The organism is Xanthomonas sp. NCPPB 3583, assembly GCF_041475715.2.
In the GTDB taxonomy this organism is placed as follows: Bacteria; Pseudomonadota; Gammaproteobacteria; order Xanthomonadales; family Xanthomonadaceae; genus Xanthomonas; species Xanthomonas euvesicatoria.
In genome coordinates, this window is the sequence record NZ_CM191263.1 from 2,164,569 (window position 1) to 2,222,239 (window position 57,671).

A 57,671-nucleotide genomic window follows, 5' to 3' on the forward strand; every position below is an offset into this window, starting at 1 on the left:
TGGCGTAGATCATCACGCGCTCTGGATCGGTGATGAAGGTGCCGGTCGAGGACTTGTCCAGCGCGGTGCGGATGCGCAGGTTTTCGTCGGCAATTTCCTGGTCGCGTTCAATGCGTTCCTTCAGGTCGCGCTGCATGCGCTGCATGGAGCGCATCAACTCGCCCACTTCGTCCTGGCCCTGTACGTTGATCTGGCCGTCCAGCTTGCCGCCGGCAATTTCGGTGGCCGTGGTGACCGCGCCGCGCATGCTCTTGACGATGGAACGGGCGAACAGGAAGGCCAGGCCCAGGCCGCCGGCGATGCCGATCAACAGCACCACCAGGGTCAGCGTGACGGAGGTGGCGTGGACCTTTTCGGCCTTGGTCTTGGCCGCCTGCGCGAGCAGGTTATCTTCGGCAATCAAGGCAGCCAGCGAATCCTTGGCCTTGTTGTGCAGGGTACGGGTCTCGCCGACGAAGGTGTCGATGGCGTCGTCGGGCAGATTCAGCTCCATCATTTCGTCGACGCTGGCATAGGAGGCCGATGCCTTCTTCCAGTCCGCCACGAACACGTCGAACAGCTTCTTCTGTTGCGGGCTTTCGATCAGACGCGGGTAGCCCTTGATGGTGGCTTCGATCTCGCCATTGAGCTTCTTGGCGCGGACCTTGGCTTCCTGCTTGACCGAATCGCTGGCGCGCACCAGGTTCTGGTAGGCCGCATTCCGGTATTCGCCGAGCATGCCGCGCAGATCGCCCGCCTCGCGCACGCTGGACATGGTGTTGCCGGCCAGGTCGCGGGTGACATTATTGAGCGAAGCCAGGCCCGAATAGGCGATGACGCCCTGGACGAGCATGATCAGCAGCACGATGCCGAACGCCAGCATCAGCTTGGGCATCAGTTTCAGATTGTTGATCCATTGCATTGACACGATTCCCCGTAGAAGTCAGTCCGCATAGCCGCAACAGCACATCGCCACGCGCGAGGGCGTGGCGATGTGCGAGGCGATTACTTGATGGTGGCGAGCTTCAGGCTGGCCGGGGAGCTGACTTCGATTTCGGCGCGCGAACTGTCGCGCTGGATCTTGCCGAGGACGCAGACGTCCTTGCCTTCGAGCGTTTCGGGGGCGAAGCTGAACTTGCCGCGGTTGGCGCCGTCGATGCGTGCGGAGAAGGTGTGGCGCGGGAACATGCCGCCCATGTACAGGAAGGTGGGTTCGCCTTCCGAGCTCTGCGCGTACTTGGCCTTTTCGACCTTGCCGCACACCATGCCGTCCTTGCCGACGAAGCGCGTCGCCATTTCCGGCGGAATCATTTCCTGCGACTGGGCCGACAGCGTGGGAGCAACGATCACGAGAGCAGCGACGGGGAGGAGCGAGAGCAGGAACTTCATTGGGATTCTCCAGAAATCAAAAGTCGAACGGTGACCCGTTGTGTGGACGCGGGCTTCATTCAGCTATCGGCTAACCGCCGTTCAACTTGAATCCGGAAAACGTGATTTTTATCTCATTTCCATCGAGTGGTGCGTCGCGTGTCGGGAGCTTCCTGACACGCGATCGTCGTAAATGCGATCGCACAAAAGCGTTGCGGCCGCCGGAGCGGTGCAGTGGGTGCAGGGTGCCACCGCATACGCTGAAAAGCGGCTACCGAACGGAGCGAATCAGCCAACAGTGGCGAGGGGCGCAGAAGCCGGAGTGCACAAGTGCGACATCGGGATTCGGAGCGCCGACCACGCGCGTTCTGGCGGCCTGGCAGTCGTTTGGTAGCCGCTTGTCGTACATGGCGGCTCCTGCATTCCTCTACACCTCTCCGGCGACCGCAGGCGAGGCAACGCAGCCGTTTGAATCAGGCGGCTTCTTCCACCAGCTGCTGACCCAGCTCGGTGCTGTCCAGCAGCGTTTCGATATCCAGCAGGATCAACATGCGATCGTCCTGGGTGCCGATACCGGAGATGAAACGGGTGTCGACCGACGCACCGAATTCGGGGGTAGGACGGATCTGGTCGTCGTTGAGCGGAATCACGTCGGACACGCTGTCCACGACGATGCCGACCACGCGGTCCTCGACGTTGAGCACGATCATCACGGTGAAAGCGTCGTAGCGCGCTTCTTTCAGGCGCAGCTTCAGGCGCAGGTCGATCACCGGCACGATGGTGCCGCGCAGGTTGATCACGCCCTTGATGTAGTCCGGCGCGTCGGGCAGACGCGTGACCGAATCGTAGCCGCGGATTTCCTGCACCTTCAGGATATCCACACCGTAGTGTTCTTCGCCCAAAGCGAAGCTGAGGAATTCACCACCTGTGCCGGTGGCAGTGCTTTTATCGTTCATGGAAACTCCGGGCGTTGCGGCTAAGTGTCGGGTTGAGGCAGGACTGCGGCAGCAGAGACGGATGCGGGATGCCCTAGCAACATCGGCGGGGTAGGCGGCAACTTTAGGTGCCGGCCCCGCGTGGTACGCGAGGGTTCAGAACACGCCGCTCTTGCGCGCATTGCGCTGGCGGTCGACACGGAAAATGTAGCGCTGGATGGTTTCGTCGGCGCCGCGCGGCAGGTCGCTGAACTGCATGCCGATCCGGAAGCCTTCGCTGCCGTTGGGCAGGGCCTGCTTGTACTGGCTGCACACGGTCAGCGGCAGCGTGATCGGGGCGGTGTCGGGCAATTGCAGGATGCAGTTGCGGTAGGTGCGTTGCAATTCGAGCAAGGGCATCCCGTCGGTGAGGGACACCGCCAGGCCGCCGCTGCTGATGTCGATCACGCGCAGCTGCAGGTTGAACTCGTTTCCCTGCGCCGCTTCCTGGCGGATGGTGCAGACGGGCGAATCGGTGATCGGCGTTTCCAGCCGGTACGATTCGCGCCGCTGCATGTGGTACATCGCGGCAGGCAGGTCGACGCGGAAGGCGACGTGGATGTCGCGCTCGATCCGTTCGGCCTTTTCCAGGCGGAAGCGGATGTTCACCCGTTCCAGTTGGGCGTAGCACAGCAGGTATTTGGCGCCTTCGATGGCGCGGTTGGAGGCATCGTTATGGCTGCCGTCCAGGATCACGCAGTCGTCGTCTTCGTCCACTTCCAGCACGGCGGTGGGCACGGCCATGTCGCGGCCAGCCACATGCATGGTCACGATGGCGCGTTGGTCGAGCAGCTGGCGCAGCAATCCACGGATCTGCCGCTTGTTGCGCAGCAGGTAGCGCTCGTCACCTTCGGCGAGGTGATCGGCGTCGTGGTCCAGCTCTGAGGTATCGCCTTGGGACATGGGCACAAGCACAGTAGAAGCGGGAAGGCGCCTGGCGGGTTGTCCCGGCGTCGCCTTGATATCGGCGGCAAAGCCAAATCTTTAAGGCGGCCGACCAAACTCTATGCCGATCGGTGGTCAGGCGCAGCCGCGATGGTCTGTGTGCAGCGCGTTCAGCCAAGCAAGCGTCAACGTCTGGCGCGAGGTCTTCGTTCTTCAATACGCCACCAGCGAACTATCTGGTGAGGGCACGGTGCCTCTACGTGTTGTCGCTCGCTGCAGGATCCTTGCCCGCCCACCATCGCAGGACACGCTGCAAGTACGTCCCCGTAAGCTCCGTGGCGGCATCCATGCCGCCAAGGGTCCCGCGACGGTGGGCGGGCAAGGACCAGTCGCGTTGGTCGATGTGCAGGTTTCAACACCGCAACCAGCAACCCCAAGCCGCGCGAAGCGGTGTCCTAAGCACTTCAGCACCGCCAGCAGAAAACTGTCTGGCGCGGTGTCCTTGCCGGTAGCCGGACCGTTGGCGGCATGGATGCCGCCATCGAGCCCCATGGACGGTTTTACGGCATGTCCCGCGGGCGGTGAGGGCAGCGCGCCCTCGATGCTGTGATCTGGCTGCAATGAATCGTCGTTGCCGTCTCAGCTGTAGGCATGGCGTGCGTTGGACAGCAGGGTGCTCAGGCGGTCCTGTGGCTCCAGGCGGAACACTGCCACCGCATCCACCAACTGTGCGGCCTGGTCTTCCATCGAGCGCGCGGCGGCAGTGGCTTCTTCCACCAGCGCGGCGTTCTGCTGGGTGGTTTCGTCCATCTGGGTGACGGTCTGGTTGACCTGGGTGATGCCTGCGGCCTGCTCGCGCGAAGCGCTGGTGATTTCGCCCATGATGTCGGTGACGCGCTGTACCGAGGTCACCACCTGCTGCATGGTGCTGCCGGCTTCGGAAGCCAGTGCCGCGCCGTTGCCGATGCGGGTGACCGAGTCTTCGATCAGGTGCTTGATCTCCTTGGCCGCGCCGGCCGAGCGCTGTGCCAACGTACGGACCTCCGAGGCCACCACAGCAAAGCCACGACCCTGCTCGCCGGCACGCGCCGCTTCCACCGCCGCGTTCAAGGCCAGGATATTGGTCTGGAAGGCGATGCCGTCGATCACGCTGATGATCTCGGCAATCTTTTTCGACGAGGCGTCGATATCGGCCATGGTGGTGACCACGCGGTTCACCACATCGCCGCCCTTTGCCGCCACACCGGCAGCATCCAGCACCAGGCGATTGGCCTGGTCGGCGTTGTCGGCGTTCTGCTTGACGGTGGCGGTGAGCTCTTCCATGGAGGCTGCGGTTTCTTCCAGCGCGGCCGCTTGCTGTTCGGTGCGACGCGACAGGTCGCCGTTGCCGGTGGCGATTTCGGTGGCGGCCGAATTGATCGTCAGCGACGAGTCCTTGATGCGGCGCACGATACCGGCCAACTGGTCGGCGGTGGCGTTGGCGTCGTCGCGGATGGTGGCGAAGACGCCCTGCAGCGCGCCGTCCATGCGTGCGGTCAGGTCGCCTTGCGACAGCGACGAGAGCAGGGCGGAGACGCGCGACAGACCGTCGGCGTTGTTGTCCAGCAATGTGTTGAGCTGTTGGGCCAGCAGCAACAGGAAGCCCTGCTTGCCGCGCACGTCGATCCGCTCGCTGAGGTCGCCGGCCGCGGCGGCTTCCACCACGTGCGCGACTTCCTGTTCAACCTGCACTTCCTGGGTACGGTCGCTCCATTCGACCACATAGCCCATGCGCTCGCCGGTGGCAGCCACGACCGGGCTGACCACTTCGTGCACGATGCGGCCGCCGATTTCGACCTGTGCGGTGTGCGTACTCTTGAGTTGATCCAGCAGGCGTGCCTGCTCGGGATTGCGATGGAACTGGTCGATGCGGGTATTGCCCAGTGCAGCGGCATCGAAGTTGGGAAGATCGTGCCGCAGGACGTCCTGCATCTCCGACAGCATGCGCTGCAGCGGTCGATTGACGTAAATGATGCGGCGCTCGGCGTCGGCGATCATCACATTGGTGCTGACGTCGTCCAAGGCGGTGCGTACGCGCAGTGCTTCGCTGGCGATCAGGTGGTCGCGTTCCAGGCGCGCGCGCAGGTCATCGCGCATGGTGCGGGCGTTGAGCAGCAGGCGACCGAGTTCGTCATGCCGGTCGATGTCAATCGCGTTGTCCAGGCGGCCGGCCGCCACGTCGCCAAGCACGCGTTCCACTGCCAGCAGCGGGCGGGTGACCATCTTGCGCGCGGCAATGAACACCACCGCGATGCACAGTGCCAGCACCACCAGCGAGAACAGCAGCATGCTGCCCATCAGCGCGTCCAGCGGGCCGTCGATGGCACTGCGCGGCTGCGCGCCAATCACTGCCCACTGCCACGGCGCGTAGCGCTGTGCGGTGACTTCGAAGGCCTGGCTGGCGCCCTTGCCATCGCGCAGCTGCAGGTTGGCGCTGGGCTGCTTGCCGTCCAGCACTGCCTGCAACAGGGCCTGCTGTTCGGCCGGCACCAGTGCCGCTAATGTGGCCGGGGTGCCCGGCGGAGCCGCGATGATCTGGCCCTGGTGATCGCCCGGCGCCATGTCGGCAATGACGAAATAGCCGTCCTGGCCCAGTTTGGTGGTGCTGACCTGGGCCTTGAGCGCGGCCAGGCCTTGGGTGTAGTTGCGCCCGACGAACAGCGCGCCAATGACCTCGCCGGCGGCATCGCGCAGCGGCTGGTAATGGGTCATGTACTGCTCGCCGAACAGCTGCGCCTGGCCGGTGAAGCTCTTGCCTTGCGACAGGGCGGCGTAGGCCTTGCCCTTGCGATCGAGCAGGGTGCCGATGACGCGTTCGTTCTGCTTGTTACGCAGCGAGGTGGTGATGCGCACGAAGTCGTCGCCGGTACGGGCGAAGATCGTGGCAACGCCGCCGGTCGCCTTGGCAAAGCGGTCCACGGCGTCGAAATTGAGATTCAATGCCTGCTTGCCGGCACGCAGCGAGGGGGTGTTCTGCTCGCCGATGGTGACCGTGCTGGCGCTATCGAGTTCGCGCGCGCCGGTGGGGAGCATGTCGTCGAACACGCTGCCCAGACGCTGGGTGCCTTCGCTGAGCGTGACGTCGTACATCGCCACCGACTGCTGCATCAGTCGGGTGCTGGAGCGCAGCTCGGCCTTGACCTGCGATTCGATATCGCCAGCGGACTGGCGATAGATGGTCAGGGCCAGCAGCCCCAGCGAAATGGCGATGACCAGCGTGAGCAGTGCGGAGAGCCGCGTACCGACCGAGAGGCGGTTGAAGGAATGCATGAGGAATCGACCTTGCCCGGGGGAGGGCGTTACGAATGCGTGAGCTTGGTAGCGGCCGTTTATGCTCGAAATTGATTGTTCCCGTTGAAATCAGCACAAAATTAGGCATTCCATTCAGCATTCGCTGGCTGAAAGCGGTTTCACATCGTCCACCTTGTCACCGACGATTGTAAATTTTGGGTGAAACCAAAAGTGTCCTTGAGGGAGGCGACGGGCCGCATACGGCGGGCGAAATGGCGCCTTGCGGCCGCCCGTCCGAGCAACATCCTGGGCAACCAATGCGAGGGTTGCGCAGTCGCCAGGCGGTTATGGCCGGAGCCGGAATTGGCTCACATCCTCGGTTGCTACGCACCGCTTCGCCTGAAGAGCGCTGGTGCGGTCTGTCGGTCTTACTCCGGGATGGCAGCAAAAAAAAGGGCCGCTTCCCCTCGCAAGGGAAGCGGCCCACAAGATCTGCGGAGCGCGGATCAAAGGCTCTCGAAACGTCTGTGTTGCTGGACAACGGTGTTGCGTGAAACGCGCATCGGCAGCTGCGACCGGTTGACGATGAGTACGGCGGCCGAATGCACCACCGCGACTAAAAACGATCCCGCTGGCGGTGCCGGTCGCCCGCCACTGCCGGCGACCGGTGGGCTCCGGCGCCGTCGCTTAAAACTCCTGCCAATTGCCATCTCCAACGGTCGACGTGGTTGCATTCACTGCCACGCGCCGCGGTGTCGCCGCGACCACGGCGGCACGTGCAGCCGGGCGCGTCGTCGGCCGCTGGTGGCTCACGGCGCTGGCGATGGCTGACAACTTGCGTGCCACCGGTGCGTTCGCATCGACCTTGAAGACCGCCACCGCTTCGGTGAGTTGCTGTGCCTGTTCTTCCATCGCGCGCGCGGCGGCAGTGGCTTCTTCCACCAGGGCAGCGTTCTGTTGGGTGGCCTCATCCATCTGCGTGACGGTGAGGTTGACCTGTTCGATGCCGGCCGACTGCTCCTGCGAGGCAGCGGAAATTTCGCCCATGATGTCGGTGACGCGCTGCACCGATGAGACGATTTCGGCCATGGTGCGGCCCGCCTGGTCCACCAGCTGCGAGCCGTCGGTGACGCGCTGCACCGAGTCGCCGATCAGGTCCTTGATCTCCTTGGCGGCGGCTGAGGAACGCTGCGCCAGCGTACGCACTTCACTGGCCACCACGGCAAAGCCGCGGCCCTGCTCGCCGGCACGTGCCGCTTCCACCGCCGCATTCAAGGCCAGGATATTGGTCTGGAACGCGATGCCGTCGATGACGGAGATGATGTCGGCGATCTTCTTCGACGAGGCCTGGATGCCCGCCATGGTGTCCACGACCTTGCCGACGACCTCGCCGCCTTGCGACGCCACGCTGGCCGCACCGATCGCCAGTTTATTGGCCTGGCGTGCGCCCTCGGCATTCTGCTTGACGGTAGAGGTGAGCTCTTCCATCGAGGCAGCGGTTTCTTCCAGGTTGGCGGCCTGCTGTTCGGTACGTTGCGACAGGTCGTTGTTGCCGGCGGCAATTTCGCTGGCAGCCGCATTGATCGAGACCGCCGAGGTCTGGATGTGCCCGACGATACCGGCCAGTTGCGTCACCGTGGCATTGGCATCGTCGCGCATCTGCGCAAACACACCCTGGAATTGGCCATCCATGCGCGCAGTGAGATCGCCCGCAGCAATGGCCTGCAACATGCCCGACAACGCTTGCAGGCTGCCATCGGCAGTGGCCATCAGCTGGTTGAGGCTCTCGACCATGATGCGGAAGTCGTACTGGAACTGCACTGCGTCGCCGCGAGCACTGAAGTCGCCGGCCGCGGCGGCCTGTGCCAGCTGCTTGATCTGCCGATTCATCGCGGCCAGGTTGTGTTTGACCTGCGCCATGGTCTCGGTGAGTTTGGCCTGTTCGCCGGGCAGGGCGTCCATGTCGTCGCTGAGGTCGCCGATCGCATAGCGGCCCATGATCTGCGCCAGGCGCGCGGTGACCTGGATGTGGCTGTCGACCAGCGCATTGGTGTCGCCGGCCATGCGGCCGTAGTCGCCGGGGAACACGCCGGCATCCATGCGGAAGCTCACCTGGCCGGCATCGTGGCGCTTGGCCATGTCCAGCTGGGCGGTAATGAGGTTGCGCACCTGCGACTGCATCTTGTCCATGGCCTGGAGCAGACGGCCGGTTTCGTCGCTGGCATCGCTATGCACGGCGTTATCGAGCTTGCCCTCGGCGATCGCTTCGGCAGCGCGGGTGGCGCGGCTCAGCGGCCGGGTGAGGCTGCGGGTGATCAGCAAGCCCAGAGTGCCGCTCAGCAATACCACCATCAGCGAACCGCCGATCAGCAACTTGCGCGAATCGTCCATCGATTGCAGTGCCACCGCAGCCGCTTCGGCAGCTAATTTGTCCTGCAAGGCGATGTTCTCGCCGATCTTGTCCTGCCACCGCTGCAGCGCGGGTGCGGCTTTGGTGAGCAGCAACGGCAAGGCTTCGTCGCTGTGGCCGGACATCACCAGGTCGATGATCTGATTGTTCAATTCGCGTACTTGCGGAATGAGGCGATCGATGTCGTCCCGGATGATTTGGCCTTGCGGCGAGACCGGCATGGCGTAGAGGGCTTCGCGCGCTTTTGAATAGTCGGCACGCGCGGCCTTGATCTTCTCGACGAATTTCAGATTGTCCGCATCGCTGGTCGGCAGCACCACGTTGCGTAACTCGGCAGCAATGATGTAGTTGGCATTCATCATGTCGTTGGAGAGGCGGATCTTGGTCATGTTCTGGTGCACCAAGGCATCCACCAGCGCACGTGCAGAACTCAGCCCGCGGTAGCCGATGAAGGCGATGAACCCGGACAGCAGGATCAGCACAGTGAAGGCGGCCGCCAGGCGCGGCCCGACATTGAAACGCAGTAAAAGAGAGGTCATGGGATCGCTCGGCTCAAAAGGATGGGATACGGTTGCGTCGACAGGCCAGCAAGGCGCGCTGCGCTCGCGTCTGCTTGTCATCACGCCCTTGGTAACGGCGCGTCCTGCAGTCGATTGAGCGTGGGATGCCAGCTGGTAAAGCGCGTTCTCAGACAAGTGATGGGCGCGTGTGGGTGAGCGCTGCCTTGTTTCATAATTAGTGAAAAATCTGCGTCTTAGCCGTCCAATATCGCCGGATCGAGAGGTTCACGCGATCGAAAGCGTTACCGGCATGTGTCGCGATTCACGCGTTGCACACGCGGTCCATCCCGGCCGCGCGCTCGACGCGGCGTGCGTGCGTCGCCGCGATGGCCGTTTGCGACGACCACCGGGGCGTTGCTGTCTTCGCGATCAAAACGTCTTCGCGATCAGAACTCCTGCCAATCGGCTACATCAGCGGCCGATGCGGCGTTGGCCGTCGTGCTGCGACGCGGCGATGCGGCCACCGGGGTGACGCGTGCTGCCGGGCGCGGTGCGGAGCGGGCATTGGCCGGTGCGCTGGCAATGGCCGACAACCGACGCGCCACCGGTGCATGCGCAGCCACCTTGAAGACCGCCACTGCTTCGGTCAGCTGCTGCGCCTGTTCTTCCATTGCGCGTGCGGCGGCGGTGGCTTCCTCCACCAACGCGGCGTTCTGCTGGGTGGTTTCGTCCATCTGGGTGACGGTCTGGTTGACCTGCTCGATACCCGCATACTGTTCCTGCGAAGCCGAGGAGATCTCGCCCATGATGTTGGTGACGCGCTGCACGCTGGCGACGATCTCGGCCATGGTGGTGCCGGCCTGATCGACCAGGGTTGCGCCTTGCGTGACCTTTTCCACCGAGTCGTCGATCAGGTGCTTGATCTCCTTGGCAGCACCGGCCGAACGCTGCGCCAGCGTGCGCACCTCGGAGGCGACCACGGCGAAGCCGCGACCCTGTTCGCCGGCGCGCGCCGCTTCCACCGCCGCATTCAAGGCCAGGATATTGGTCTGGAATGCGATGCCGTCGATGACGCTGATGATCTCGGCGATCTTCCTGGACGAGCCCTGGATGTCGGACATGGTGGTGACCACCTTGGCCACCACATCGCCGCCTTGCGAGGCCACCGCAGCGGCGCCGATGGCGAGCTGGTTGGCCTGGCTGGCGTGCTCGGCGTTCTGCTTGACGGTGGAGGTGAGCTCTTCCATCGAGGCGGCGGTTTCTTCCAGGTTGGCGGCCTGCTGTTCGGTACGCTGCGACAGATCCTGGTTACCGGAAGCGATTTCGCCCGAGGCCAGGCCGATCGCGTCGGCTGCGATCTGGATGCGGCCGACGATGCTGGCCAGTTGTTCGGCGGTGGCATTGGCGTCGTCGCGCATCTGCGCGAACACGCCCTGGTATTGGCCACTCATTCGCGCGGTGAGGTCGCCGGCAGCGATCGACTGCAACAAGCCAGAGAGCGATTGCAGGTTGCCGTCGGCGGTGGCCATCAAGGTGTTGAGGCTTTCCACCATGATGCGGAAATCGAACTGGAACTGCTCGGCATTGCCACGCGCGGTGAAGTCGCCACTGGCCGCAGCCTGCGCCAGCTGCTTGATTTCGGTGTTCATGGTCGACAGGTTGTGCTTGACCTGGTTCATTGCCGCGGTGATGGCCGCCTTCTCGCCGGGCAACTGCTGCATGTCTTCGGACAGGTCGCCGATGGCATAACGCTCGATCAGATGGATGGTCTGCATCTTCACCTTGATGTGCGCGGCCACCAATTCGTTGGTGTCATTGGCCATGCGGCCGAAATCGCCAGGGAACGCGCCGGCATCCATGCGGAAGCTGATCTGGCCTTCTTCATGGCGCTTGGCCATGCCCAGCTGTGCGGCAATCAGATTGCGCAGCTGGCCCTGCATGTTGTCCATGGCATGCAACAGGCGACCGGTCTCGTCGTTGGAGTTCGCGCTGACGTCGTTGTCCAGGTTGCCTTGGGCAATGGCTTCGGCCGCGCGCGTGGCGCGCGTCAGCGGAACCACCAGGCTGCGGGTGATCAGCCATGCCAGCAAGCCGCTGATCAGCACCACCGCCAGGCCGCCACCAATCAACATGGCTCGCCCGCGGGCCATCGCCGTGGTGGCCAGCGCATTGGCTTCCTGGGCACGTTGGCGCTGCAACGCCGAATACTCCAGCAGCGCGTCCTGCCATGCCTGCGTGGCCGGTGCGGCACGCTGCAACAGCAAGGGCATCGCTTCGTCGGTTTTGCCGGCCAGGTCCAGGTCGATCACCTGCTGGTTGAGCGCGCGGGCGGCCTGGTTGTTGGCATCGATCCTCTCACGTAGCGCCTGAGCTACAGGCGTTGCCGAGAAGGTGTAGAGCTTGTCGTGTGCTTCCTTGTAGATGCGGCGCTGCTCTTGGATGATCGCCACGAAGTGTTGATTTTCTTCGTCTGGCGTCGGCAATACGATGTTGCGCAGCTGCACGGCAATGACCGACACCGCGTTGTTCATTTCCTGCAGCCGCTGGACGATCACCATGTTGCGATTAGCGAGCGTATCCAGGCTTTGGCGCGCCTGCGCCAGCGTATACAGGCCAGCGACGACCAGGGCGCAGGACAGCAGGATCAGCGTGCCGAAGGCGAAGCCCAGGCGCTTGCCGACGTTGTAGCGTTGAAGAAGAGCAATCATGTTGGGATCTCGAGGGCGATGGGCAGGAAAGGGGCAGTGCGCAGGGCGGGGAGGCGTACTGGGTACGCTGGTGGCGCCGATGCGGGCATGCGTCGAACCGATCCATCGATCGTTGCGACATCAAAAGGTCGCAACGCCAGCGATTGCAGGGCAGGTACACGTGCTTGAGGTTGGTAACGGCGCCCTGTCGGTGCTGCTGAACTCGCTAGCCCGGACGCGTATGGGGTGGCGTCACCGAGGTGAGCCTGGTGTGCACAACCGCCTGGAAATGCCTGTCAAACGGGGCATTCCTGGGGCTCTGAAAGATCGCGCCTTCACTTCCTGCTCACAGGCCTGACAGCCCATCAGGCGTCTGGATCCAGGGCGGTTTGGCATGTGTGGCTTGGATCTGCGCTCGCGCAGGGCCGCTCGACGCATGCGCGCTGGCAATAGCGCTCTGCCGATCGCACTGGGCGAAGCGCGTGCGCGTTGATGATGTGCGGCCGTTGCGCCGGTGCCTGACCGATGCAGGCAGCGGGCAGTGAAAGGTGGGACGCAGGCGTGCGCGCAGCGTCCCAGGGGCCGATCGACCGCCAGGCGTTGCCTCAGGCAGCGTGGCCCAGGCGGCGATGCGCAGACCCGGCCTGCAACTGGAACACCGAGACCGCATCGCGCAATTGCTGCGCCTGTTCTTCCATCGACCGGGCGGCGGCGGTGGCTTCTTCCACCAGCGCGGCGTTCTGCTGGGTGGCCTGGTCCATCTGCGCGACGGTCTGGCCAACCTGTTCGATGCCTTGCGACTGCTGCTGCGAGGCCTCGCTGATCTCATGCATGATGGTGGTGACGTTCTGCACCGAATCGACGATGTCCTGCATGGTGCGACCGGCCTGGCCCACCAGCTGGCTGCCGTGTTCGACCCGGCTGACCGAGTCCTCGATCAGGTGCTTGATCTCTTTTGCCGCGCCGGCCGAGCGTTGCGCCAGCGTGCGCACTTCACTGGCCACCACGGCAAAGCCACGGCCTTGTTCGCCGGCGCGTGCCGCTTCCACCGCCGCGTTCAAGGCAAGGATATTGGTCTGGAAGGCGATGCCGTCGATGACGCTGATGATGTCGGCGATCTTCTTGGATGCAGTCTGGATGCCGGCCATGGTGCCCACCACCTCACCCACCACCGCACCGCCTTGCGAGGCGACCGTGGCCGCACCGACCACCAGCTGGTTCGCGCGGCGCGCATGCTCGGCGTTGTTGCGCACGGTGGAGGTGAGTTCTTCCATCGAGGCAGCGGTTTCCTCCAGATTGGCCGCTTGCTGTTCGGTGCGCTGCGACAGGTCCTGATTGCCGGTGGCAATTTCGCTGGCGGCATCGTTGATGGCATTGGTGGACTGCTGGATGCGCCCGACGATATTGGCCAGCTGGGTCACGGTGGTATTGGCGTCGTCGCGCATGCGCGCGAACACGCCATGGAAATCGCCGTGCATGCGGGCGGTGAGGTCGCCCGCCGCAATCGCCTGCAACACCGTCGAGAGCGCGTGCAGATTCGCATCGGCGGTGGCCATCAAGTGATTGAGGCTGTCCACCATCGCGCGGAAATCGTACTGGAAGCGCTGTGCGTCGCCGCGTACGCTGAAATCGCCATTGGCTGCGGCCTGCGCAAGCAGCTTGATCTGGCTGTTCATCGCCGACAGGTTGGCCTTGACGGTATCCATGGTGTCGGTGAGCACGGCCTTTTCGCCAGGCAGGCGCTCCATGTCCTGGCTCAGGTCGCCGATGGCATAGCGCGACATGATCTGCGCAAGATTCATCTTGACCGCAATGTGCGAGCCCACCAGCGCGTTGGTGTCGTGCACCATGGTGGCGTAGGCACCGGGGAAACTGTCTGCCTGCATGCGGTAGCTGATCTGGCCGGCATCGTGGCGCTGCGCCATTTCGCTTTGCGCGCTGAGCACGCGCTGCAGTTGCCCTTGCATCTGGCGCATGGTGTCGAGCAATTGACCGGTTTCGTCGCGGCCGGCGGCACTGACCTGATCGTCCAGCCGACCCTGCGCGATATTGGCGGCCACCGTCGCGGCACGGCGCACATTGCGGGTCAGGCGCGACAAGGTGTACCAGCACAGCGCGGCGATCAGCAGCGCCAGCACCGACAGGCCGGCGATCGCTTGCCACATCGCGTTGCGTGCGTCGACCAGGTGACGTTCGGATTGCCGCTGCAGCGCTTGCAGGGACACGTTGCTGAGTTCGTGCATGGTCTGGCCCAGCGCATCGAGTGCGGCATTCCACTGTGCGTCTGCCTTGGCATCGTTGCCGTCCAGGGCGGACCCCAGTGCGGCCAGTGCGGCGCTTGCCTGGGTCGCTTCGGCCTTGGCGGCATCGGCCAGCGCGGGGTCGGGCTGTTCCAACAAGCCCATCGCCTTGTCCAGCTCATGGCGGAAACGCACATGGTTTCGGTCAAGTTGATCGAGCTGCTCGCGCAGCATGGCGCGGCTGTCGCCCGCCTGCGAGGGGTCGCTGGCGGCGTCCAGACGGGTCAGCGATTCGGCGGTCTCGGGGCTGTAGATCAGCGTGGACACCACCAGGTGGTAGCTCTCGATGTACGGGGTGTAGACCAGCTGGCTGTCGTCGCGCAATGCATCGAGCGCGGCGAAGGCCTGCTCGCTCACGGCGGCGTAGCCTTCTGCGGCGGCACCGGCAACATGGCGCTGCTGCAAGGCCAGCAATTGCTTCTGGCTGCGTTCGAAGCCGGGCATGCCGGCCGTGGTGGCGAGCAGCTGGGCGAGATCGCGCTCGGCGCGCTGCGCGGCGTCTTTGGCGGCGCTGCCGCTATCCACATGGGCTGCGTGCAGGTCGGTGATCAGGCCCAGCATTTGGCCAAGCGGCGCGTAGCTGCGCAATTCGTTGCTACTGATGGCGACGCTTTCATTGAGCTTGCCGCTATAGAGCAGCACCGGAATGACCAGCCCCACCAACGCAAGCACGCCGATGATGCCGAGTTTCCTGGCGATGGCCAGGTCGTCCCAACGGCTGGTCCAGCGGCGTGGCGAAGCGGGAATGGTCTGCGGCGACAGCGTGGGTGAGGTGGTCATTGTTGCGTCTCATGGATGTAAGCAGGCTATCGGCTAACGACGTGTACGCCTTTAACGGGTCGGCAGCGCTGCCGACCCGTCCGGTTCAGTCAGTGCTGGCGATCTGTTCAGAACTCCTGCCAGCTGCTGTCGTTGCTGGGCGCAGCGACGACGGCGCGCAGCGTGGCGGCAGGGGCGCGGCCGGCTGCCGCCGCCCTGGCCGAAAGCGCGGGCGCTGCTGCCGGGCGTCGTGAGGCTGCACGCGATGCCTGCGATGCATCACTGCTGTCGGTCTTGAAGACCGCCACGGCCTCGGTCAATCCGAGCGCCTGTTCTTCCAGCGCGCGTGCGGCGGCAGTGGCTTCTTCCACCAGCGCGGCGTTCTGCTGGGTGGTTTCGTCCATCTGGGTCACCGTCTGGTTGACCTGCTCGATGCCGGCCGACTGCTCCTGCGAGGCCGCGGAGATCTCGCCCATGATGTCGGTGACGCGCTGCACGCTGGTCACGATTTCGGCCATGGTGGTGCCGGCGCTGTGCACCAGCAGCGAGCCTTCGGCCACGCGCTGCACCGAATCGTCGATCAGGCTCTTGATCTCCTTGGCCGCTGCGGTGGAGCGCTGCGCAAGCGTACGCACTTCGCTGGCCACCACGGCAAAGCCGCGGCCTTGTTCGCCAGCGCGCGCCGCTTCCACCGCGGCGTTGAGCGCCAGGATATTGGTCTGGAACGAGATGCCATCGATGACGCTGATGATGTCGGCGATCTTCCTGGACGAAGACTCGATCCCGCTCATGGTCTGGACCACCTTGCTGGCGATCTCCCCGCCCTGCGACGCAACGCGGGCGGCGCCGATGGCGAGCTGGTTGGCCTGGCGTGCGCTTTCGGCGTTCTGCTTGACGGTGGAGGTGAGCTCTTCCATCGAGGCCGCGGTTTCTTCCAGGTTGGCGGCCTGTTGTTCGGTACGCTGCGACAGATCCTGGTTGCCGGCGGCGATTTCGCCGGTGGCCGCGCTGATGCTGCCGGCCGCGCCCTGGATCCGCACCACGATGCGCGTGAGCTGTTCGGTGGTGGCGTTGGCGTCGTCGCGCATCTTGGCGAACACGCCGTGGAAGTTGCCGTGCATGCGGGCGGTGAGATCGCCGGCGGCGATCGATTGCAACAGTGCCGACAAGCTGCCCAGGCTGGTGTCGCTGACCTCCATCATCGCGTTGAGGTCCTGCACCATGCGCAGGAAATCGTGCTCGAACCGCTGCGCATCGCCGCGTGCGCTGAAGTCGCCGGCCGCAGCCGCGCTGGCCAGGCGCTTGATCTCGGTATTGATCGCCAGCAGGCTGGCCTTGGCAGCATCCATCGATTCGTGCAGCACCGCGCGGCTGCCCGGCAGGCGCCGTGCATCGCGGCGCAGATCGCCGCGGGCGTATTCGTTGAGCACTTCGATGGCATCGACGATGGCGTCCAGGTGCTCGAACATCATCGTGTTGATGCCCTTGCTCAGCTCTCCGTACACGCCGGGGAAGTCCTGCGGCATGCGGTGCGTCATGTCCTTGTCGGCGTGCAGCGCGATCATCCGCGTGGTTTCGCCGGAGAAACGCTGCAACTGCGTCTGCATCCTGGCCATGGCGCTGAGCAGCCGGCCGGGCTCGTCGGTGGCGGTGGTGTGCACGTCGCTGTCCAGGCGACCTTCGGCGATGGCCTCGGCGGCACGGGTGGCACGGCTCAACGGCTGGGTCAGGCTGCGGGTGATCCACCAGGCCAGCAGGCTGCTGACCAAGATCACCGCAAGTCCGCCGGCGATCAGCAATGCCCGGCCACGATCCATCGCGGTGTTTGCATCGGCATAGGCCGCCGCGCCACGGCTGCGCTGGCGTGCGGCATATGCATTGAGCGCGTCCTGCCATTGCTGGTTTGCCGGTGCGGCCTGCTGCATCAGCGCCTTGAGTGCCTGGTCGGGCTTACCGTTCATGCCTAGGTCCAGCACCTGCTGATTGGCGACACGCGCCTTTTCGCGGGCAAGATCGATTTGCCGACGCATTGCCGCACCATTGGCGTCGGACGGCGGGATGGCGTACAGCTTGTCGTGGATGTCGCTGTAGTACTGCCGCTGCTGCTCGACGATTTTTGCGAAGCCGATGTTCTCTTCCTGCGTGGTCGGCAGCACGATGTTGCGCAGGTTGACGGCAATGTCCGCACTGGCGCTGCGCATCTCGCCGACATATTCCAGGATCGTCATGTTGCGCTTGACGATCGAATCCATGCGCCCGCGCGCTTGCGCCAAGGTCGTCAGGCCCGCGACCACCAGGCCGCAGGACAACAGGATCAGAAAGCCGAACGCTGCGGAAAGGCGGGTACCGACGTTATAGCGTTGGAGAAAGCCGATCATGAAACATACCTGCCGGGAAGGAGGAGAGGGAGGCGCTTGGAGGCAACGGCGGCGGCCTCGCGATCACGGTCGGCACCCGCTGCAAGCTAGGGCGGCCGCATGACGCCTGGCGCTGGCGCTGCTGGCGTGCGTCGGCTCCGTCCCGATTGCAGGGCAGGTAGCGGCGACCTGGTCGTATACTTGAGCTCGCTATTTAGCGTTTGTTATAGCTGGCATCGTTCACGGAAGCGGGCAGCGACGCGTGCCGATGCAAGGCCCTGCCGGGCGAGGTGCAGCAGCGATGAGCGCGCGCGAAGGGAAGGGCGCTCGACATGCACGCCGGTCGGGGCGCCAATGCCACCTTGCGGCTGATGTTCCAGTGGGTCTTTGGGGAAGGGCCGATCAGAAAGGGGCAAGTCAGCCGACGCGTGCCGGCTGCAGGCGCGTGTCGCCCTGGCTGTTCGCGCTGGCTGTCGACGCCTGCCAGGCCGCAGCAGTCTGGCCCATCGCCAGCGGCGCCCATCAATGCATAAGGGCCCGAGCTAGCGCATGCGGGTTGCATGTGCTGGCTCGGGCCCTGCGTGTTGCAATGACTGATGTGTGGAGCGGTTGCCTGGCGCATGGCATCGGTGAGCACTCCCACCGACGCCAGTGCGTGCTGATCAGAACTCCTGCCAGCTGGTGTCGACGGTCGTCGATGCAGCAACCGCGCGCGGCTTGGCGGCCGCGCTGCCGCCGATCGAGGTCAGCTTGGCGCGCACGGCCGGCGCCGCCTTGGCGACGGATGCCGTGCGGACCGTGCTGGCGGTGCCTTGCTCGGTCTTGAAGACCGCCACGGCCTCGGTCAATCCGACCGCCTGTTCTTCCAGCGAGCGCGCGGCGGCAGTGGCTTCTTCCACCAGCGCGGCGTTCTGTTGGGTGGTTTCGTCCATCTGGGTGACGGTCTGGTTGACCTGTTCGATGCCGGCCGACTGTTCCTGCGAGGCTGCAGAGATCTCGCCCATGATGTCGGTGACCCGCTGCACGCTGGTCACCAGCTCGCCCATGGTCCTGCCTGCGGCATTGACCAGCACCGAACCGGCGGTCACACGTTCGACCGAGTCGGCGATCAGGTCCTTGATCTCCTTGGCGGCGCCGGAAGAGCGCTGCGCCAGCGTGCGCACTTCAGAAGCCACCACGGCGAAGCCGCGGCCTTGCTCGCCGGCACGTGCCGCTTCCACCGCTGCGTTCAAGGCCAGGATATTGGTCTGGAAGGCGATGCCGTCGATGACGGAGATGATATCGGCGATCTTCTTCGACGAGGCCTCGATGCCGGCCATGGTTTCGACCACCTGGCCGGCGATCTCGCCGCCCTGGGTGGCCACGCTGGCCGCGCCGATGGCGAGCTGGTTGGCCTGGCGTGCGCTTTCGGCGTTCTGCTTGACGGTGGAGGTGAGCTCTTCCATCGAGGCGGCCGTTTCTTCCAGGCTGGCGGCCTGCTGTTCGGTGCGCTGCGACAGGTCGCTGTTGCCGGCAGCGATTTCGCTGGCCGCGCCCTTGATCGAGATGGCCGAGGCCTTGATGCCGGTGACGATTTCGGCCAGCTGCACGGCGGTGGCATTGGCATCGTCGCGCATCTGTGCAAACACGCCATGGAACTCGCCGCTCATGCGGGCGGTGAGGTCACCGGCAGCGATCGACTGCAACAAGCCCGAGAGGGATTGCAGGTTGCCGTCGGCAGTGGCCATCAAGGTGTTGAGGCTTTCCACCATCACCCGGAAGTCGTGCTGGAAATTCTCGGCATCGCCGCGGGCGCTGAAGTCGCCATTGGCGGCGCATTGGGAAAGGTGCTTGATGGCGTGATTGACCGAAGACAGGTTGCCCTTGACCTTGGCCATGGTGTCGCTGAGCACGGCCTTGTCGCCGGGCAGGGCTTCCATGTCTTCGCGCAGGTCGCCGACAGCGTATTGGCCCATGATCTGCGCCAACCGCATCATCACGGCCACATGCGAGGCGGCCAGGTCGTTGTTGCCGCGCACGATGGTGGCGTAGTCGCCAGGAAACGCTGCTTCGTCCAGGCGGAAGTTCAGCTCGCCCTGATCGTGCCGGCGCTTCATTTCCTGCTGGCCGTGCAAGACCTTCTGCAACTGCTGCTGCATCTTGCTCATGCTGGCGAGCAGGCGACCAGTCTCGTCGGTGCCGCTGCTGTCCACGCTGATGGACACGTTGCCGGCGGCAATGGAATCGGCCACGTGCGAAGCCTCGCCCAGGCGATTGATCAGGCGACGACGGATCAGCCAGCCGCTGGCCAGCGCCACCAGCACCGCGACGCCGCTGCCGATGATCATCGACCAACGGCTGCTGGCCTTGGCGGCCTTCAAGGTTGCGCTGCGCTTGACCAGCAATTCGTTTTCCTGCGCTTCGAAGTCGACCAGCAGCTGACGGATCTGGCCCATCGCCGCACGTTCATGGCCGGCCTTGAATTGCGTCAGCAGTGCGGACAGCTCTGTATCACTGCTTTTGCCGCGCAGCGCGATCAGGTTGTCCTCAAAGCCCATGAACTGCTCATACGCCGCATGCAGGCGCTGCAGGCGTTCCTGCTGCACCGGGTTGTCGGCGGTCAAGGTCTTGGCGTTGGTGAATTCCTGTTCGAACTGCACCTTGCCGTTGTTGTACGGCGTGAGATGCGTTTCCTGCCCGGACAGCATAAAGCCGCGCGCGCCCGTCTCGATGTTGACCGTGGCAATGGACATGGCGCGGCCGGTGCCGATGACCTGATAGGTGTGGTCGTTCATGGCCACCGCGTCCGACAGCTGGGACTGCCCACGTAGGCCTACCGTTGCGACGATCAAGAGCACAAGAACAACTGTGCCGAAACCCAGTGCCAGTTGTGTCGAAAGACTTAGCTGTTTCATCGAATGTGCCTTGAGCTGGTAACAATCTGAGTAGTGGGAGCCATCCGTTCGGCCCCCCGTGATCGGCCGTGCGATGGCGCAGTGCAGTGAGGCGTTTTCGCGCTTGCAGGCGTGCCTCGTTGCTGACATAGCTAGCGGCGCAACCACTCTCGACTGAAGGGTTTCGTCACGCATTCGTCACGCAATTTCGATGGCATTTATGTTCGAAAAAACCGGGCTCTGCCGATGCAGGCTGTTGGCGATGGCACCCCGGTCCGATCAAGCGCATGCAAAGCCGGGGCGGGGCGTCAGTGCAGGCGCTGCCGAAGGTTTTTTGTGCGTGCGCAAGACCCATGCGGCCGTACTGCCGCGACGCATGTGATGCCCGGCAATGCGCCTGGTGCCAGAAGCACTGCCCATAAAAAAACACCGCGCTCGCCGGCGAGCGCGGTGTCCAGGTGCAGCCCCGGGGCCGGTATTAGAACTCGGCCCAATTGGACGCGTCGTTTGCGACCGAGGCGACAGCGGCGCGTGCCGTCGGGCGCGCGACAGGCGGCTTGATTGCAGGCTTGCTCACCGCAACCGGACGCTTGGCGGCAATCTGGCGCACCGCCGGCGCGGTGCGGGTCACCGTTTCCATGTCCGCCGACAGACGGAACAGTGCCACCGCTTCGGTCAGTTGCTGGGCTTGTTCTTCCATTGCGCGTGCTGCAGCGGTGGCTTCTTCCACCAGCGCAGCGTTCTGCTGGGTGGTTTCGTCCATGCTTGTCACGGTCTGGTTGACCTGCTCGATCCCGGCAGACTGCTCCTGCGAGGCCGCGGAAATCTCGCCCATGATGTCGGTGACGCGCTGCACGCTGGCCACGATCTCGCCCATGGTGGTGCCGGCGCTGTGTACCAGTACCGAGCCTTCGGCCACCCGCTGCACGGAGTCGTCGATCAGGTCCTTGATCTCCTTCGCCGCGCCCGAAGAGCGCTGCGCCAGGGTGCGCACTTCCGAAGCCACGACCGCAAAGCCACGGCCCTGTTCGCCGGCGCGTGCGGCTTCCACTGCCGCGTTCAAGGCCAGGATATTGGTCTGGAACGCGATGCCGTCGATGACGGAAATGATGTCGGCGATCTTCTTGGACGAGGCTTCGATCCCGCTCATGGTGCCGACCACCTTGCTGACGATCTCGCCGCCCTGCGAGGCCACGCTGGCCGCGCCGATGGCGAGCTGGTTGGCCTGGCGTGCGCTTTCGGCGTTCTGCTTGACGGTGGAGGTGAGCTCTTCCATCGAGGCAGCGGTTTCTTCCAGGTTGGCAGCCTGCTGCTCGGTGCGCTGCGACAGGTCCTGATTGCCGGCGGCGATTTCGCTTGCCGCACCCCTGATCGACGTGGCCGAGGCCTTGATGCCGCTGACGATCTCGGCCAGCTGCGTGGCGGTGGCATTGGCATCGTCGCGCATCTGCGCGAACACGCCGTGGAATTCACCGCTCATGCGGGCGGTGAGGTCGCCGGCAGCGATCGACTGCAACAAGCCAGAGAGCGATTGCAGGTTGCCGTCGGCGGTAGCCATCAAGGTGTTGAGGCTGTCCACCATCACGCGGAAGTCGTACTGGAACCGCTCTGCATCGCCGCGGGCACTGAAGTCGCCATTGGCCGCCGATGTCGCCAGGTGCTTGATTTCATGGTTCATCGCCGACAGGTTGGATTTGACCTGCGCCATGGTGTCGGTGAGCACGGCCTTTTCGCCGGGCAGCTTGTCCATGTCCTCGCTGAGATCGCCGATCGCGTAGCGGCCCATGATCTGCGCAAGCTTCAACTTCACCGCGATATGCGATGCGACCAGATTGTTGGTATCGCTGGCCATGCGTCCGTATTCGCCTGGGAACGCCTCGGCATCGATGCGGAAGCTGATCTGGCCTTCATCATGGCGACGGGCCATGTCGGTCTGCGCGCTGAGAAGATTGCGCAACTGCTGTTGCATCTTGCTCATCGCCTTGAGCAGGCGCCCGGCCTCGTCGTTGAACTGGGTGTCGACGTCGTTGTCCAGCTGGCCGCCGGCGATGGATTCGGCGGCGCGGGTCGCGCGGCTCAGCGGCTGGGTCAGGCTACGGGTGATCAGCACGCCCAGCGCGCCGCTCAGCAGCACGACCAGCAGCGAGCCGCCGATCAGCAGCTTGCGCGAGTCGTCCATGGACTTGAATGCGACAGCCGATGCATCGGCTGCCAGCTTCTCCTGCAGGGCGATGTTTTCGGCAATTTTGTCCTGCCAGACCTGCATGGCGGGCGCCGCCTTGTTCAGCAGAAAGGGAAGTGCTTCGTCGCTGTGACCGGTCATCACCAGATCCATGACCTTGTCATTCAAACCCTTGACTTCGGCGCGGCGCGCATCGATCTCTGCACGCAGGATCTTGCCTTGCTCCGAGGCCGGCATGGCATACAACGCTTCGCGCGCCTTGGTGTAGTCGGCACGCGCAGACTGGATCTTGGCAACGAACTGGCGATTCTCTTCATCGCTGGTAGGCAATACCAGATTGCGCAGCTGCGTGCCGATAATGAAATTGGCGTTCATCATGTCGTTGGACAGGCGAATCTTCGCCATGTTCTGGTTCACGATGCCGTCGACCAAAGCACGTGCTGACGTCAATCCGCGATAACCGATCAAGGCGATCAGGCCCGACAGCACAATCAGCACAGCGAAGGCGGCCGCTAGACGTGGGCCGACGTTGTAACGTTGAAGAAGTGAGGTCATGACAGGGTTCCTGGCAAGCGTTGCGCGATAAAAGCGAGCGATGCGGAAACGCCAGTCGAGTGCAGTCTGACGTCTCGCTATGCCCAATAACGGCGCTTGAGAGCATCTACTGAATACCTCGATATCAAAAAAAATATAACTCAAGTTAGGCTTGTGAAATAAATTTTTATTCTGTCGGAGTTTTCCCTGTGGATTATGGTTGGCAATGCGAGCTCTACAGTATAAATTTAATTCAAATATGAAATTTATCCAAATATTATATTGAATCGTACTGAAGAGTCTGTTTTCGACAGTGCGCCAAAATGAAAGCCGCGCTTTTTGAGGGCGCGGCTTCGATAACAGTTGCCATTTCAAGGCCATGCGGCTGATTGAACGACCGTACAACATGGCGAATAGTCCTGCGCTCGGAGACCGACTTCAGGATCCGCATACCTACGTGGTACTTGCCAGACCCGGCACCGGTCGCGCCCACTTGGCGGTGAGCGCAGCCGTCTCGCGCGCTTAGAACTCGGACCAGTCGGATTCGTTGGACGGCGCCATTGCCACTGCGGCGCGGCCCGCCGGACGCGCGGCATGCGGTTTGGTGGCAGGCGTGCTGGCCGCCACCGGGCGCTTGGCGGCGATCTGGCGTACCACCGGCGTTGCGCGGGTGACCGCTTCCAGTTCGGCCGAGAGGCGGAACAGCGCTACCGCTTCGGTGAGTTGCTGCGCCTGCTCTTCCATCGAGCGTGCAGCGGCGGTGGCTTCTTCCACCAACGCGGCGTTTTGCTGGGTGGCCTCGTCCATGTGGGTGACGGTCTGGTTGACCTGCTCGATGCCGGCCGACTGCTCCTGCGAGGCGGCAGAGATTTCGCTCATGATATCGGTCACGCGCTGCACCGAGGAGACGATCTCGGCCATGGTGCTGCCGGCCTGATTCACCAGTGCCGAGCCTTCGGCCACCTTGCTCACCGAGTCGTCGATCAGGCCCTTGATCTCCTTCGCTGCACCGGCCGAACGCTGCGCCAGCGTGCGTACTTCCGAGGCCACCACGGCAAAACCACGGCCCTGCTCGCCGGCACGCGCCGCTTCCACCGCGGCATTCAAGGCCAGGATGTTGGTCTGGAACGCGATGCCGTCGATGACGCTGATGATTTCGGCAATCTTCTTGGACGAGGTTTCGATGCCGGACATGGTGGTGACCACCTGGCCGACCACGTTGCCGCCGTGCGATGCCACGCCTGCCGCGCCGATGGCCAGCTGGTTGGCCTGACGCGCGTGCTCGGCGTTCTGCTTGACGGTGGACGTGAGCTCTTCCATCGAAGCGGCGGTTTCTTCCAGGTTGGCCGCCTGCTGTTCGGTACGTTGCGACAGGTCGTTGTTGCCGGCGGCAATCTCGCCGGCGGCCGTGTTGATCGCCAGGGTGGAGTGCTTGATGCGGCCCACGATGTCGGTCAGACGCTGGGTGGTCGCGTTGGCGTCGTCGCGCAGCCGTGCGAACACGCCGTGGAATTGCCCATCCATGCGCGCGGTCAGGTCGCCCTCGGCCACGGCGCCGAGCAGCTGCGACAGCTTGCCCAGGTTGCGGTCGCTGACTTCCATCATCGAGTTCAGATCCGACACCATCACGGCGAAGTCGTACTTAAAGCGCTGCGCATCGCCACGCGCACTGAAATCGCCGGAGGCGGCCGCCTGCGCCAGGTGCTTGATCTCGGTGTTGATCGACAACAAGCTGGCCTTGGCCGCATCCATCGCTTCATGCAGCACGGCGCGGCTGGCCGGCAGGCGACGCGCATCTTCGCTCAGGTCGCCCTGGGCGTATTGATTGAGGATGCGCACCGCATCGACGATGGCGTCGAGATGCTCGAAGATCATCGTGTTGATGCCGGTGGCAAGGTTGCCGTACACGCCGGGGAAATCTTCCGGCATGCGGTGGGTGATGTCTTCGGCCGCATGCAGGTGCGACATGCGCGCGGTTTCGTCGGAGAAACGGCGCAGCATCTGGGTCATGCCCCCGGTGGCCTCCAGCATCTGGCCGATCTCGTCCTTGCTGGTCTTGCCGACCTGCACACCCAGATCGCCACGCGAGACCGCCTGGATGGCGCCCAGCGCCTTGGCAAGCGGGCTGGTGATGCTGCGCGCGATCAACCAACCGAAAGTCACCGACAAGGCAGCCATCAGCAAGGTGCCGATCAGCAGCACTGCGCTGGTCAGCTTGAACGAGCTGGCACTGGCAGTCACCATGTCGCCCAGCGCCTTGGACTGCTGTGCATACAGCTTGTCCACCGAGGCGAACAGCTCCTTGCGGATCTCGCCCGATTGCTTGCGCGAAAACTCCATCGCAGCGGCGCGGTCGGGCTCTGCATAGAGCTTGCGCAGCTGCTGGTTGGCGGCGAAATAGCGGGCGCTGGCATCGGTGAGCCTGGCGTACTCGGCCTTCAACGGCGAGGCCGCATCGATCTTGGCGTCCAGCTGCTTCTGGGTGTCGGCGTACTTGGCCTGGATTTCATCCATGCGCTTGAAGAAATACGCGTAGCGCTCCGGGTCTTCCAGGTTGAGGAACTGGCCCACTTCGTAGACGCGGAATTCGCCGGCAAAACCGCGCAACTCGGACAGGCGGCTCAACACCGGCACCACGTCCTGGTTGATCAAGGTGGTTTCGCTCTGCATCTGCTTCATGCGCGAAAAGCCCAAACCGCCCAGTAATGCGGTGAGCACGGCACTCAGACAGAAGGCAAACATGAGTTTGCGGCGGATTGGCCAGTCGTTGAACTTATTCATCACTTGCTCCGAAACATTGCCTAGCGGCGTTATCCAGCAAGCTAACGGCTGAAACCCCAACTTCTTTAGTTGTGAAGTATTAACGGGCAGGCAAGCGCCTGCCGATTACGCGAAAACGCCGCAATACAGTTGTCGCGGCGATGTGGCCGAGTCGCAGGGCCGCTAAATAGCGCTCTGCGTCACGGCGCCAGATCCGGGCCGCCGTTGCGCACCGGTCTTGCTCAGAAGTCCTGCCACTGGCTGTCGTTGCCGGCGGTGGCGGTGGACGCGCTCACTGCCGGCTTGCGAGCGCTAGGGGCACGCGTGCTGGGCTTGCTTGTCCGGGCAACGGCGACCACGGCGGGCGTTGTGGCCACAGGCATTGCAGCCTGCGCCTGCGGCGCATCGGCCAGGGTAAAGCGCGACACTGCGTGCGCCAGCTGGCTGGCCTGGTCCTCCATGGTGCGCGCAGCGGCAGTGGCTTCTTCCACCAATGCGGCGTTCTGCTGGGTCGCCTCATCCATCTGGGTGATGGTGAGGTTGACCTGCTCGATACCCGACGACTGTTCCTGCGACGCGGCAGCGATCTCGCCCATGATGTCGGTGACGCGCTGCACGCTGGCGACGATATCGGCCATGGTGGTGCCGGCCTGATGGACCAGCTGCGAGCCCTCGGCGACCTTGCTCACCGAATCGTCGATCAGATGTTTGATCTCTTTCGCGGCACCGGCCGACCGCTGCGCCAGCGTGCGCACCTCGGAGGCGACCACTGCGAAACCGCGGCCCTGCTCGCCGGCGCGCGCCGCTTCCACGGCGGCGTTGAGCGCCAGGATGTTGGTCTGGAACGCGATGCCGTCGATCACGCTGATGATCTCGGCAATCTTTTTCGATGAGACTTCGATGCCGGACATGGTGGTGACCACCTGCGCCACCACCGCGCCGCCCTGCGAAGCCACGCCAGCCGCGCCGATTGCCAACTGGTTGGCCTGGCGTGCGCTTTCAGCATTCTGTTTGACGGTGGAGGTGAGCTCTTCCATCGAGGCGGCAGTCTCTTCCAGATTGGCCGCTTGTTGTTCGGTGCGCTGCGACAGGTCGTTGTTGCCGGCGGCAATTTCGCTGGAGGCGGTATGAATGCTGCCGGCGGCCTGCTGGATACGCCCGATCACCAGCGCCAGTTGCTCGGCGGTGGTATTGGCGTCGTCGCGCATCGTGGCGAAAACGCCATGGAATTGGCCCTGCATGCGCGCACTCAGGTCGCCGTCGGCCAGCGCGCTCAGCAGGCGCGACACTTCGGCGATGCTGACCGCGTTGGCATCGAGCAAGGCATTGAGCTGTTGCGCCAGTTGCAGGAAAAAGCCTTGTTTCCCGGTACTGTCGATGCGCTTGGAAAGATCGCCGGCAGCGGCGCTACGCACCACGTCGGCAACGTCGATTTCCACGCGCGCCTCGGCCGTGCGGTCGCGCCACTCGCAGACAAAGCCCAGATGCGCGCCGGCCTCGTCGCGAATTGCCGAAACGTTCTGTGCGATGCAGGTGCTGCGGTACTGCACCTCGCGCTGGGCAGCGCCCTGGCGGTCCAGACGCTGATAGATCTCCGCGTCCTGTGCGTTGCCCACTTCCAGCAGCGAGACCGGTTGGCCGACCAGCTTGGCGGTGCGATTGAACGCGGGCGCGCAGGCCTGGATATCGTCTGCGTAGGTGTGCAGCAGGTTTTGCAGCGCACCATTGGTGTAGATGATGGTGAGGTCCGGGTCGGCGATGTACATGCCGGTGGAAGCGTTATCCAGTGCGGTGCGGATGCGCAGGTTTTCGGCTGCGATGCTGCGCTCGCGCTCCAGGCGCTCGCGCAGGTCGCGCTGCATGCGCGCCAATGCGGCCATCAGGCTGCGGCTGTGCTTTGCGGCGACCGGGATCGGTTGGTCCAGGCGGCCTTCGGCGATGTGTTGCGCGGCCGCCATGGCCAGCTGCGGCTCGCCGCCAAGCAGGCCGAATACCGAGCGCAGAATCCAGCCGGCCGCCAGCGCCAGGCACACGAATGCCAGCACCACGGCGCTACCCTGCTGCCACATCACGCGGTGGCTGTATTGCTCGGCCTGGCGGCGGCTGGCCTCGTTCAAGGCCAGGATGCGCTCGCTGATGGCGCCCATGCGGGTTTCAAGCTGGCCGAATTTATCGTTGAAATCCGCGTAGGCCGCTGCGCTGTCCGCCTGCGTTTCGGCAGCCTTCACCACCTGGTCGGCGGATGCGATATAGGCCTGCAGTGCCGGCGTCACCGCGTCCAGATCGGCGCGCAATGCAGGGGCCAGCGGCAGTTTGCGGTTGGCTGCCAGCGACTCGCGGAATTCGCCGGCGTGTTCGCCCAATGCGCTACGCGCGGCCGCCACGGCTTTATCGTCTTTCGTGGAGGCAGCAAGCAACGCGGCGGTGACATCGCCGCGCAGGGCGTCGTGCATCATGTCCGCCTGCATATGGTTGCGCAGCGCATCGGAGGAGATGACCTGTGCGGCAATCGCATCGAGCAGGCCGCGTTGGCCGTTATAGCCCACGCCACCCAAGGCGAGCAGGGCCAATGCGGCCACCAGCACCAGGACGCCCAGCATGTGCATGATCTTCATGGTGCAACCCGTGTCAGAAGCGGAAAGACAGGCCCACGCCGAGCGCGTGATCCGGTGAGCGGTCGTTGAGTCCGCGGCTGTAGACAGCGTCCAGTTGGACGTCGTTGCTCAGCAGCCAGGCCGAGCCGACATCGAGCAGGGCCACGGTGCCGCCATCGTCGCTGTTGGCGATCTGCGGCAACGCCACTTCGACGAACGAGCGCACGCGGTCGTTCCAGGCCTTGCCGAGAACGGCACCGAAGATGCCGGCGGTATATCGATTACCCTGGCCATCGTCGTCCCAGATCACCCCGGGCATCATGCCCGCGGACATGCTGTCGCTGAGCTCCCATTCGGCCACCAGCCGGAACGAGGGGCGCGCACCATGGCCGCGCAATGCCTGCGCGCCGCTGGGCAGATCCACATGCAGCAACCAGGCCAGCGAGGTCTTGCCATCGTCGGAACTGGCCAGGTGATGTTTGATGCCGAGCGAGACGTCGGACATGCCGCTTACCTGCGCATCGCCAGGCAGGTCGATGCGCTGCCAGCCATCGGTTTCCAGCCGCAATTCCCAGGTCTGGCCCAGGCCGTAGCGCAGCAGCGTGGGCGTGGAATATGCATTCACCGCGTCGTCGCGTTCCCACGCGACGCTGGTTTCCACCTGCACGCGGCGGTCGCCGACGGTGAGGCTGGATTCCACGAAATCCGGGCGGTCGGTCGCGATCGGGTCTTCAGCGCGGGCATGACCCATCACACCCAACAGCACAAAACAGCTGGCGATAACAGACGGCTTCATGGCATCCCTTGCGTGACGACCTGCGGAAACAACTATCCGGATGCATGCGCTGGCTGCGTTGGTCGCGACAGCACGCATGCACTGCTGGACCGGCTGCTGCGGTGTGGCGCAGGCAGTCGATGTCATCCACACTAACGGCAACGCTGCATGATTCTTGATGCGCGTCGGACGAGCGGAAGGGGCAGGGCATGCACGGCGCGCCGATGACGCGCCGTGCGGGATGCAGCTGTGGAATGCAAGTAACGCTGCGTGCGTGCGATTACGCTTGTGTTCGCTTGCAATCCACTGCGCGCAGGGCGGTTAGAAATCCTGCCACTGGCTGTCGTGACCGGCAGTGCCGGAGGACTTGCCCACGGAGTGAGGCAGCAGTGTCGCCACGCGCTTGCCGCGGGCGGCTGCCGGCTTGGTGGTGACCACCGCGCGCACCGCTGGTTTGACAGTGGACGCAGCCAGCACGGGCTTGACCGCATGATTGAGCTTGAAGACCGCCACCGCCTCGGTCAGCTGGCCGGCCTGTTCTTCCATCGCACGCGCTGCGGCAGTGGCTTCTTCCACCAGCGCGGCATTCTGCTGCGTGGCTTCATCCATCTGCGTCACGGTGAGGTTGACCTGCTCGATGCCGGACGACTGCTCCTGCGAGGCGGCGGAGATTTCGCCCATGATGTCGGTGACGCGCTGCACGCTGGCCACGATCTCGCTCATGGTGGTGCCGGCCTGATGCACCAGCGACGCGCCTTGTTCCACCTTGCTCACCGAATCGTCGATCAGGTGCTTGATCTCCTTGGCAGCACTGGCCGAACGTTGCGCCAGCGTGCGCACCTCGGAGGCGACCACGGCAAATCCGCGGCCCTGTTCGCCGGCGCGCGCCGCTTCCACCGCCGCATTCAAGGCCAGGATATTGGTCTGGAATGCGATCCCGTCGATGACGCTGATGATCTCGGCGATCTTCTTGGACGAGGTCTCGATGCCCGACATGGTGGTGACGACCTGCGCCACCACCGAACCGCCATGCGATGCCACGTCGGCTGCGCCGATGGCCAGCTGGTTGGCCTGACGCGCATGCTCGGCATTCTGTTTGACGGTGGAGGTGAGTTCCTCCATCGAGGCGGCGGTTTCTTCCAGATTGGCGGCCTGTTGTTCGGTGCGCTGGGAAAGATCGTTGTTGCCGGCAGCAATTTCGCTGGCGGCTGCGCTGATCTGCGTGGCCGAGGTCTGAATGCCGGAGACAATGCCGGTGAGCTGCGCCACCGTGGCGTTGGCATCGTCGCGCATGCGGGCGAACACGCCCTGGAAGTCGCCGTCCATGCGCACGGTGAGGTCGCCTTCGGCCAGCGCACTGAGCAGGCTGGAAATCCGCTCCAGGCTCAGCGAAGTGGTTTCCAGCAGGCCATTGAGCTGGCGGCCGAATTCCAGATAGAACCCATGCTTGTCGTCCAGCGCCAGGCGCTGGCCGAAATCGCCCATCAAGGCGGACTGCACCAGCTCGGCCACTTCCTGTTGGGTGCTGACTTCGGCACTGATATTGCGCCACAGCAGCATGCTGCCGCTACGACGGCCATCGGGGGCATACAGCGGGGTCATGGTCAGATCCAGCGTCACCGGCCCGAAGCGGTAGCGCTCGGTGGTGGTGGACTGCAGCTGCCGCAGACGCTGCGTCCGCGCGGCGCCTTCGCCATCGTTGCCGAACACGTAGTCCATCGGCTTGCCGACCACCGCATCGGCACTGAAGCCGGTCTGGCCCTTGGCATGGAAGGCGGGCTCGCCCTGCTTGAACGAGGTGTGCAGCGCCTGGGTGATGAACACCGCGTTGTGCTGTTCGTCGGCCAGCAACACTTCCATTTCCGAGTGTTCCAGCGCGGTGCGGATGCGCAGGTTTTCGTTGGCCACCTGTGCATCGCGCTCGATGCGCTCGCGCAGGTCGCTCTGCATGCGTTGCATGGCGCCCATCAGGCGGCCCACTTCGTCCTGGCGCTGCACGGCGATCTGGTTGTCGAGCTTGCCCGAGGCGATCGCATCGGCCACGTGCGCAGCGGCCTCCAGCGGCCGCACCACCTGGCGACGCAGCAGCGCAAACAGCGCCACGCTGAGCACCAGCGCCGAGCCAAGGCCGACGGCAAGGATGGTCCACAGCAGGTGATGCGCCTGCTGCATGATCGTGGCATACGGCACCACCACGCCCAGCGCGAAGCGCTCCTGCGCCTTGCCGATCTGTAGCGGAACGTAGGCGCTGACTGCGCCGTCTGCATCGGGGGTGAAATCCAACGCGTCCTTGCCGGCCTTGATCGCCTCCAGCATGGTGCGGTGGCGTGCGTCGGTGACCTGCTTGCCGATGCGCGTGGTGTCGTGCGATGCCAGCACCACGCCGGCAGGCGAGAGCAGTTCGACATAACCGTCCTGCATCGGGCGCAAGGCGCCAAGGCGCTGCTGCAATGCCGCCAGTGCCACGTCCACGGTGACCGCGCCCAGATACTTGCCGTCCTGCAGGATCGGCGTGGACAAGGTGGTCATCAGCACGGTCTTGCCGCCGATCTTGTAATCGTAGGGTTCGGCCACGGTCTGCCGCAGCAGTGCACGCGGTTTCAGGTTCCAGTCGCCCAGGCCGGGGGTTTCGTAATCGGTGAGCGGCTCGCGGACCAGTGTCTGCTCACTGCGTCCCCAGTAGGTCATGAAGCGGCCGGTGGCGTCGTGGCCCTTGGCATTGGCAAATGCGCTGTCCTTGCCATCGAAGGCCTGCGGCTCCCACAAGGTGCCCATGCCGACCCACTCGGGGTGGTCCAGCAATTGGTCGTGCACCACTGCCGCGGCGCTGTCGCGGCTGATGCCGCCATTGGCGCGTTGCACCAGCAAGGTGGTGGCCAGCGATTGGCCGGTCGTCAACGCCTGGCCAAGCTCGCTGCCGATCTGCTCGGCCTGGTAGCGCGCGGCATTTTGCATCGTGGCCTGCGCAGAGGCGCTCAATGCGCGACTGCTTTGCCAATAGGTGATGGCTGCGGTCAAACCGAAGCACAGCGACGCAATGACTGCCGTACCGAACATCAGGCGGTACGCCAGGCGTCCGCTGAAACGTGAGTGGGTGGAAGGCGAGGTCATGGGCTTAGCCGCGGAAGGAAAAAGGAAAAGGGAGAAGACAACCCGGCCGAAGCGGGGCATGTGCGGTCAGTAGGTGGCCAGCGCAACCCGCGCCGGCGCGCGTGTGCCGGCATGGCCGAACGTCTTGGAGGTGGCAGCGACGATCCGGAAGCTGGACACCGCCTCATCCAGCTGCTGCGCCTGCTGCTGCATGGCATTGGCCGCTGCGGTGGCTTCTTCCACCAGCGCCGCGTTCTGCTGCGTGCTCTCGTCCATCTGGGTGACGGTGAGGTTGACCTGTTCGATCCCGGCCGACTGTTCCTGCGAGGCGGCAGAAATTTCGCTCATGATGTCGGTGACGCGCTGCACCGAAGAGACGATCTCGGCCATGGTCTTGCCGGCCTGATCCACCAGCAGCGAGCCCTCGGACACCTTGCCCACCGAATCGTCGATGAGGTGCTTGATCTCTTTGGCCGCATTGGCCGAACGCTGGGCCAGCGTGCGTACTTCCGAGGCGACCACCGCAAATCCGCGGCCTTGTTCGCCGGCACGTGCGGCTTCCACCGCGGCATTCAGTGCCAGGATATTGGTCTGGAAGGCGATGCCGTCGATGACGCTGATGATCTCGGCGATCTTCTTGGACGAGGTCTGGATACCGGACATGGTGTCCACCACCTGGCTCACCACCTGGCCGCCCTGCGAGGCCACGCTGGCGGCGCCGATCGCCAACTGGTTGGCCTGGCGTGCGCTTTCGGCATTCTGCTTGACGGTGGAGGTGAGCTCCTCCATCGAGGCGGCGGTTTCTTCCAGATTGGCGGCCTGCTGTTCGGTGCGCTGGGACAGATCGTTGTTGCCTGCGGCGATTTCGCTGGCCGAGCCGGTGATGGAACTGGCGGCCTGCTGGATGCGCCCGACGATGCCGGCCAGCTGGGTGGCCGTGGTGTTGGCGTCGTCGCGCATGCGCGCGAACACGCCATGGTACTGGCCATCCAGGCGCGCAGTGAGGTCGCCTTCGGCCAGGGATGCCAGCAGCTCGGACAGCTTGCCCAGGTTGCGGTCGCTGACCTCCATCATCGCGTTGAGGTCGTTGATCATGCGCGCCGAGTCGTGCTTGAAGCGCGTGGCATCGCCGCGTTGACTGAAGTCGCCGTTGGCTGCAGCTTGCGCCAGTCGCTTGATCTCGGTGTTGATCGCCAGCAGGCTGGCCTTGGCCGCGTCCATCGCTTCGTGCAGCACCGCACGCGTGCCGGGCAGGCGCGCGGCATTGCGCGACAGGTCGCCTTGCGCATACTCGTTGAGGATGCCGATCGCATCGACGATGGCATCCAGGTGCTCGAAGATCATCGTGTTGATGCCGGTGGCCAGTTCGCCGTAGACGCCCGGGAAATTGGTCGGCATGCGGTGGGTGACATCGTCGCCGGCATGCATGTGCACCATCACCTTGGTCTGCGCGGAGAAGCGCTCCAAGGTGTGGACCATCTCGTCGGTGGCCTTGAGCATCTGGCCGATTTCATCGGTGCCGTGTTCGGCAGTACGCACGCTCAGGTCGCCGCGCGCCACGCCCTTGATGGCCGCCAGGGCACGCGACACCGGCTCCAGGATGGAATTGCCGATCAGCCAGCCCACCAGCAGGTTGATCAGCACCAGGGCGCCACCGGCGAGCGCAACGATGCCGGTGAAAACCAGCGCCTGCGATTGGGTGTCGTCCAGGTACACGCCGGTGCCGATCACCCAGCCCCACGGCTTGTACAGCGCCGCGTACGAGGTTTTCTGCACCGGATCCTTCTGCCCTGGCTTGGCCCAGGTGTAGTCGACATAGCCGCCGCCGGCCTGCGCTGCGGTGACGAATGCTGGAAACACGCGCTTGCCGTCCGGGCTGAGCACGTCGCTCAACGGCTTGCCGACCAGGTCCGGGCGGGTGGGGTGCATCAGCATCGTCGGCGTCTGGTCGGTGACGTAGATGTAATCCACACCGCCACGTGCACGCATGGTCGACAGAGTATGCAGCGCACTCTTTTTGGCGGTCTCCACGTCGATCTCGCCCTTTTCGGCGCGTTCGGCATAGCCATTGACCACCGCAGTCGCCATCTCGATCTGGCTCTTGAGCCCATCGCGGCGCGTATCGGTCAGATCGACGTACTGCATGCGTGCGGCGATCACCGCCAACGCAATGATGCCCAGCGCAACCAGGGCAGTCTGGGCGAAGAACCTGCGCTTGAGCGGTACATTGGCCAGTGTTTTTGCAACCGTGGTCTTCAGCGTCATGGCAGATATCCAGCAAAGGAATGTGACCGGTGTAAGTCGAATAGCGACCTGATTCCGAAAATGTTGAGCCGGACACAACTCAGGTGGCGGCCGATTCGTGGCGGAGTCGACCTGCGAATGGCGTGGCTTTGCTCAGTGCGTTAATGCGCTGGCCCGGCGCGTTGCGTGCTCGGCGCAGTGGCAGCGCGCTGGGCATGACAGCGAACCAGACAGTGCCTGAAAGACATGCTGTCACGCGATCGCCGACGGCGTGGGCACGGTGGCGGTTTGCACTTTCGGCGACCATTGAACGGCTCACAGCTGCCCGGCGAATTCATCAGGCAATGCGGTGACGGCGCTCAGCATCCTGGCGCAGGCGCTGCGCATGCAGCACCGGGCAGCGCGCACGGTGTGAACGGCACCGGCGGGCGGGCCGGGAGATTGTGCAGTCGCCGCGCCGATGAACTCGGCCGCACAAGGCGTGATGGTTCAGCGTGAACTGGCGCGTGCTACGCGTGATGTTGCCCGGGCGCTGCGTGGCAAGGTTTGCCTGCAGCGGCTCAGTTGCGCTGCGCAACGTTCACGCTGGCGACCGATTGCTGCAGGCTCTGCAGTTCGGTCCACAAGACGTGGCGGGTATCGCCGCTATGGCCCAGCGACAAGGCTTGTGCGTATTGCAGGTCGCCTTCGTGCAGGGCGCGATTGGCCTGACGGTGCTGTGCCAGATACTTGCCCAGCTGCTGCTGCACCAGCGCGAATTTGCGTGCCTGTTCGCCCTGCGGCGCGGTGGCCTGGAAGTAGCCGGCATGCCGTGCGATCCGCTGGTGCAGATTGCCCAGACGCTCGTCGTAGGCTTCGATACGCGCCGCATCGTGCCTGGCGGCAAGCTGTGCACGTTGATCGTCGCGCAACTGCGCCAGATCCACCGCCAGCGCCTGCAATGCAGTAACCGGCACATTGTCCAGAAGCACCGAGACCGGCGCTGCCGGGGCGGCGAAGGAGGGCGGCAACGAGACGCCCGCAGCCAGCAGCGCGACGGTGAACACACAGCCCAGCACGGTGCGGGCAGAGCGGTTGGAGTTGGCGGTGTGCATGCGGACGTCCTTCGATCTAGCGCGGGCAATGCGGCCCTCAGTGCTTGTTGTATCGGCCGCACGAGCCTGCGCTTGACCGATTTTCGACCAGCGGCACGCTTGCATGGTCGTCGCAGTGACTTCCTTCTCCTGCGGGGAAAGCCGGTGCGCAGCGCCGGATGAAGGCACGCGCACAGCCTCATGCGCCCACCGCAAGCTGTCGACAACGACACGCGACACTGCCTCAGCAGGGTTTCCCCGCCAAAAAAAAGCCCCGACATTGCTGCCGGGGCCTGGGGACCACCTGCCATCTGATCCGGCGGCCGTGTATCTGCAGTGGGCTTAGAACTCCTGCCAGTTCGACTCGCTGTTGCCGGCCGCGGCAGCCAGCCGGCGTTGCGCTGGGGCGGGGGCGGCGCTGGGTTTTGTAACAGCCGAGCCGGTCACGCGTTTGGCAACGCTGGCCGACGTGGCAGCGGCCAGGCGCAGCGGTGCAGGGCGCTTGGCCGCGGGCACCACACCGGCGACCTGCTGCACCTTGAAGATCGATACCGCATCGGACAACTGACCGGCTTGCTCTTCCATTGCACGTGCCGCGGCCGTGGCTTCTTCCACCAGCGCCGCGTTCTGCTGGGTGGTTTCGTCCATCTGCGTCACGGTGAGGTTGACCTGCTCGATCCCGGCCGACTGTTCCTGCGAGGCGGCAGAAATCTCGCCCATGATGTCGGTGACGCGCTGCACGCTGGCGACGATGTCGGCCATGGTCTTGCCGGCCTGGTCCACCAGGACGGAGCCTTCGGCGACCTTGCCCACCGAGTCGTCGATGAGGTGCTTGATCTCCTTGGCTGCGCCGGCCGAGCGCTGTGCGAGCGTGCGCACTTCGCTGGCCACCACCGCGAATCCGCGGCCCTGGTCGCCCGCGCGTGCCGCTTCCACTGCGGCGTTCAACGCCAGGATGTTGGTCTGGAAGGCAATGCCGTCGATGACGGAGATGATATCGGCGATCTTCTTCGACGAGACTTCGATGTCGGCCATGGTGGACACCACCTTGCCGACCACGTCGCCGCCTTGCGACGCCACAGCCGCCGCGCCGATCGCAAGCTGGTTGGCCTGGCGTGCGCCTTCGGCGTTCTGCCTGACGGTGGAGGTGAGCTCCTCCATCGAGGCCGCGGTTTCTTCCAGGTTGGCGGCCTGCTGCTCGGTGCGCTGCGACAGATCGTTGTTGCCGGCGGCGATCTCGCTGGCCGCGGTATTGATCGACACCGTGGCGTGCTGGATGCGCCCGACAATGCTGGAGAGCTGTTCGGTGGTGGCGTTGGCATCGTCGCGCATCTGCGCGAACACGCCGTTGAACTCGCCCTGCATGCGCTGGGTGAGATCACCTGCAGCAATGGCCTGCAGCACCTTCGACAGCGCGCCCAAATTACCGTCGGCGGTGGCCATCAGCCGGTTGAGGCTTTCCACCATTGCCAGGAAATCGTGCTGGAAACGCGCCGTATCGCCGCGTACGCTGAAGTCGCCATCGGCCGCAGCCTGGGCCAGCAGTTTGATCTCGCTGTTCATCGCCGTCAGGTTGGATTTGACGGTGTCCATGGTCTCGCTCAACACGGCTTCTTCGCCCGGCAGGCGGTCCATGTCCTGGCTCAGGTCGCCGATGGCGTAGCGCGACATGATCTGCGCGAGCTTGAGCTTGACCGCGATATGCGCATCTACCAGAGCATTGGTATCGCGCACCATGCTGCCGTATTGCCCGGGAAACGCATCCTGGTCCATGCGGAAGCTGATCTTGCCGCTGTCGTGCTGGCGGGCCATCTCCTGCTGCGCGGCGGCAACGGCCTTGAGCTGCTCCTGCATGCCGCGCATGCTGGTCAACAACTGGCCGGGCTCATCGCCCGGCTGCGGGCCGATCGGGTGATCCAGATCGCCGTGGGCGATCGCATCGGCGACCTGCGTGGCCTGCTTCAGCGGCCGCACCAGGCTGGCCGAGATCAGCCACGCCAACGCGGCGGCCAGGCCGGCCGCGAGCAGGCCGAAGGCGATCAAGGCACGGTTTGCCAGCGCCACGCTGCCCAGGATGGTGGCCGCGCCGGCGGCATTCTGCTGATTCTGCAATTCCACCGCGGCAGCAATCGCCTTGGAGCGGCGCTCCAGCAACGGCTGCGCCTGCCCACTGAGCAGCTGCTTTGCGCCCTCCAGGTCGCCTTCGCGTACCAGGCCCAGCAGCCGGTTGTTGGTGGCGCGGGCAGCGGTGAGGCTGTCTTCGATGGCCTGCCGAGCACGTAGGCCGTCGCTGTTGGTCGGCAGCTGTTTCAACGCGGTCCACAACTGCGCGTAATGTTCGCGATTGGCCTTGAGCTGCGCATCGACAGCGGGCCGCTGCTGCGGGGTCGCCAGCATGAAGTCGCGGATGTAGCGCTCGCCGAGCATGTTGCTCTCGCGCATCTGACTGAGCAGCGCTGCCTTGCGGTTATTGACCTCGACGATGATCGCGACCTGATGTTGGACGGTCTTGAACTGGGACAGCGCCAGGGCGGTGGAGCCGGCAAGCAACGCGATCAGCAACGCGAATGCCACCGCCAGGCGTCGCCCGACGGTCATGGAATGCAGGAATTTCATGGTGTTTCTCTCTGGGGAGGGTGGAAAAGAGATACACCGGTAGCGTTCGCCACCCGGAATTCTGAAGTCGCATGTTGCATTGCAGCATGCTGGCGTTCATGGTGCTCGGTGGGGCCAGCGCGAGGCATGGCCAAGCGATGCATTGCGCAGGCATCCCGGCTGCGAGAATCTGCTGCCGTATTGGATGCAGGGATGCGTGCGCGTGAGCGTTGCTACAACCCGCACGCGCCAAAAAAAAAGCCCCGACATCGCTGCCGGGGCTTGCTCATGCTTGGTCGCCTCGTCGCCTGCTCCACGCAGAGGTGGCGCTCAGAACTCCTGCCAACTCGACTCGCCGTTGGCGGCTGCGGCAATCACCGGGCGTGGCGTTGCTGTGGCCGTGGCCGCGACACCGGCCGATGCAGGGGCGCGCTTGGTCGTGGCCGATCTGGCAGCGCCTGGCTTGGCGGCGGCCAGGCGCGGCGGAGCAGGGCGCTTGGCTGCAGTGGCCACGGCAGCGACCTGCTGCACCTTGAAGATCGACACCGCATCGGACAGCTGACCGGCCTGCTCTTCCATCGCACGCGCCGCGGCCGTGGCTTCTTCCACCAGCGCTGCGTTCTGCTGGGTGGCTTCGTCCATCTGCGTCACGGTGAGGTTGACCTGCTCGATCCCGGCCGACTGTTCCTGCGAGGCGGCAGAAATCTCGCCCATGATGTCGGTGACGCGCTGCACGCTGGCGACGATGTCGGCCATGGTCTTGCCGGCCTGGTCCACCAGGACGGAGCCTTCGGCGACCTTGCTCACCGAGTCGTCGATGAGGTGCTTGATCTCCTTTGCCGCGCCGGCCGAACGCTGCGCCAGCGTGCGCACTTCCGAGGCGACCACGGCAAAACCACGGCCCTGCTCGCCGGCACGCGCCGCTTCCACGGCGGCATTCAAGGCCAGGATATTGGTCTGGAAGGCGATGCCGTCGATCACGCTGATGATGTCGGCGATCTTCTTCGAGGACACTTCGATGCCGGACATGGTGGTCACCACCTGCGCCACTACGCTGCCGCCTTGCGAGGCTACCGTGGCCGCACCGATGGCGAGCTGGTTGGCCTGGCGCGCATGCTCGGCGTTCTGGCGCACGGTGGAGGTGAGTTCCTCCATCGAGGCGGCGGTTTCTTCCAGGTTGGCCGCCTGCTGCTCGGTGCGTTGCGACAGATCGTTGTTGCCGGCGGCAATCTCGCTGGCCGCGGTATTGATCGACAAGGTGGCGTGCTGGATGCGCCCAACGATATCGGCAAGTTGCGCGGTGGTGGTATTGGCATCGTCGCGCATCCGGGCGAACACGCCATTGAACTGGCCTTGCATGCGCTCGGTGAGATCGCCCGCGGCAATGGCCTGCAACAGCTTCGACAGCGCGCTCAGGTTGGCATCGGCGGTCGCCATCAACTGGTTGAGGCTCTCCACCATCGCCTGGAAATCGTACTGAAAACGTGCGGTGTCGCCGCGCACGCTGAAGTCGCCGTTGGCAGCGGCCTGCGCCAGCAGCTTGATCTCGCCGTTCATCGCCGACAGGTTGGCCTTGACGGTATCCATGGTGGAACTGAGCACGGCCTTCTCGCCGGGCAGGCGGTCCATGTCCTGGCTGAAGTCGCCGATGGCGTAGCACGACATGATCTGCGCGAGTTTCATCTTGACCGCGATATGCGAGCCGACCAGGCTGTTGGTGTCGCGCACCATGGTGCCGTAGTCGCCTGGAAACGCATCGTGTTCCATGCGGTAGCTGATCTGGCCGGCTTCGTGGCGCTTGGTCATTTCCGACTGCGCTGCAAGCACGGCCTGCAATTGCCGCTGCATGCCTTCCATGCTGTGCAGCAGTTGCCCGGCTTCGTCGCGGCTGTCGACGTGGATGGCGTTATCCAGTTTGCCCTGTGCGATGGCACTGGCCACCCGCGTGGCGCGAGCGAGCGGGCCGGCGATGCTGCGGGCGATGAACCAACCGGCAAATGCAGCCAGCAGCACGACCAGCACCATCGCCACGAGCATGACCTGCACCGAGCGTTGATAGGTCGCCTCGGCCTGCGCGATCTCGCTGTCCATGTGGGCGACGTTGAACTTGGTCAGCTCCACCAATTTCGCGAACAGGTCGCGCCGCGCCGGGCGCGATTGCTCATCGGAAACGCGATTGGCAGTGACCAGATCGCCGGCACGCACCGCGGCGCTGAGTGCGGCGTTGGCCTTGTAGTACGCGTCCAGTTTCAGTTTGACCTCGTCGTACAACTCGGTCTCTCTGCCGGCCGTGGTGGTCTTGGCGTAGGCGTCCTGCGCCGTCGCGACGTCGGCGCGCGCCTTGTCCATGCGTTCGAAATAATTCTGCACCGCCTTCGGATCGTCGGCGTGCGCCAGCTGGGCAAGTTCGTAGGTGCGGAATTCGCCGAGCAATGCGCGCATTTCGCTCAGTTGCTGCACGGCCGGTGCCCACACGGTGCCGATCTCGCGCAACAGATGTGCGCTGGACTGCATGCGCACGAGCGCAAACCCGCCCAGGCTCAAGGTGATCAACGCGGTAAAGGAAAACGCCACGGCCAACTTGCGGGCAACGGCAAGATTGCGGAACCAGTTCATAGCGGTCTTCTCGTATTGCAGAGAACGACTGGCCTCGTGGGCGCCCGTCAGTGGTTGGGCGAATGACGATGGCAGCGTCGAAAGATCCGGACAAAGGGCCAGAATCTCCGCCGGTCGTGTCGGGCCGGACGGGTGTTGCTGATGCCGGCAGTCCCCATACTGCCGGCGATCGCTCCAGCACCCATCGTGCATCGATGGCGTGGTGGAGCCTTGCGCCGCGGCATCCAGGCCGCGGCGAGTGCATTACGCGGCTTGCGGTACCTTGAGCGAGCGCACCAGGCCACCGATGTCCACGATCAGCGAGACCCGCCCATCGCCGAGGATGGTGGCGCCGGAAACGCCCGGGATACGGCGGTAATTGTTCTCGATGTTCTTGACCACCACCTGCTGCTGGCCGAGCAACTCGTCCACTTCCAGCGCGATCTTCTGGCCGTCGCCTTCGACCACCACCACCAGCGATTCCTTGGAGGACTGTTGCCCGCCGAAGCCGTAGTAATTGGTGAGCGAGAGGATCGGCAGATATTCGCCACGCACCCGCAGTACCCGACCGTCGCCGGCCATCGCGCGGACGTCTTCCGGTGCCGGCTGCAGGGCTTCAAGCACGTAGGACAGCGGCAGGATCAGGGTTTCGCCGGCGACCGAAACGGTCATGCCGTCCAGAATGGCCAGGGTCAGCGGCAGGCGGATCAACACGCGGGTACCGCTGCCGGCGTTGCTTTCCAGCTGCACTTCGCCACCCAGGCCCTGGATGTTGCGGCGGACCACGTCCATGCCCACGCCACGACCGGACAGGTCGGTCACCGCATCGGCGGTGGAGAAGCCCGGTGCGAAGATCAAGTCCCACACCTGCGCATCGGTCGGGTTGTCCGGCACGGCGATGCCGCGTTCGGCCGCTTTTTCCAGGATCTTGGCGCGATTGAGGCCACGGCCGTCGTCGCTGACTTCGATCACGATGTGGCCGCCCTGGTGCGATGCCGCCAGGGTAATCGTGCCGGTTTCGTCCTTGCCGGAGGCGCGGCGCGCATCGGGCATTTCCAGGCCGTGGTCGATCGAGTTGCGCACCAGGTGCACCAACGGATCGGCGATCTTTTCGATCAGGCCCTTGTCCAGCTCGGTGCTTTCGCCAATGGTGCGCAGGCGCACTTGCTTGCCGAGGCGGCTGGAGAGGTCGCGGACCAGGCGCGGGAAGCGGCGGAACACCGCATCCACCGGCAGCATGCGCACGCCGATGACCGCTTCCTGCAGATCGCGGGTATTGCGCTCGAGCAGATCCAGGCCGGCGAACAGCTGTTCGGCATGCGCCGGGTCCAGGCCGGTGGAGACCTGCTTGAGCATGGCCTGGGTGATCACCAGTTCGCCGACCAGATTGATCAATGCATCGACCTTGTCGACGCTGACGCGGATCGAGCTTTCGGCTTCGGCAGCGGCGGCCTTGGCCGGTGTCGCCGCGGCGGCAGCAGGTTCGGCAGCGGCGCCCGGTGCAGCGGCAACGGCTGCAACCGGTGCGGCCGCCGGAGCGTCCACGGCCAGGCTCGGCGGCGGGCCGGGCACGGCCATCGGGCGGATGTCCAGTTCGCAGTCGTCCACCACCCAGGCAAAGGTGTCTTCGATCTTGCTGCGCGGAATCTTGCCGATCAGGCCCAGGTCCCACGCCAGATACGCTTCCAGCGGATCGATGTTTTCAAAACCCGGCATGCGCTCCAGACGCGCGGCGATCTGCAGCGGGCCCAGGTGTTCGAGCTCGCGGATGATGCGCAGCGGGTCGTTGCCGCTCATGAACAGCGACGGCGCCGGCGTGAAACCGATGTGCCAGGCTTCGGGTTCTTCTTCCTTGGGCTTGGCGACCGCCGCGGCGGCCGGCGCTTCGCCAGCGAGCACGGCATTCAACCGGGTGTGCACGGCCTTGACCGCAGCCGGATCGGCCGGGGTGCCGTGTTCGGCTTCGCGCAACAGGGCGCGCAGCACATCGACCGAGCCAAGCATGGCATCGACCGCATTGGGTTCGAGCTGGCGCTTGTTGGAGCGCAGCTCGTCCAGCAGCGTCTCCAGCACGTGGGTCAGCCCTGCGACGGCGTCGAAACCGAAGGTGGCAGCGCCGCCCTTGATCGAGTGCGCGGCGCGGAACACCGAGTTGATGATTTCCGGGTCGCGGTTGCCTTCTTCAAGCGACAGCAGCCCGGCCTCCATCGCGTCGAGCCCTTCACGGCTTTCCTCGAAAAAGGTGGCGTGGAAACGTTGCAGGTCCATGCTCATGGGCGTGAAATCCGAAGCTGAAGCGAGGAGGGTTTAACCGAGAACTTTCTGCACGGTGGCGATCAGCTGTTCTGGGTTGAACGGCTTGACCAGCCAACCGGTGGCGCCGGCTGCCTTGCCTTCGGATTTCTTGTCGGCCGCCGACTCGGTGGTGAGCATGAGCATCGGGGTGAACTTGTAGTCCGGCAGCTGGCGCAGCTCGCGGATCAGCGAGATGCCGTCCATGTTGGGCATGTTCACGTCGGTGACCACCGCATTGAAGCGCTGGCCCTTCGCGCGGCCCAGCGCAACCGCGCCGTCTTCGGCTTCTTCGACGGCAAAGCCGGCAGAGGTGAGGGCGAAAGAGACCATCTGGCGCATCGACGCCGAATCGTCCACCACCAAGATACGTGCGCTCATGCGGCGTTCTCCACAGATTTCAGGTTGTCATTGGATGCGGGGAGTCCGAGCGCGTCGGTGACGCCGAGCAGACGCGCTGCATCCCTAAAAGTGTCGTTGCAGCCATCGAATTCGGTGTGCAGGCCGGCCTGGCGCCGGCTCTGCACAAAGGCGCAGAGCAACTGCACGCTGGCGGTGTGGATGCGTCGGACTTCACCGGCATCAAGCACCAGGTCGCCGTCCTGGGTGAGGAATCCGGCAAGCTTTTGCTTGAGGTCGGCGCTGGTCTCGATGCCGAGATCCTCACCCAATGTCACTGTGCTCATTGTTGCTCCGAACGGATGGTTCTATGCGTACTAACGGCGGGGGGCGGAAAAGCTTTAACGGTGAATCGTTGTGCGTGCAGGTGCGAGCAAGCTAGGCGCGCATCAATGCAGCAGATGGGTGGCATCGAGCAGGATCATCGGCTGATGGCCCAGACGTGCGACACCGCGGAACAGGTTGTTGTAGATGCGGCACAGCCGGGCGTTGTCCGGCGGCTCGATCTGCTGATCGGTGAGGCTGGTGACGTCTTCCACGGCCGAGACGCGCAGGCCCATGGTTTCGCCGTTTTCTTCCAGCACCACCACGCGGGTCTGCAGGTCCATGTCCACCGGCGAAGAGCCCAGGTGGATGCCCAGATCGATCACCGGGACCACCTGGCCCCGCAGGTTCATGATGCCCAGCATGGCGCTGGGCGTGCCGCGCAGCGGCAGCAGCGGCACCGGCAGCACCACTTCCTGCACCTTGAGCAATTCCAGCGCATAGGTCTGCTCGCCGCAGCGCAGACGCAGCCAGCGGGTGCTGCGTTCGCTGGCGCGGCGTTCGGCATGTATCTTGTCGGCCTGGCCGGGTGCCAGCAGTGCCTGCAGCCCGGTCGGTGCCGGCGCGCGTGCCGGCGCCGGTGCCGCACGGGGGGCCGGGGCGGGCGCCGGTGCCGGGGCGGGTGCAGGCACCGCGACCGGTGCGGCCTCCAGCCCGAAGGCCGGGTCGGCATCCATTTCTGCCAGCAGATCGGCGGTGATCAGGTCCACTGCAGTGGGCGCGGTTCCGAACGCCGGATCGGCATCCATTTCGGCCAGGAAGTCGGCGGCGATGTCGGCGGCGCTGGGCGCGGCCTTGGCCGGCGGGGCGAACGCCGGGTCGGCGTCCATTTCGGCCAGGAAGTCGGCAGCGATGTCGGCCGCGCTGGGTGCGGCGTTGACCGGCGGTGCGAACGCCGGGTCGGCGTCCATTTCGGCCAGGAAGTCGGCAGCGATGTCGGCGGCGCTGGGCGCGGCCTTGACCGGCGGTGCGAAGGCCGGGTCGGCGTCCATTTCGGCCAGGAAGTCGGCAGCGATGTCGGCGGCGCTGGGCGTGGCCTTTACCGGCGGTGCGAAGGCCGGGTCGGCATCCATTTCTGCCAGGAAATCGGCGGCGATCGCATCGGCGCTGCGCGCTGCGGCAATCGCGTTGGAGGTGGCAGCTTCGGAGACGGTAGCGGCTTCGGGAAGTGCGGCCGTCTCGACCGGCGGCTCGGCCAACGCAAGATCTGCATGCGCAAGTGCCGGCGTTTCGACCGTGGCTGCGGTGGCCGCAGGCGGGGCGACGCTCTCCACGCCCGCATCGTGCAGCAGGCCTTCCAGATAATCGTCCAATTCACCGTTGGCGGTGGGGTTGCTCATGCGGCTTGCTCCATACGCATCGCGTCATCGGCCAGCACCCATTCCAGCGCGCGGCGATACGCGGACAGGCCGCGGCCCTGATAGTCGCCGCCAACGGCGGGCACGGTCAGGGCGGCGGCGTTGCAGATTCGGGTGTCCACCGGTACCGCGTCTTCCCAGACGACCGGGCCGTAGGTGGCCTGCATTTCCTTCAGCGTTTCGGTGCCGGCGCGGGTGCGGCGGTCGAACAGCGTAGGCAGGATCGACACCGGCAGCTCGCGCCGGCGCGAGCGCTGCACCATGTCGGCGGTGCGCACCATGCTGGCCAGGCCATGCAGGGCAAGCGGCTCGGCCTGGGTCGGCACCACCACGCGGTCGCAGGCGGCCAGTGCGTTGATCATCAGCAGGCCCAGGGTTGGCGGGCAGTCCAGCAGGATGTAGTCGTGCTGGCCGGCATGCCGGGTCATGGCGTTCTGCAGCGCCAGGCCCAGGCCGGGCTGGTTGGCGCTGCGGCGTTCCAGCGTGGCCAATGCGGCTTGCGCGCACACATACGACAGGCCCGGAATGCTGCTTTCATGCGCCAGGCTGGCCAGGTCGCTTGGCGGAGTGCCGAACAGGTCCAGCACCCCGCGCGGCGGCGGGTCGATCGCCACGCCGAAGGCGCGGGTGAGCGAGGAGTGCGGATCGAGGTCGATCAACAAGACGCGGTGGCCGAGCGCGGCCAGGCCGCGACCCAATGCCAGCGTCGTGGTGGTCTTGCCGACGCCGCCCTTTTGGTTGGCGATTGCCCAGATACGCATGTCACTGCACTCCTTGAATTACGGCGGGGACGGAACTTGTGCCGCTTTCGGTGGTGACGGCCGTTTGGCCGCCGTCAGACTTGGGAAGCTTGGGCGCCCCGGCGGCGGTCGCATTTAATTGCGATGGCGGATCGGGTGCGAGTGAGCCAGCCGAGTCAGCGAGGATGATCAACACCACACGCCGGTTCGCATTCCGTCCCGCCTCAGTGCTGTTATCGGCACGTGCGCGGAATTCTCCATAGCCCACCATCGCCAATCGTTGCGGGGCGATGCCGTCGTCGGCGAACAGGTGCACCACGCTTGCCGCACGCGCCGCAGACAGCTCCCAGTTGGAGGGGAATTGCGCCGTGGCGATGGGCTGGTTATCGGTATAGCCTTCCACGCGCACGCCATTGGGCGCATCGCGCAGCACCGAGGCCAGCGTGGACAACGTCCCGCGGGCGCCGCCGGCCAGGGTGGCCGAGCCGGTGCCGAACAGGATGTCGCTGTTGATCTCCACCTCGATCCACAGATCGTTGCGGCGGATGGTGATCAGTTGCTTGTCGATCAGCGAGGCCAGCGTCTTGCTCAGCTGTTGCTCCACTGCATCCATCTGCCGCTGTGCGCGCGCCAGTTGCGCCTGGTTGCGCAGCGACACCGGCATGCGCATCTGCGCGGCCATCGACGGCAGCAGGGTGGGGTCGGTCGGGCCATTGGAAGCCGCCATCGGCGCGCCGGCCTTGATCACGGATGGGCGGTCGTAATCGGCGCCCAGGGTCTGGGTCTTGCCCAGCTGCACCGGGCTGGCCTTGTTCGACGAGCCACCGAAGGCGCTGGTCAGCGCTTGCGCCATGACCTTGTATTTGCCTTCGTTGAGCGAAGAGATGGCGTACATCACCACGAAGAACGCCAGCAGCAGCGTCATCAGATCGGCATACGGAATCGCCCACGCTTCGTGGTTGCCATGTTCTTCGTGGTGTTTGCGACGACGGGCCATAACGCGCTAATGCAAGTAGCCTGCCAATTTCGACTCGATGTTGCGCGGGTTCTCGCCCTGGGCGATGGCGATCAGGCCTTCGATCGCCATTTCGCGCTCATTGGTGCTGCAATGGATCACGCTCTTGAGCTTGGCGGCGACCGGCAGGAACAGTAGGTTGGCCGAGGCGATGCCGTAGATGGTGGCGGTGAAGGCTGCGGCGATGCCATGCCCGAGCATGGCCGGGTCGGCCAGGTTCTTCATCACCGCCATCAGGCCCAGTACCGCGCCGATGATGCCCAGGGTGGGCGCATAGATCCCCATGCCCTCGAATACCTTGGCCGCGGCAAGATCCTGACGCTCCTGGTTGTCCACTTCGATTTCCAGCATGTGGCGCATGGATTCGGGCTCCACGCCATCGACCAGCATCTGCAGGCCTTTGCGCAGAAAGGCATCGTCCTGACGCGGCAACTGGTCTTCCAGGCCCAGCAGGCCCTGGCGACGGGCGATGTTGCTCCACTCGACGATACGCGCCACCAACTGCGGGCGATCGCTGGCCGGCGGCTGGATCACCCAGCGCAGGATCTTGAACGCGCGCCGGAAAACCGCCGGCGAGGTGTGCAGCAGGATCGCCGCCACCGTGCCGACGATGACGATCACGAAGGCAGCCGGCGACCACAGCGACGAAATGCCGGCACCTTTCAACACGCTGCCGCCCACGATCGCCACGATCGCCAGCACCAGTCCGATTACGCTGAGTCTGTCCATGCATGCGGTATCGGCCCAGGCCCGGCGGACTTGATAGATGCGCCCGGTTGGCGCGCCAGAAAGTTGTCGTTCTGGGGGATGGGTCTGCGAACTGCCGACGTCGTTGCGGGCAATGGCGCCGGCGGGGACCGGTTCCCCGGTCGTAGAAGGTTGCGATGAACTCAGTGGTGCCTCAGGTCAGCCCATGCGTTACCGAGGCGGACACAGGAAGACACGGCCGACGCGGCACTAAAGCCCCTCTCCCGCCGGGAGAGGGGTTGGGGTGAGGGTACGTCCAGGCGCAGCTTTCGGTCCCCGGCTTAGGTGAGGGCGCGAGCGCGGCCGGGAACCGTCTCTTCGACTCTGCAACATTTTTGATAACTCGCCATCACCGCACGTCCCTGTAATGGCGATAGCCGGCAAGCGACGTGCTGTGGCCATGGGCAAGAGGTGCCGACACGCAGGTCGACCCAGCTTCTTGCTGAGCTCGGTGAGTGATGGAACGCGCGCAGGCGCCTCGGTAAGCCGCTTGCGCCTGGTTGCGGGCGAGGGCGCTTGCGGGCCGCGATCGAGCGGTTGCTGCAGCAGGCAAGCTGTAGCGTGTCGCGTGCAAGCGTGGCGAGCCCGGCCGCAATCGTGGCGCTTGCAAGGCCGCCGGCCTGCTGCGCGGCAGAATGCGTTGGCGCATGGGCTGTGCTACTTAGTTTGCACGGCATTAGAACGATCTAATCGCATCCGCGCAGAAGAGGGGAGAAGACCAGGAAAACCGGGCGCCGCAACGGTGCCGGATGTTTTTGCGTTACTTCGCGTGGCGTTTTTTTCGGTCGTTGGATCGATACAAAGCCGCCGAGGCCGATCACCATTGGGAGAGCACGACCGAAATGAACTGCACGCCATTCGCACGCAACCGCAGCACGCTGTACGCCGGTATCGCCATCGCCTTGTTCGCGAGCGCCGCCTCCACCACTGTCTCCGCCCAGCAGGCCGACGGCACGCCGGCGCCCACGGGCCAGGCCGCGATGCAGGCCACGGACCTGGATGCGGTGACGGTGACCGGCTACCGCTACGCGATCGAAAAAAGCCTGGAGCAGAAGCGCAACGCCAACGCCGTGGTCGATGTGATCACCGCCGAGGACGTGGGCAAGTTCCCCGACAAGAACGTGGCCGATGCGCTGCAGCGCGTGCCCGGCGTGGTCATCAGCCGCGACGGCGGCGAAGGCAAGAACGTCAGTGTGCGCGGCCTGTCCTCGGAGCTGGTGCTGACCGAATTGAACGGCAACTACATCGCCACCGCCGAATCCAACGGCGACCCGACGCGCTCGTTCAACTACACGCTGCTGCCGTCGAACCTGCTGGGCAGCGCGGAGCTGTACAAGACCCCGGAAGCACGCATCGACGAAGGCGGCATCGGCGGCACGGTGATCCTGCAGACGCGGCGCCCGCTGGAACTGGAGCCACATTCCGGCTTCGTCTCCGCCGAGGGCACCTGGTCGGATACCAGCAAGAAGACCGACGGCCAGTTCTCCGGTTCGTACTCGTGGCACGACAAGGACAACCGCTTCGGTGTCTTCGTGGGCTACACGCAGCAAAAGCGCACCGCGCGCACGCTCAATGCCAGTACCGAGAGCTGGCAGTGGTACGGCCGCGACGAAGTCGGCCCGGCGGTCGACGTCAACGGAAATCCGTCGGACTTCAACGCCAACTGGTGGGGCGGTACCGGTTTCTGGAACCAGGACGGCAATTACTCCACCGGTTTCATGATGCCGACGGCGGTCAGCCTGGACGCCAAACGCGAGGAGCGCGAGCGCAAGGGCGGGCAACTGACCTTGCAGTTCAAGCCGACCGACGACCTGACCCTGACCGCGAACTACTTCCGCTTCGACCTGTCGCAGGACTCGCAGACCAATACCATCAAGATTCCCGAGTGGAACATTGCCCGCTATAACGGCGACGGCAACTGGCGCGGCGGCCGTCTGCTCGACGGGCTGCAGTTCGATCCCAGCGGCACCATCGTCACTGGCGCCGCCTACAGCCTGCGTCCGGGCAAGACCTATTATTGCAGCGAGGCGCAGGCCGCCGCGGCCGGCCTGCCGCCGGGCGGCTGGGGCTCGGACGATTGCACCGTGCCGACGCCGCAGATCACCGGCAGCTACAACATCGAGAAATCGCAGTCGCAGACGGTGGACCTGGGCGGCGAATGGCGTGGCGAGCAGGTGGACGTGGCGTTCAAGGTCGGCCGCACCTGGGCCAAGGGCGGGCCGGAGCTGCAGTTCTCCCTGCCGATCAAACCGCGCCTGCAGAACGCCGACGGCAGCTGGAGCAACGGCAACTTCGCCAGCGCCTGGGACCTGACCGGCACGCCGTCCATGACATTCTCGCCGCAGCTGATGCAGAACCTGCGCGACGGCATCCTGCAGGTCGACCTGGGCTCGACCGGCTCGTCCTGGACCCGTAACACCAATCAGCAGCAGTACGCGCAGATCGATACCACCTGGCACTTCGATGGCGAGGTCGTCGACTCGCTGCAGTTCGGCCTCAAGCGTCGCGACGGCGGCATCCACCGCAGTACCGGCAACAACTACTGGGTGTGCCCGGGTACCGATCCAAGTGACTACGAAAACCGCTACTGGAACGGGCGCTGCAATGCCATCGCCACCCAGTTCTCGCCGGGCCTGCTGTTCGCGCAGGACAACCTGGCCGGTGGCGTCAACGCCAGCGCGTTCCCGGCGATCAACTTCCCGGGCTACATCGGCTACTTGAACCAGACCTACGGCGCGATGCAGACCCGCAGCGAAGACAACTTCGTCTACAACGTCGACGAGGAGATCTATTCCACCTACCTGCAACTCAACTTCCACACCGAGCGGCTGCGTGGCAACGTCGGCGTGCGGGTGGCGCGCACCGGCCAGCGTGCCGATTCCACCGACAAGGTGACCGCCTACAACGATTACTTCTTCGATGGCGCCGACGGCAATCCGCTGGCCTGCCAGCAGGGCGCCGCCATGCCCGGCGGCGCCCCGGCCGACACCTATTGCGGGACCGAAGGCTACTGGCGTTTGTCCGACAGCGTGCAACGCACCGAGTCGTTCGTGGTCAGCGGGCTGGACCGCAACTACACCGACGTGCTGCCGAGTTTCAACCTGGCCTACGACCTGACCGAGAACCTGCTGCTGCGTGCGGCAGCCGCGAAGGTGATCGCACGTCCCAGCTACAACGACATCGCCGCGCCCGGCAGCCTGGAGTTTTACAGTCCCGAGTACGTGGCCGACCGGCGCCTGACCGGCGGTGCCAGCGAGCAGGGCTGGTACGGCTCGGGCAGCAACAAGAACCTGGAGCCTTACAAGGCCAACCAGTTCGACCTGGGGCTGGAATGGTATTTCCAGCCGGGCTCGGTGGCAGGTGTGGGACTGTTCCGCAAGAACGTGGAGAACTTTGCGGTCGACGTCATCAGCGACGTGAACATGATGGTCGACGGGCAACCGGTCACCGTGCAGAACTACAGCACCCAGGCCGGCGGCCAGGACGCGGTCTCGCAGGGTGTGGAGCTCTACGCGCAGCACACGCTGCCATTCGGTCTTGGTGTGCAGTTCAACTACACCTACAACGATGCCAGCAAGGCGGCGGTGCGGCTGGAGGATGGCACCGAGGCCGGCGAGACCGCCATGCCGGGCAGCGCTAAGAACCAGACCAACCTCACCGTGTTCTACGAGACCGACAGCCTGCTGTTGCGCGCCTCGTACAACCGTCGCGGCGAGCTGGTGCAAGGCCTGGTCAACGGGTTGAACGTCTTTGAAGAGCCGTACTACCAGATCGATGTCAACGCGGCCTACAACATCACCCCCGCGCTCAGCCTCACCGCCTCGGTGCTGAACCTGACCAAGCAGGAGTCGCGCCAGCACCTGGGCGACGACACCCGGGCGCGCTTCTATACCGGCGGCTATGCCGGGCGGCTGGCGTACCTGGGGCTGACCTACAAGTTCTAGGTGCCAGCGTGTCGTGCCCATGCCTGCTGCGTGGCGGACGGTATGGGCGCGATGGTTTGGCGGCGGCTTGGCTGTGGTGGAAGTAAACCTGGAACGATTATTTCGAAGCGGGGAGCCCTTGAGATATCCTTTCGGCTTACTACGGAAGGCGAAGCACATGAAGGGATTTGCAGGGGTTCTCTTGCTCTTGGCTGCATTTTCAGTACACGGCCAAGGCAAGATCGACTACGACGGTGTAGCCAAAAATATGGACGCCTACAAGCAGGCCGCTGAGCAGGCGTCAGGCGCGCTCCAGAAGCGCATTGCAGGACTTGTTGTTGCGCCCGGTGCATGGGAAAAGAAGAGCACAAAGATTTGCTCTGAGCTGGGCCTTGCTTTGAGGCACGCAGTGGAGATGCGGATAAGTGACGGCGTACGAGTCATGGCCGCAATTTCGATGGATGGCGATAAGCCGGCTGATCAGACGCGGCACTATCGCTATGCCGCGGCCCAGATTTTTCATGGTGCCATTCGTGACGCAAAGGACGCCACTGAGGCAGTAGATAAATGCATGGCCGATTACAATTAAGGGTCTTTCCGGGGTATGTGTCTGTGGAAGAAGTGCACCTGGAACCGTTCTTTGCCGCGAAGCATTGGCCGACAATGCGCCGGAACCTGCTTAGGGCGGGGCACTCCGGATTCGCTGCTACATTGCCGGCGCTGGTGCGTGCTCCGATCCCGAGGCATTAGTGTTCCGCGTGTGGTGGATCCACGTGCCGGCTTTGGAGGCCGTCCATATAGTCGTTCAAGTGGTTTCCAGCCAGCATGATCTGGATTTCTTGGCGCTGGTATTCGGCAATCAGTAGCGGCCTGACCCACCGCTGCGGGTATTTGGTGCCTTCATAGTAGAAGGCGTTTATCTGCATGCCATGCGTAGCCTCAACCTCACTGACGGAAAAGCCCACATCTACGATGCCGCGATGCTTGCAGTGGTTGTCTAGAGCGACCAGATACCTGAAATCATCATGGGAATGCAGGATCTTCAGGTCCTCAACGAGTTCGGATGCAGGAAGCTTGTCCTTGACCTTGTGCCAGCTGATCGACCTTTCCTCGATGCGTGTTGCGTTGTCCAGGTTCATGCCGGTGGCGAAATAGGCTAGGTGCACCAGATTGTCGGCGACCGCCCGCATGTTGTGCACGCAGGCCACGATGTTGAGATAGGCAGCGAACCTGGCGTCTTCGAATGAGCCGGTTTCCTTATCGTAGGCACCCAGCATTGCGGCCATGACCTCGTAATCAGGCCTGCCCTCGATCTTGGCTGCTATGGCGCGCATGGCTTCGCTGTAGTGGTGTCGGGTGAACTCGCGACGGTCCAACACGGATCGGATGCAGCTTGACACGATCCGTCTCTGGTCATCGCCAAACAGCCGTTGTACGTAATCGCGAAGGACGCCTAAATCCCACCGCATCCTCTGGATCGAAACGTCGGTAGTAATCACATTTTTCCTCACATCAGTCTGTAAACGGTGGGTGCGTGTGTCGCTCCGATGAATCGATCGATCACAAGGATATCGTCAACGAAATAACGGTTCCAGGTTCACTTCCACGAAATAACGGTTCCAGGTTCACTTCCACTGCGAAATAACGGTTCCAGGTTCATTTCCATTGCAGCCCAGCCGTCGCCAAACAATCGCGCCCATACCGTCACGCGGCCTGCCGGGCGTGGACGAGGTGTCGGACTTGAGGTGCAACTAGCTGCCCGATTCGTCTTCGCGCATGGGTGGGTCGGAAAGCATCATCACGTCAGCGCCGATACGCGCACAAAAGAACGTGGTCAGATTCACTTAAGGCAGTCGACCTGACCCTGAAGTTTCAGAACTACAGCACCCAGGCCGGCGGCCAGGACGCGGTCTCGCAGGGTGTGGAGCTCTACGCACAGCACACGCTGCCGTTCGGCCTTGGTGTGCAGTTCAACTACACCTACAACGATGCCAGCAAGGCGGCGGTGCGGCTGGAAGACGGTACCGAGGCCGGCAAGACCGCCATGCCGGGCAGCGCCAAAAACCAGACCAACCTCACCGTGTTCTACGAAGCCGACAGCCTGCTGCTGCGCGCCTCGTACAACCGTCGCGGTGAGCTGGTGCAAGGCCTGGTCAACGGGTTGAACGTCTTCGAGGAGCCGTATTAGCAGGTCGATCTGAACGCGGCGTAAAACATCACCCCGGCGCTCAGCCTCACCGCCTCGGTGCTGAACCTTACCAAGCAGGAGTCCCGCGCGCACCGGGGCGAGGACACCTGCGCGCGCTTCTATATCGGCGGCTACGCAGGCCGGCTGGCGTATCTAGGGCTGACCTACAAGTTCTAGGTCGCGCGATGGTTTGGCGACGGCGGGGGTGCAGTTTTCGCTGTCCGCGACACGTCATAGCCTCATTGGCTCCGCGTCCGGCATATGTAGGCCTCCAAGCTATAACGCTTTTACGAATCAGGTAAGCGGCTAATCTACGGCTTGTAATGCCCGTGCTTAATTATAGACATAACCTTACACGGATGAGGTTGCACTTATCTTGTGAGTTAAAGGACGTGGTCGGTCATGTGAATAATGCGACTAGGGGTGGCAAACACATGTTTTTCCGAACTACCTGATATAGCGCGAATGAGTCGCCCCAGTCCTGCAACTTGAGCATCAACTGTGCCGTTTGCTCGCATTGTATCCCTAATATTCGTTACCGCTAAGGCAAATTGCTTTCGCGAAGAAGCATTATATAATTCAAAAAATCCTTTTGTGTAAAAGTACGAAGACGACTGCAGCCAATGGCTACTTAATGGAATCGATTTTATGATGCCCTCAAAATCGATTCTTTGCTCTCGAAACCTCTCATATGAAGAAGGCGAAAGATATCTCATGTAGCAAATGAAAGCAGCAATAGGTGCAAACAACGGTGAAGCACCATCATTAACTGTTAGGTAAGCATATAACGCATTGAATGCTTGCCCCATGTCACGCAGCGAAGTGCCAGCTGCAACGGTCAACTCCTCAAACTCCATCAAACATTCCGCTCTACCATTGTCAAATGGCGCCGGTACTCCATCATCATTAACAAGGCACTTCGTGGCATTGCGCCAATCTCTAAGTGCATTTTCAGTATCCCCGTCGCCTCCTTGCACGAATCCGAAACTCGTCCGAAGTAAGTGATTGAAAATTCGTGCATCTGGCGCAGGCAAGCGAAATTCAAAGTCAAAAAAACGCCTTAAATAACGCTCTCCGCTTTCCATGCCGCCATATACAGAGCGCACGGCCTCTGGCAAATTCTTGCCATCGGTAGAAATAACAAATAAGAAGCCATTGATCTCAAAGAGATGCTTCACACGCTCAAGCATTTGTATAGCGAACAGCGGACGACAGCGGTCAAGCTCATCAATAATTACTACTACCTTTCTACCTTTGAGCGCCTCTCCGTCTCGACGACCGAGAAGCCTGTCGACTCCCCGTAATTCAATGCCAGCTAAAACTAGAGGTCTGCGGTTGATGTTGATCACGGAACTCGACGGGCGTTAGCCCGCCCAGGCTGTCGTGCGGGATCTGTTGGTTGTAGTCGGCGAGCCACTGTTCGGTCTGTTCGCGGACCTCGCTTAGCGTGCGGAAGATGTGCATGTCCAATACGCCACGCCGATAACTGCCGTTGAAGCGTTCGATGAAACCGTTTTGCATCGGACGCCCCGGCTCGATGAAATCCAACGCGATACCCTTGCGCTCAGCCCACTCGGCCAAGGCCAATGCAACAAATTCCGGGCCATTGTCCAAACGCAACTTGTTCGGATAGCCGCGCCAGGCTGCGATGCGTTCCAACGTGCGGATGACGCGGGCGGCCGGAAGATTCAGGTCCACATCGATGGCCAAGGCTTCCCGACTGAAATCGTCGATGACATTGAACGTGCGGAACCGCCGACCATCCCATAACGCATCGGACATGAAATCGATCGACCATCCAGCATTGGGTCGATCGCCGCATGCCAGCGGCTTTGGATAGCGCGTCGGGACCCGGCGCCTGCTGCGACGTCGTTGATTGAGTTTCATCAAGCAGTACACGCGCCAGACCCTTTTGTGATTCCACACATGTCCGCGACGGCGGATGATCTGAAAGAGCTTTCCAAATCCACGCTCGGGAAAACGCTCGGCCAACTCGGACAACAGCGCAATGACCTCCTCGTCGCGATCGGGACGGCGCCGATAGCGCGCTGTCGAGCGAGCCACGCCAACTACTGAACAGGCCCGGCGCTCGCTCCAGCCATGCCGCTCGACGAGCCAGGCCAGAAGCGGGCGTTTGTGCGTCGGGTCTACAGCTTTTTTGCGATGACATCCTTCAATGCATGGTTTTCCATCGCGAGCTCGGCGTACATGCGCTTGAGCTTGCTGTGCTCGGTCTCCAGGTCGCGGAGGCGTTGCACGTCAGCGGCCTCCATGCCGCCGTACTTGGACTTCCAGACGTAGTAGGTCGCCTCGGAAATGCCCAGCTCGCGACAGACATCCTTGACCTGGCGGCCGCCCTCGACCTGTTTCAGCGTGGCGACGATCTGGCTCTCGGTGAACTTGCTCTTGCGCATTGTTGGTCTCCTTGGTGGCTAGTGTGCTGGAGACCTCTAGTTATGGCTGGATCAATTTTACGGGAGACTGACAAGCCTATCACGTGCATTTTTCATCGAGGCATTGAACTCTTCTTCCGCACCAGATTTTGCTACGTGTGCTTCTAGATACTTTGCTCCAATAGCTGCGATCACCGCGCTAACTGACCCAATAGGCGTTGCAGTCATTGCATCGATCGCACTTCCAGCCAATGTGCTCAGCGGAGCAATGGCCGCTGCCCCAGCTCCAAAAATCTTCTTTCGTAAGTCTCCGGAATAAGCCTGCCTACTATCTAATTTTTCGAGCCTATTAATTGCGGCAGAGAGAATGGCAAAAATCGGATCATCCTGGTGGTCGGTTGACCAAGCGTCCACTTCGATTACGGGTGTGTTATTGTTTTCCAGCGAACGGGCCAAACGACGTAGAAATGTAGTCTTACCGGCACCCCACTCTCCGTGCAAGGCTATTACGTAAGGAATCTCTAGATTCTCGATGAGCCGTTGAAGCATCTTGCCGGACTCTTCAGTTCCAAGCAGATCACCGTCCCATGGGGCCGTTGCAAGAACCTCAGTGCGCGCCGGAATCTTGGCTAAAGCCATTGGTTCAGTCCTTATTTCCATTAAGCGGTCTGTATAAATAGCATGGATCCCTGATCCGCCGTGATGGGGTCAGGTGCACTTATCAGGCAACGGGGTTCGTCTTGCGTGGCCCGTATGGAACTGCGCAATCGGCGCATACAGCCGCGCGAGACCCGCCAGCGTGTATTGACACGTCAGACCGCGTACTTGCAATCTAGGCCCAAGGAGCGTCGAAACTCCTCACGTAGCGGTACCCACCTCCGTCAAACCGGTGGGTTTTTTGTGCCTGCATCCTGCAGGTACAAGCCGACGCAATGCCTGCGTCGGGAGGGCGGCTAATACAACACCCGCAAGGGGAATATGCCCGCCGGCTACGTGCGGTTTCGAACCTCCCGACATCCCGTCGCCGTTGGCGGCGGTTCTTGGGTTGTTCCAGGAGGGCGTTGCCATGTCTACCGCATCATCCATGCCAGCATCGGTGCCGGGTTATCTGTTGCCAGCTTCCGCCCACAGCTTGCTGAGCGAGGTAGGCGAGGTGCTGCGCCGGCTAGCCGCACGCGCGGCCGTTGGGCAGGCCAGCGACGATTTTGCGCAGCAGTTGCTCAACCAGCCCGGCGTGTTGTCGCAGGCCTTGCATCGCCTTTCTGCACGCATCGACGTGGCGTTGCAGCAGTGCGTCGCTGCACCTAGCGCTACCCGCCGCCAATCGGAGGCGCCATGACACGCCACCGCCCACCCACCACATCTGCCAGTGCACGGCCCACCCGCATGCGTACGCGCCCCGCGCCGCCCAAACGGGTGCAGTGGGTGGTTGTGGAGCCCGACCGCACCAAGCTGCCACCGATGCTGCCACCCGACCCGGACGCCTCC

34 protein-coding genes and 2 pseudogenes (2 of these 36 cut by a window edge) are annotated in these 57,671 nt (G+C 63.8%); 5 read left to right on the forward strand and 31 right to left on the reverse strand.

What is annotated here, in order from left to right; genetic code table 11:
• From ACCQ07_RS09620 to ACCQ07_RS09750, 27 genes and pseudogenes are all read right to left on the reverse strand, one after another.
• Positions 1 to 901: the start of a methyl-accepting chemotaxis protein gene (locus ACCQ07_RS09620; RefSeq protein ID WP_014090074.1), read on the reverse strand. 1,481 nt of this gene lie to the left of the window's left edge; the window shows 901 of its 2,382 coding nt (coding positions 1-901); its start codon is at positions 899 to 901; the stop codon falls past the left edge of the window.
• An 83-nt stretch (positions 902 to 984) separates the two neighbouring features.
• On the reverse strand, positions 985 to 1,368 hold the full coding sequence (locus ACCQ07_RS09625) for a hypothetical protein (protein ID WP_003486337.1): 384 nt from the start codon (positions 1,366 to 1,368) through the stop codon (positions 985 to 987).
• Positions 1,369 to 1,820: 452 nt separating this feature from the next.
• On the reverse strand, positions 1,821 to 2,303 hold the full coding sequence (locus ACCQ07_RS09630) for a chemotaxis protein CheW (protein ID WP_003486339.1): 483 nt from the start codon (positions 2,301 to 2,303) through the stop codon (positions 1,821 to 1,823).
• Between the two features lie 135 nt (positions 2,304 to 2,438).
• Positions 2,439 to 3,224 carry a flagellar brake protein gene (locus ACCQ07_RS09635; RefSeq protein ID WP_277575053.1) on the reverse strand — a complete coding sequence of 262 codons (786 nt, stop codon included), beginning with the start codon at positions 3,222 to 3,224 and terminating at the stop codon, positions 2,439 to 2,441.
• Positions 3,225 to 3,845: 621 nt separating this feature from the next.
• The gene (locus ACCQ07_RS09640; RefSeq protein WP_218490186.1) at positions 3,846 to 6,515 is read right to left on the reverse strand and encodes a methyl-accepting chemotaxis protein; all 2,670 of its coding nucleotides are present in this window, start codon (positions 6,513 to 6,515) and stop codon (positions 3,846 to 3,848) included.
• A 648-nt stretch (positions 6,516 to 7,163) separates the two neighbouring features.
• Positions 7,164 to 9,425, reverse strand: a complete 2,262-nt coding sequence (locus ACCQ07_RS09645) for a methyl-accepting chemotaxis protein (RefSeq protein ID WP_372364018.1) — start codon at positions 9,423 to 9,425, stop codon at positions 7,164 to 7,166.
• A gap of 407 nt (positions 9,426 to 9,832) precedes the next feature.
• The gene (locus tag ACCQ07_RS09650) at positions 9,833 to 12,094 is read right to left on the reverse strand and encodes a methyl-accepting chemotaxis protein (RefSeq protein WP_011347230.1); all 2,262 of its coding nucleotides are present in this window, start codon (positions 12,092 to 12,094) and stop codon (positions 9,833 to 9,835) included.
• Positions 12,095 to 12,678: 584 nt separating this feature from the next.
• Positions 12,679 to 15,153 (reverse strand): methyl-accepting chemotaxis protein, encoded by a 2,475-nt coding sequence (locus tag ACCQ07_RS09655; RefSeq protein WP_372364019.1) that lies wholly within the window; start codon positions 15,151 to 15,153, stop codon positions 12,679 to 12,681.
• Positions 15,154 to 15,260: 107 nt separating this feature from the next.
• A complete protein-coding gene (locus ACCQ07_RS09660; protein ID WP_372364020.1) occupies positions 15,261 to 17,510 on the reverse strand; it encodes a methyl-accepting chemotaxis protein in 2,250 nt (749 codons plus the stop codon).
• Between the two features lie 193 nt (positions 17,511 to 17,703).
• Positions 17,704 to 17,996, reverse strand: a pseudogene (locus ACCQ07_RS09665) (hypothetical protein).
• Positions 17,997 to 18,151: 155 nt separating this feature from the next.
• Positions 18,152 to 20,263, reverse strand: a complete 2,112-nt coding sequence (locus ACCQ07_RS09670) for a methyl-accepting chemotaxis protein (RefSeq protein WP_372364021.1) — start codon at positions 20,261 to 20,263, stop codon at positions 18,152 to 18,154.
• Between the two features lie 577 nt (positions 20,264 to 20,840).
• Positions 20,841 to 23,099 (reverse strand): methyl-accepting chemotaxis protein, encoded by a 2,259-nt coding sequence (locus tag ACCQ07_RS09675; protein ID WP_372364133.1) that lies wholly within the window; start codon positions 23,097 to 23,099, stop codon positions 20,841 to 20,843.
• A gap of 501 nt (positions 23,100 to 23,600) precedes the next feature.
• Entirely contained in the window at positions 23,601 to 25,859 is a 2,259-nt protein-coding gene (locus ACCQ07_RS09680) for a methyl-accepting chemotaxis protein (RefSeq protein ID WP_029819321.1), read from the reverse strand.
• Between the two features lie 221 nt (positions 25,860 to 26,080).
• A complete protein-coding gene (locus ACCQ07_RS09685) occupies positions 26,081 to 28,453 on the reverse strand; it encodes a methyl-accepting chemotaxis protein (RefSeq protein ID WP_372364022.1) in 2,373 nt (790 codons plus the stop codon).
• Positions 28,454 to 28,466: 13 nt separating this feature from the next.
• Positions 28,467 to 29,228 carry a transporter gene (locus ACCQ07_RS09690; protein ID WP_372364023.1) on the reverse strand — a complete coding sequence of 254 codons (762 nt, stop codon included), beginning with the start codon at positions 29,226 to 29,228 and terminating at the stop codon, positions 28,467 to 28,469.
• A 300-nt stretch (positions 29,229 to 29,528) separates the two neighbouring features.
• Complete coding sequence (locus tag ACCQ07_RS09695; RefSeq protein WP_372364024.1) at positions 29,529 to 32,318, reverse strand: methyl-accepting chemotaxis protein; 2,790 nt, start codon at positions 32,316 to 32,318, stop codon at positions 29,529 to 29,531.
• Between the two features lie 66 nt (positions 32,319 to 32,384).
• Entirely contained in the window at positions 32,385 to 34,562 is a 2,178-nt protein-coding gene (locus ACCQ07_RS09700; protein ID WP_011347241.1) for a methyl-accepting chemotaxis protein, read from the reverse strand.
• Between the two features lie 539 nt (positions 34,563 to 35,101).
• The gene (locus tag ACCQ07_RS09705; protein ID WP_008577780.1) at positions 35,102 to 35,635 is read right to left on the reverse strand and encodes a hypothetical protein; all 534 of its coding nucleotides are present in this window, start codon (positions 35,633 to 35,635) and stop codon (positions 35,102 to 35,104) included.
• A gap of 321 nt (positions 35,636 to 35,956) precedes the next feature.
• Positions 35,957 to 38,230 (reverse strand): methyl-accepting chemotaxis protein, encoded by a 2,274-nt coding sequence (locus ACCQ07_RS09710; RefSeq protein WP_014090088.1) that lies wholly within the window; start codon positions 38,228 to 38,230, stop codon positions 35,957 to 35,959.
• A 309-nt stretch (positions 38,231 to 38,539) separates the two neighbouring features.
• Positions 38,540 to 40,825, reverse strand: a complete 2,286-nt coding sequence (locus ACCQ07_RS09715) for a methyl-accepting chemotaxis protein (RefSeq protein ID WP_372364025.1) — start codon at positions 40,823 to 40,825, stop codon at positions 38,540 to 38,542.
• Positions 40,826 to 41,068: 243 nt separating this feature from the next.
• Entirely contained in the window at positions 41,069 to 43,078 is a 2,010-nt protein-coding gene (locus ACCQ07_RS09720; RefSeq protein WP_008577777.1) for a chemotaxis protein CheA, read from the reverse strand.
• Positions 43,079 to 43,111: 33 nt separating this feature from the next.
• Positions 43,112 to 43,477: a response regulator gene (locus tag ACCQ07_RS09725; protein ID WP_002806565.1), complete on the reverse strand. Its 366-nt coding sequence runs from the start codon at positions 43,475 to 43,477 to the stop codon at positions 43,112 to 43,114.
• Positions 43,474 to 43,782 carry an STAS domain-containing protein gene (locus ACCQ07_RS09730; protein ID WP_003489692.1) on the reverse strand — a complete coding sequence of 103 codons (309 nt, stop codon included), beginning with the start codon at positions 43,780 to 43,782 and terminating at the stop codon, positions 43,474 to 43,476. Before ACCQ07_RS09730 ends, ACCQ07_RS09725 begins: the two co-directional genes overlap by 4 nt.
• Before the next feature lie 102 nt (positions 43,783 to 43,884).
• The gene (locus tag ACCQ07_RS09735) at positions 43,885 to 45,159 is read right to left on the reverse strand and encodes a chemotaxis protein CheW (RefSeq protein ID WP_219197200.1); all 1,275 of its coding nucleotides are present in this window, start codon (positions 45,157 to 45,159) and stop codon (positions 43,885 to 43,887) included.
• Complete coding sequence (locus ACCQ07_RS09740; protein ID WP_003489696.1) at positions 45,156 to 45,938, reverse strand: ParA family protein; 783 nt, start codon at positions 45,936 to 45,938, stop codon at positions 45,156 to 45,158. Before ACCQ07_RS09740 ends, ACCQ07_RS09735 begins: the two co-directional genes overlap by 4 nt.
• Before the next feature lies 1 nt (position 45,939).
• Positions 45,940 to 46,914, reverse strand: a complete 975-nt coding sequence (gene motD / locus ACCQ07_RS09745) for a flagellar motor protein MotD (protein ID WP_277575058.1) — start codon at positions 46,912 to 46,914, stop codon at positions 45,940 to 45,942.
• A gap of 6 nt (positions 46,915 to 46,920) precedes the next feature.
• A complete protein-coding gene (locus tag ACCQ07_RS09750; RefSeq protein ID WP_008576379.1) occupies positions 46,921 to 47,661 on the reverse strand; it encodes a flagellar motor protein in 741 nt (246 codons plus the stop codon).
• Between the two features lie 806 nt (positions 47,662 to 48,467).
• Here ACCQ07_RS09750 and ACCQ07_RS09755 point away from each other — a divergent pair.
• Both ACCQ07_RS09755 and ACCQ07_RS09760 read left to right on the forward strand, forming a co-directional pair.
• Positions 48,468 to 51,623, forward strand: a complete 3,156-nt coding sequence (locus ACCQ07_RS09755; RefSeq protein ID WP_372364026.1) for a TonB-dependent receptor — start codon at positions 48,468 to 48,470, stop codon at positions 51,621 to 51,623.
• A gap of 157 nt (positions 51,624 to 51,780) precedes the next feature.
• Positions 51,781 to 52,191, forward strand: a complete 411-nt coding sequence (locus tag ACCQ07_RS09760; protein WP_372364027.1) for a hypothetical protein — start codon at positions 51,781 to 51,783, stop codon at positions 52,189 to 52,191.
• A gap of 157 nt (positions 52,192 to 52,348) precedes the next feature.
• Here ACCQ07_RS09760 and ACCQ07_RS09765 read toward each other — a convergent pair whose 3' ends face one another.
• Positions 52,349 to 52,981: a hypothetical protein gene (locus ACCQ07_RS09765; protein WP_372364028.1), complete on the reverse strand. Its 633-nt coding sequence runs from the start codon at positions 52,979 to 52,981 to the stop codon at positions 52,349 to 52,351.
• A gap of 494 nt (positions 52,982 to 53,475) precedes the next feature.
• Here ACCQ07_RS09765 and ACCQ07_RS09770 point away from each other — a divergent pair.
• Positions 53,476 to 53,967: pseudogene (locus ACCQ07_RS09770) on the forward strand (TonB-dependent receptor domain-containing protein); the annotation flags it as partial.
• Between the two features lie 206 nt (positions 53,968 to 54,173).
• On the opposite strand, the gene ACCQ07_RS09775 reads toward ACCQ07_RS09770, so the two are convergent.
• The 3 genes from ACCQ07_RS09775 to ACCQ07_RS09785 all read right to left on the reverse strand — a co-directional run bounded on the left by ACCQ07_RS09775 (position 54,174) and on the right by ACCQ07_RS09785 (position 56,822).
• The gene (locus tag ACCQ07_RS09775) at positions 54,174 to 55,139 is read right to left on the reverse strand and encodes a KAP family P-loop NTPase fold protein (RefSeq protein WP_372364029.1); all 966 of its coding nucleotides are present in this window, start codon (positions 55,137 to 55,139) and stop codon (positions 54,174 to 54,176) included.
• Positions 55,096 to 56,204 (reverse strand): IS3 family transposase gene (locus tag ACCQ07_RS09780; RefSeq protein ID WP_122272034.1). Its coding sequence is split into 2 segments (ribosomal slippage): positions 55,096 to 55,943 and positions 55,943 to 56,204, totalling 1,110 coding nucleotides; the frame shifts between segments, so codons are not numbered across the junction. Before ACCQ07_RS09780 ends, ACCQ07_RS09775 begins: the two co-directional genes overlap by 44 nt.
• A 57-nt stretch (positions 56,205 to 56,261) precedes the next feature.
• Positions 56,262 to 56,822, reverse strand: a complete 561-nt coding sequence (locus tag ACCQ07_RS09785) for a tRNA (adenosine(37)-N6)-threonylcarbamoyltransferase complex ATPase subunit type 1 TsaE (protein ID WP_372364030.1) — start codon at positions 56,820 to 56,822, stop codon at positions 56,262 to 56,264.
• A gap of 427 nt (positions 56,823 to 57,249) precedes the next feature.
• Here ACCQ07_RS09785 and ACCQ07_RS09790 point away from each other — a divergent pair, with 427 nt between their 5' ends.
• Positions 57,250 to 57,522, forward strand: a complete 273-nt coding sequence (locus tag ACCQ07_RS09790; protein ID WP_372364031.1) for an XAC0095 family protein — start codon at positions 57,250 to 57,252, stop codon at positions 57,520 to 57,522.
• On the forward strand, positions 57,519 to 57,671 hold the 5' end (the start) of the coding sequence (locus tag ACCQ07_RS09795) for a SymE family type I addiction module toxin (RefSeq protein ID WP_372364032.1). It continues 264 nt past the right edge of the window; only the first 153 of its 417 coding nucleotides appear in the window; the start codon lies at positions 57,519 to 57,521; its stop codon lies off the right edge, out of view. The genes ACCQ07_RS09790 and ACCQ07_RS09795 overlap by 4 nt, the downstream gene beginning before the upstream one ends.

Excerpts from the sequence above, each read along its gene's own strand:
- ACCQ07_RS09625 (WP_003486337.1), bottom strand. The coding sequence starts at position 1,368 with ATGAAGTTCCTGCTCTCGCTCCTCCCCGTCGCTGCTCTCGTGATCGTT.
- ACCQ07_RS09630 (WP_003486339.1), bottom strand. The coding sequence starts at position 2,303 with ATGAACGATAAAAGCACTGCCACCGGCACAGGTGGTGAATTCCTCAGC.
- ACCQ07_RS09635 (WP_277575053.1), bottom strand. The coding sequence starts at position 3,224 with ATGTCCCAAGGCGATACCTCAGAGCTGGACCACGACGCCGATCACCTC.
- ACCQ07_RS09640 (WP_218490186.1), bottom strand. The coding sequence starts at position 6,515 with ATGCATTCCTTCAACCGCCTCTCGGTCGGTACGCGGCTCTCCGCACTG.
- ACCQ07_RS09645 (WP_372364018.1), bottom strand. The coding sequence starts at position 9,425 with ATGACCTCTCTTTTACTGCGTTTCAATGTCGGGCCGCGCCTGGCGGCC.
- ACCQ07_RS09650 (WP_011347230.1), bottom strand. The coding sequence starts at position 12,094 with ATGATTGCTCTTCTTCAACGCTACAACGTCGGCAAGCGCCTGGGCTTC.
- ACCQ07_RS09655 (WP_372364019.1), bottom strand. The coding sequence starts at position 15,153 with ATGACCACCTCACCCACGCTGTCGCCGCAGACCATTCCCGCTTCGCCA.
- ACCQ07_RS09660 (WP_372364020.1), bottom strand. The coding sequence starts at position 17,510 with ATGATCGGCTTTCTCCAACGCTATAACGTCGGTACCCGCCTTTCCGCA.
- ACCQ07_RS09670 (WP_372364021.1), bottom strand. The coding sequence starts at position 20,263 with ATGAACGACCACACCTATCAGGTCATCGGCACCGGCCGCGCCATGTCC.
- ACCQ07_RS09675 (WP_372364133.1), bottom strand. The coding sequence starts at position 23,099 with ATGACCTCACTTCTTCAACGTTACAACGTCGGCCCACGTCTAGCGGCC.
- ACCQ07_RS09680 (WP_029819321.1), bottom strand. The coding sequence starts at position 25,859 with ATGAATAAGTTCAACGACTGGCCAATCCGCCGCAAACTCATGTTTGCC.
- ACCQ07_RS09685 (WP_372364022.1), bottom strand. The coding sequence starts at position 28,453 with ATGAAGATCATGCACATGCTGGGCGTCCTGGTGCTGGTGGCCGCATTG.
- ACCQ07_RS09690 (WP_372364023.1), bottom strand. The coding sequence starts at position 29,228 with ATGAAGCCGTCTGTTATCGCCAGCTGTTTTGTGCTGTTGGGTGTGATG.
- ACCQ07_RS09695 (WP_372364024.1), bottom strand. The coding sequence starts at position 32,318 with ATGACCTCGCCTTCCACCCACTCACGTTTCAGCGGACGCCTGGCGTAC.
- ACCQ07_RS09700 (WP_011347241.1), bottom strand. The coding sequence starts at position 34,562 with ATGACGCTGAAGACCACGGTTGCAAAAACACTGGCCAATGTACCGCTC.
- ACCQ07_RS09705 (WP_008577780.1), bottom strand. The coding sequence starts at position 35,635 with ATGCACACCGCCAACTCCAACCGCTCTGCCCGCACCGTGCTGGGCTGT.
- ACCQ07_RS09710 (WP_014090088.1), bottom strand. The coding sequence starts at position 38,230 with ATGAAATTCCTGCATTCCATGACCGTCGGGCGACGCCTGGCGGTGGCA.
- ACCQ07_RS09715 (WP_372364025.1), bottom strand. The coding sequence starts at position 40,825 with ATGAACTGGTTCCGCAATCTTGCCGTTGCCCGCAAGTTGGCCGTGGCG.
- ACCQ07_RS09720 (WP_008577777.1), bottom strand. The coding sequence starts at position 43,078 with ATGAGCATGGACCTGCAACGTTTCCACGCCACCTTTTTCGAGGAAAGC.
- ACCQ07_RS09725 (WP_002806565.1), bottom strand. The coding sequence starts at position 43,477 with ATGAGCGCACGTATCTTGGTGGTGGACGATTCGGCGTCGATGCGCCAG.
- ACCQ07_RS09730 (WP_003489692.1), bottom strand. The coding sequence starts at position 43,782 with ATGAGCACAGTGACATTGGGTGAGGATCTCGGCATCGAGACCAGCGCC.
- ACCQ07_RS09735 (WP_219197200.1), bottom strand. The coding sequence starts at position 45,159 with ATGAGCAACCCCACCGCCAACGGTGAATTGGACGATTATCTGGAAGGC.
- ACCQ07_RS09740 (WP_003489696.1), bottom strand. The coding sequence starts at position 45,938 with ATGCGTATCTGGGCAATCGCCAACCAAAAGGGCGGCGTCGGCAAGACC.
- motD (WP_277575058.1), bottom strand. The coding sequence starts at position 46,914 with ATGGCCCGTCGTCGCAAACACCACGAAGAACATGGCAACCACGAAGCG.
- ACCQ07_RS09750 (WP_008576379.1), bottom strand. The coding sequence starts at position 47,661 with ATGGACAGACTCAGCGTAATCGGACTGGTGCTGGCGATCGTGGCGATC.
- ACCQ07_RS09760 (WP_372364027.1), top strand. The coding sequence starts at position 51,781 with ATGAAGGGATTTGCAGGGGTTCTCTTGCTCTTGGCTGCATTTTCAGTA.
- ACCQ07_RS09785 (WP_372364030.1), bottom strand. The coding sequence starts at position 56,822 with ATGGCTTTAGCCAAGATTCCGGCGCGCACTGAGGTTCTTGCAACGGCC.
- ACCQ07_RS09790 (WP_372364031.1), top strand. The coding sequence starts at position 57,250 with ATGTCTACCGCATCATCCATGCCAGCATCGGTGCCGGGTTATCTGTTG.